General features: G+C 69.3%; 61 protein-coding genes (2 of these 61 running past the window's edge). 25 read left to right on the top strand and 36 right to left on the bottom strand.

Annotated features, from left to right (window positions below):
* Window positions 1-297: the 5' end (the start) of an AMP-binding protein gene (locus tag MFF22_RS05450; protein ID WP_238247956.1), read on the bottom strand. The gene continues 939 nt to the left of window position 1, outside the view; 297 of the gene's 1236 nt are visible here — the first part of the coding sequence; the start codon lies at window positions 295-297; its stop codon lies beyond the left edge, outside the window.
* Window positions 298-647: 350 nt separating this feature from the next.
* On the opposite strand from MFF22_RS05450, the gene MFF22_RS05445 reads away from it, so the two are divergent.
* Window positions 648-1412 carry an invasion associated locus B family protein gene (locus MFF22_RS05445; protein WP_238247954.1) on the top strand — a complete coding sequence of 255 codons (765 nt, stop codon included), beginning with the start codon at window positions 648-650 and terminating at the stop codon, window positions 1410-1412.
* A gap of 106 nt (window positions 1413-1518) precedes the next feature.
* Here the strand turns inward: MFF22_RS05445 and hspQ are convergent, their stop codons facing one another.
* The 3 genes from hspQ to MFF22_RS05430 form a co-directional block, all read right to left on the bottom strand.
* A complete protein-coding gene (gene hspQ, locus MFF22_RS05440; protein ID WP_238247953.1) occupies window positions 1519-1857 on the bottom strand; it encodes a heat shock protein HspQ in 339 nt (112 codons plus the stop codon).
* 118 nt (window positions 1858-1975) lie between these two features.
* The gene (locus MFF22_RS05435; RefSeq protein WP_238247952.1) at window positions 1976-2989 is read right to left on the bottom strand and encodes a WD40 repeat domain-containing protein; all 1014 of its coding nucleotides are present in this window, start codon (window positions 2987-2989) and stop codon (window positions 1976-1978) included.
* Entirely contained in the window at window positions 2986-3654 is a 669-nt protein-coding gene (locus tag MFF22_RS05430; protein ID WP_238247950.1) for a YoaK family protein, read from the bottom strand. The genes MFF22_RS05435 and MFF22_RS05430 overlap by 4 nt, the downstream gene beginning before the upstream one ends.
* 206 nt (window positions 3655-3860) lie before the next feature.
* On the opposite strand from MFF22_RS05430, the gene MFF22_RS05425 reads away from it, so the two are divergent.
* On the top strand, window positions 3861-4286 hold the full coding sequence (locus MFF22_RS05425) for a response regulator (RefSeq protein WP_238247948.1): 426 nt from the start codon (window positions 3861-3863) through the stop codon (window positions 4284-4286).
* Window positions 4287-4301: 15 nt separating this feature from the next.
* Window positions 4302-4721 carry a photosystem reaction center subunit H gene (locus MFF22_RS05420; RefSeq protein WP_370877554.1) on the top strand — a complete coding sequence of 140 codons (420 nt, stop codon included), beginning with the start codon at window positions 4302-4304 and terminating at the stop codon, window positions 4719-4721.
* Between the two features lie 24 nt (window positions 4722-4745).
* Here the strand turns inward: MFF22_RS05420 and MFF22_RS05415 are convergent, their stop codons facing one another.
* From MFF22_RS05415 to MFF22_RS05405, 3 genes are read right to left on the bottom strand one after another with little or no spacing between them, the layout of a single operon-like run.
* Window positions 4746-5369: a DUF2939 domain-containing protein gene (locus tag MFF22_RS05415; protein WP_238247947.1), complete on the bottom strand. Its 624-nt coding sequence runs from the start codon at window positions 5367-5369 to the stop codon at window positions 4746-4748.
* A 23-nt stretch (window positions 5370-5392) separates the two neighbouring features.
* Entirely contained in the window at window positions 5393-5944 is a 552-nt protein-coding gene (locus MFF22_RS05410) for an RNA pyrophosphohydrolase (protein ID WP_370877555.1), read from the bottom strand.
* A 59-nt stretch (window positions 5945-6003) separates the two neighbouring features.
* The gene (locus tag MFF22_RS05405; protein ID WP_238247944.1) at window positions 6004-7233 is read right to left on the bottom strand and encodes a divergent polysaccharide deacetylase family protein; all 1230 of its coding nucleotides are present in this window, start codon (window positions 7231-7233) and stop codon (window positions 6004-6006) included.
* A gap of 360 nt (window positions 7234-7593) precedes the next feature.
* Between MFF22_RS05405 and MFF22_RS05400 the strand changes: the two genes are divergently transcribed.
* A complete protein-coding gene (locus MFF22_RS05400) occupies window positions 7594-8103 on the top strand; it encodes a ferritin-like domain-containing protein (RefSeq protein WP_238247943.1) in 510 nt (169 codons plus the stop codon).
* Between the two features lie 68 nt (window positions 8104-8171).
* Here the strand turns inward: MFF22_RS05400 and MFF22_RS05395 are convergent, their stop codons facing one another.
* The 7 genes from MFF22_RS05395 to proB all read right to left on the bottom strand — a co-directional run bounded on the left by MFF22_RS05395 (window position 8172) and on the right by proB (window position 15369).
* Window positions 8172-9512 carry a S41 family peptidase gene (locus MFF22_RS05395; protein ID WP_238247942.1) on the bottom strand — a complete coding sequence of 447 codons (1341 nt, stop codon included), beginning with the start codon at window positions 9510-9512 and terminating at the stop codon, window positions 8172-8174.
* Window positions 9512-10840 carry a murein hydrolase activator EnvC family protein gene (locus tag MFF22_RS05390; RefSeq protein ID WP_370877556.1) on the bottom strand — a complete coding sequence of 443 codons (1329 nt, stop codon included), beginning with the start codon at window positions 10838-10840 and terminating at the stop codon, window positions 9512-9514. Before MFF22_RS05390 ends, MFF22_RS05395 begins: the two co-directional genes overlap by 1 nt.
* A gap of 197 nt (window positions 10841-11037) precedes the next feature.
* Window positions 11038-11532, bottom strand: coding sequence for a 23S rRNA (pseudouridine(1915)-N(3))-methyltransferase RlmH (rlmH, locus tag MFF22_RS05385; RefSeq protein WP_238247941.1), 495 nt, complete (start codon window positions 11530-11532; stop codon window positions 11038-11040).
* Window positions 11533-11547: 15 nt separating this feature from the next.
* On the bottom strand, window positions 11548-11946 hold the full coding sequence (gene rsfS / locus MFF22_RS05380) for a ribosome silencing factor (protein ID WP_370877557.1): 399 nt from the start codon (window positions 11944-11946) through the stop codon (window positions 11548-11550).
* Between the two features lie 135 nt (window positions 11947-12081).
* A complete protein-coding gene (locus MFF22_RS05375) occupies window positions 12082-12693 on the bottom strand; it encodes a nicotinate-nucleotide adenylyltransferase (protein ID WP_283206154.1) in 612 nt (203 codons plus the stop codon).
* Window positions 12694-12733: 40 nt separating this feature from the next.
* A complete protein-coding gene (locus MFF22_RS05370; RefSeq protein ID WP_238247940.1) occupies window positions 12734-14032 on the bottom strand; it encodes a glutamate-5-semialdehyde dehydrogenase in 1299 nt (432 codons plus the stop codon).
* A gap of 221 nt (window positions 14033-14253) precedes the next feature.
* Complete coding sequence (gene proB, locus MFF22_RS05365) at window positions 14254-15369, bottom strand: glutamate 5-kinase (protein ID WP_238247939.1); 1116 nt, start codon at window positions 15367-15369, stop codon at window positions 14254-14256.
* Window positions 15370-15597: 228 nt separating this feature from the next.
* Here proB and MFF22_RS05360 point away from each other — a divergent pair, with 228 nt between their 5' ends.
* The gene (locus MFF22_RS05360) at window positions 15598-16797 is read left to right on the top strand and encodes a cupin domain-containing protein (protein WP_238247938.1); all 1200 of its coding nucleotides are present in this window, start codon (window positions 15598-15600) and stop codon (window positions 16795-16797) included.
* 37 nt (window positions 16798-16834) lie between these two features.
* On the opposite strand, the gene obgE is transcribed toward MFF22_RS05360, so the two are convergent.
* The 6 genes from obgE to MFF22_RS05330 all read right to left on the bottom strand — a co-directional run bounded on the left by obgE (window position 16835) and on the right by MFF22_RS05330 (window position 20687).
* Window positions 16835-17863: a GTPase ObgE gene (gene obgE / locus MFF22_RS05355; RefSeq protein ID WP_238247937.1), complete on the bottom strand. Its 1029-nt coding sequence runs from the start codon at window positions 17861-17863 to the stop codon at window positions 16835-16837.
* Window positions 17864-18034: 171 nt separating this feature from the next.
* Window positions 18035-18640: a GNAT family N-acetyltransferase gene (locus MFF22_RS05350; RefSeq protein ID WP_238247935.1), complete on the bottom strand. Its 606-nt coding sequence runs from the start codon at window positions 18638-18640 to the stop codon at window positions 18035-18037.
* A 181-nt stretch (window positions 18641-18821) separates the two neighbouring features.
* Window positions 18822-19088 (bottom strand): 50S ribosomal protein L27, encoded by a 267-nt coding sequence (gene rpmA / locus MFF22_RS05345; RefSeq protein WP_106489921.1) that lies wholly within the window; start codon window positions 19086-19088, stop codon window positions 18822-18824.
* Window positions 19089-19154: 66 nt separating this feature from the next.
* Complete coding sequence (gene rplU, locus MFF22_RS05340) at window positions 19155-19469, bottom strand: 50S ribosomal protein L21 (protein WP_238247933.1); 315 nt, start codon at window positions 19467-19469, stop codon at window positions 19155-19157.
* A 176-nt stretch (window positions 19470-19645) separates the two neighbouring features.
* Window positions 19646-20029: a hypothetical protein gene (locus MFF22_RS05335; protein ID WP_238247931.1), complete on the bottom strand. Its 384-nt coding sequence runs from the start codon at window positions 20027-20029 to the stop codon at window positions 19646-19648.
* A gap of 31 nt (window positions 20030-20060) precedes the next feature.
* Window positions 20061-20687: a YceI family protein gene (locus tag MFF22_RS05330; RefSeq protein WP_238247929.1), complete on the bottom strand. Its 627-nt coding sequence runs from the start codon at window positions 20685-20687 to the stop codon at window positions 20061-20063.
* Window positions 20688-20818: 131 nt separating this feature from the next.
* On the opposite strand from MFF22_RS05330, the gene ruvA reads away from it, so the two are divergent.
* The 12 genes from ruvA (at window position 20819) to MFF22_RS05270 (ending at window position 29844) form a co-directional block, all read left to right on the top strand.
* Window positions 20819-21436, top strand: coding sequence for a Holliday junction branch migration protein RuvA (ruvA, locus tag MFF22_RS05325; protein ID WP_238247927.1), 618 nt, complete (start codon window positions 20819-20821; stop codon window positions 21434-21436).
* Between the two features lie 361 nt (window positions 21437-21797).
* The gene (locus MFF22_RS05320; protein WP_238247925.1) at window positions 21798-22073 is read left to right on the top strand and encodes a (2Fe-2S)-binding protein; all 276 of its coding nucleotides are present in this window, start codon (window positions 21798-21800) and stop codon (window positions 22071-22073) included.
* A 44-nt stretch (window positions 22074-22117) separates the two neighbouring features.
* Window positions 22118-22615 (top strand): bacterioferritin, encoded by a 498-nt coding sequence (bfr, locus tag MFF22_RS05315; RefSeq protein WP_238247924.1) that lies wholly within the window; start codon window positions 22118-22120, stop codon window positions 22613-22615.
* An 80-nt stretch (window positions 22616-22695) separates the two neighbouring features.
* On the top strand, window positions 22696-23493 hold the full coding sequence (dapB, locus tag MFF22_RS05310) for a 4-hydroxy-tetrahydrodipicolinate reductase (RefSeq protein ID WP_238247923.1): 798 nt from the start codon (window positions 22696-22698) through the stop codon (window positions 23491-23493).
* Between the two features lie 124 nt (window positions 23494-23617).
* A complete protein-coding gene (locus MFF22_RS05305) occupies window positions 23618-24253 on the top strand; it encodes a 2,3-bisphosphoglycerate-dependent phosphoglycerate mutase (RefSeq protein WP_238247922.1) in 636 nt (211 codons plus the stop codon).
* A complete protein-coding gene (locus MFF22_RS05300; protein ID WP_238247921.1) occupies window positions 24250-24888 on the top strand; it encodes an alpha-ketoglutarate-dependent dioxygenase AlkB in 639 nt (212 codons plus the stop codon). Before MFF22_RS05305 ends, MFF22_RS05300 begins: the two co-directional genes overlap by 4 nt.
* Window positions 24889-24892: 4 nt before the next feature.
* The gene (locus MFF22_RS05295) at window positions 24893-25834 is read left to right on the top strand and encodes a DUF817 domain-containing protein (RefSeq protein WP_238247920.1); all 942 of its coding nucleotides are present in this window, start codon (window positions 24893-24895) and stop codon (window positions 25832-25834) included.
* The gene (locus tag MFF22_RS05290) at window positions 25768-26313 is read left to right on the top strand and encodes a ribosomal maturation YjgA family protein (protein ID WP_306424663.1); all 546 of its coding nucleotides are present in this window, start codon (window positions 25768-25770) and stop codon (window positions 26311-26313) included. The genes MFF22_RS05295 and MFF22_RS05290 overlap by 67 nt, the downstream gene beginning before the upstream one ends.
* A gap of 5 nt (window positions 26314-26318) precedes the next feature.
* Window positions 26319-27272, top strand: coding sequence for a hypothetical protein (locus MFF22_RS05285; RefSeq protein WP_238247919.1), 954 nt, complete (start codon window positions 26319-26321; stop codon window positions 27270-27272).
* 54 nt (window positions 27273-27326) lie between these two features.
* The gene (locus MFF22_RS05280) at window positions 27327-28088 is read left to right on the top strand and encodes a 5-oxoprolinase subunit PxpA (RefSeq protein WP_238247917.1); all 762 of its coding nucleotides are present in this window, start codon (window positions 27327-27329) and stop codon (window positions 28086-28088) included.
* Complete coding sequence (locus MFF22_RS05275; protein ID WP_238247915.1) at window positions 28085-28813, top strand: 5-oxoprolinase subunit B family protein; 729 nt, start codon at window positions 28085-28087, stop codon at window positions 28811-28813. The genes MFF22_RS05280 and MFF22_RS05275 overlap by 4 nt, the downstream gene beginning before the upstream one ends.
* Window positions 28810-29844, top strand: coding sequence for a 5-oxoprolinase subunit C family protein (locus MFF22_RS05270; protein WP_238247913.1), 1035 nt, complete (start codon window positions 28810-28812; stop codon window positions 29842-29844). Before MFF22_RS05275 ends, MFF22_RS05270 begins: the two co-directional genes overlap by 4 nt.
* A 209-nt stretch (window positions 29845-30053) precedes the next feature.
* Here MFF22_RS05270 and MFF22_RS05265 read toward each other — a convergent pair whose 3' ends face one another.
* Together MFF22_RS05265 and MFF22_RS05260 are read right to left on the bottom strand one after the other, a co-directional pair.
* Window positions 30054-30476, bottom strand: coding sequence for a hypothetical protein (locus tag MFF22_RS05265; RefSeq protein WP_238247912.1), 423 nt, complete (start codon window positions 30474-30476; stop codon window positions 30054-30056).
* Between the two features lie 137 nt (window positions 30477-30613).
* Window positions 30614-31399 (bottom strand): hypothetical protein, encoded by a 786-nt coding sequence (locus tag MFF22_RS05260; RefSeq protein WP_238247911.1) that lies wholly within the window; start codon window positions 31397-31399, stop codon window positions 30614-30616.
* A 326-nt stretch (window positions 31400-31725) separates the two neighbouring features.
* Between MFF22_RS05260 and MFF22_RS05255 the strand changes: the two genes are divergently transcribed.
* Window positions 31726-32760: an aspartate-semialdehyde dehydrogenase gene (locus MFF22_RS05255; protein WP_238247909.1), complete on the top strand. Its 1035-nt coding sequence runs from the start codon at window positions 31726-31728 to the stop codon at window positions 32758-32760.
* 151 nt (window positions 32761-32911) lie between these two features.
* On the opposite strand, the gene MFF22_RS05250 is transcribed toward MFF22_RS05255, so the two are convergent.
* The 7 genes from MFF22_RS05250 to MFF22_RS05220 form a co-directional block, all read right to left on the bottom strand.
* Window positions 32912-33631, bottom strand: coding sequence for an ABC transporter ATP-binding protein (locus MFF22_RS05250; RefSeq protein WP_238247908.1), 720 nt, complete (start codon window positions 33629-33631; stop codon window positions 32912-32914).
* The gene (locus tag MFF22_RS05245) at window positions 33624-35678 is read right to left on the bottom strand and encodes a branched-chain amino acid ABC transporter ATP-binding protein/permease (protein ID WP_238247907.1); all 2055 of its coding nucleotides are present in this window, start codon (window positions 35676-35678) and stop codon (window positions 33624-33626) included. The genes MFF22_RS05250 and MFF22_RS05245 overlap by 8 nt, the downstream gene beginning before the upstream one ends.
* A 5-nt stretch (window positions 35679-35683) precedes the next feature.
* A complete protein-coding gene (locus MFF22_RS05240; protein ID WP_238247906.1) occupies window positions 35684-36556 on the bottom strand; it encodes a branched-chain amino acid ABC transporter permease in 873 nt (290 codons plus the stop codon).
* A 227-nt stretch (window positions 36557-36783) separates the two neighbouring features.
* The gene (locus MFF22_RS05235) at window positions 36784-38016 is read right to left on the bottom strand and encodes an ABC transporter substrate-binding protein (protein ID WP_238247905.1); all 1233 of its coding nucleotides are present in this window, start codon (window positions 38014-38016) and stop codon (window positions 36784-36786) included.
* Window positions 38017-38495: 479 nt separating this feature from the next.
* A complete protein-coding gene (locus MFF22_RS05230) occupies window positions 38496-38774 on the bottom strand; it encodes a DUF2312 domain-containing protein (protein WP_238248029.1) in 279 nt (92 codons plus the stop codon).
* Window positions 38775-38878: 104 nt separating this feature from the next.
* Complete coding sequence (locus tag MFF22_RS05225; RefSeq protein WP_238247904.1) at window positions 38879-39184, bottom strand: DUF1244 domain-containing protein; 306 nt, start codon at window positions 39182-39184, stop codon at window positions 38879-38881.
* A gap of 123 nt (window positions 39185-39307) precedes the next feature.
* Entirely contained in the window at window positions 39308-40093 is a 786-nt protein-coding gene (locus MFF22_RS05220; RefSeq protein WP_238247903.1) for an N-formylglutamate amidohydrolase, read from the bottom strand.
* 260 nt (window positions 40094-40353) lie between these two features.
* Here MFF22_RS05220 and MFF22_RS05215 point away from each other — a divergent pair, with 260 nt between their 5' ends.
* Both MFF22_RS05215 and MFF22_RS05210 read left to right on the top strand, forming a co-directional pair.
* Entirely contained in the window at window positions 40354-41673 is a 1320-nt protein-coding gene (locus MFF22_RS05215; protein WP_238247902.1) for a glycerate kinase type-2 family protein, read from the top strand.
* Window positions 41674-41851: 178 nt separating this feature from the next.
* On the top strand, window positions 41852-42250 hold the full coding sequence (locus MFF22_RS05210; protein ID WP_238248028.1) for a DUF1036 domain-containing protein: 399 nt from the start codon (window positions 41852-41854) through the stop codon (window positions 42248-42250).
* A 56-nt stretch (window positions 42251-42306) separates the two neighbouring features.
* Here the strand turns inward: MFF22_RS05210 and MFF22_RS05205 are convergent, their stop codons facing one another.
* Window positions 42307-42933 carry a DUF1989 domain-containing protein gene (locus tag MFF22_RS05205; RefSeq protein ID WP_238247901.1) on the bottom strand — a complete coding sequence of 209 codons (627 nt, stop codon included), beginning with the start codon at window positions 42931-42933 and terminating at the stop codon, window positions 42307-42309.
* Window positions 42934-42994: 61 nt separating this feature from the next.
* On the bottom strand, window positions 42995-43750 hold the full coding sequence (gene gntA / locus MFF22_RS05200; RefSeq protein ID WP_238247899.1) for a guanitoxin biosynthesis heme-dependent pre-guanitoxin N-hydroxylase GntA: 756 nt from the start codon (window positions 43748-43750) through the stop codon (window positions 42995-42997).
* A 234-nt stretch (window positions 43751-43984) separates the two neighbouring features.
* Between gntA and pyk the strand changes: the two genes are divergently transcribed.
* A complete protein-coding gene (gene pyk / locus MFF22_RS05195) occupies window positions 43985-45421 on the top strand; it encodes a pyruvate kinase (protein WP_238247898.1) in 1437 nt (478 codons plus the stop codon).
* A gap of 22 nt (window positions 45422-45443) precedes the next feature.
* On the opposite strand, the gene MFF22_RS05190 is transcribed toward pyk, so the two are convergent.
* From MFF22_RS05190 to ubiG, 5 genes are all read right to left on the bottom strand, one after another.
* Window positions 45444-46445 carry an alpha/beta fold hydrolase gene (locus MFF22_RS05190; protein WP_238247896.1) on the bottom strand — a complete coding sequence of 334 codons (1002 nt, stop codon included), beginning with the start codon at window positions 46443-46445 and terminating at the stop codon, window positions 45444-45446.
* 46 nt (window positions 46446-46491) lie between these two features.
* Complete coding sequence (locus MFF22_RS05185; RefSeq protein ID WP_238247895.1) at window positions 46492-47112, bottom strand: tetratricopeptide repeat protein; 621 nt, start codon at window positions 47110-47112, stop codon at window positions 46492-46494.
* Between the two features lie 147 nt (window positions 47113-47259).
* A complete protein-coding gene (ykgO, locus tag MFF22_RS05180) occupies window positions 47260-47385 on the bottom strand; it encodes a type B 50S ribosomal protein L36 (protein WP_238207227.1) in 126 nt (41 codons plus the stop codon).
* 208 nt (window positions 47386-47593) lie between these two features.
* Window positions 47594-48157, bottom strand: a complete 564-nt coding sequence (locus MFF22_RS05175; RefSeq protein WP_238247892.1) for a YbhB/YbcL family Raf kinase inhibitor-like protein — start codon at window positions 48155-48157, stop codon at window positions 47594-47596.
* A gap of 46 nt (window positions 48158-48203) precedes the next feature.
* Complete coding sequence (gene ubiG / locus MFF22_RS05170) at window positions 48204-48956, bottom strand: bifunctional 2-polyprenyl-6-hydroxyphenol methylase/3-demethylubiquinol 3-O-methyltransferase UbiG (RefSeq protein WP_238247891.1); 753 nt, start codon at window positions 48954-48956, stop codon at window positions 48204-48206.
* Between the two features lie 235 nt (window positions 48957-49191).
* Here ubiG and MFF22_RS05165 point away from each other — a divergent pair, with 235 nt between their 5' ends.
* The 4 genes from MFF22_RS05165 to prmC form a co-directional block, all read left to right on the top strand.
* A complete protein-coding gene (locus MFF22_RS05165; protein WP_238247889.1) occupies window positions 49192-50427 on the top strand; it encodes an aspartate kinase in 1236 nt (411 codons plus the stop codon).
* A gap of 142 nt (window positions 50428-50569) precedes the next feature.
* Window positions 50570-52828 (top strand): phosphoenolpyruvate--protein phosphotransferase, encoded by a 2259-nt coding sequence (gene ptsP, locus MFF22_RS05160; RefSeq protein ID WP_238247888.1) that lies wholly within the window; start codon window positions 50570-50572, stop codon window positions 52826-52828.
* A gap of 189 nt (window positions 52829-53017) precedes the next feature.
* Window positions 53018-54103: a peptide chain release factor 1 gene (gene prfA / locus MFF22_RS05155; RefSeq protein WP_238247887.1), complete on the top strand. Its 1086-nt coding sequence runs from the start codon at window positions 53018-53020 to the stop codon at window positions 54101-54103.
* Window positions 54100-54163, top strand: partial view of a peptide chain release factor N(5)-glutamine methyltransferase gene (prmC, locus tag MFF22_RS05150; RefSeq protein ID WP_238247886.1) — the start only. 812 nt of this gene lie beyond the right edge of the window; only the first 64 of its 876 coding nucleotides appear in the window; it begins with the start codon at window positions 54100-54102; its stop codon lies beyond the right edge, outside the window. The genes prfA and prmC overlap by 4 nt, the downstream gene beginning before the upstream one ends.

The following is a 54163-nucleotide window of genomic DNA, read 5'->3' as shown; positions in this document are numbered from 1 at the left end:
GACGGCGAGGTGCGCGAGGGAGGCTTCCGCCCCTCCGGCGAAGGACAGGCCGATTCGGCTTCCCAGCGGCAGCCGCCATGCGAGGATGCCCCGGGCGAGACGCCCGACGATCTCGGCCGCGGTCTCGTAGGTCCAGGTGATCGGCGGCCGGCCGCACCAGGCCCGCCGGTCGCCGGCATCGCGGAAGACCACCCGCTGAGGATGAAGGCGCGCAGCCGCGAAGAGGGCTGAGGCGAGCCCGTCTTGCAGGGGCTCCACGGCCGGCGGTGCCGGAAGATGCGCCGCTTGCGCGTTCACTCGAACTCCTGACGGACAGCGTTCCGGCGGCACCCTCTCCCGATCTTGGTTAATCCGCGGTTGATGCCCAGACGCCGTCGGCCCTTGCGACAAAGCGGCCGGCGGCCTAGGGAGGCCCGCGGCCGGGGCTGACCCGTAGGGCGCAGGCGTCATGCCTTCGCCTCAATCGGAACGGAAGCAGCCGACCGGTCGTCCGTACGGATCCTTCCGATCCGCAGCGGTCGACGGCCTGACCGATCCGACCGGGTCTCGAGCGGCGATCGTCATCGCGGCGCGCTCCCCGGATCCTTCGGCAGGTCGCCGCTCAGGTTCCACGTCCAGGTAACGAACGCCCTAAGGAATAAGAGCCGATGTCCTTCACCCGCTCCGCGCCGCTCGCGCGCGCCGCCTTCTTCGGCCTCGCGGGCCTCGCGCTGGCGACGGTTCCGGCCTCGGCTCAGCCGAAGAAGCCAGCCGCCGCGGCTCCGGCCCCCGCCGCCCCCGCTCCGACCCAGACCCCCGCCGCCCAGACCCCGGCCGCCCAGAACGGCCCGCAGATCGTCGCCCTCAAGTCCGAGCCGAGCCAGGCCGACTGGACCAAGGTGTGCGGCAAGGACCAGGGTTCGGGCACCGACATCTGCTACACGACCCGTGACTTCGTGTCCGATCAGGGCCAGCCGGTGCTCGCCGCCGCGGTCTACGACATGAAGAACCCGCAGCAGAAGCAGGAAGTCCGCGTCGTCCGGTTCCTGCTGCCCCTCGGCCTGCTGCTGCAGCCCGGTATCCGCTTCAGCGTGGATGGCCAGGCGGCCACCGCCGGCCGCTTCGCCGTCTGCTTCCCCAACGGCTGCTTCGCCGAGGTCGGCGGCGTCGACGCGGGCGTGATCGCCGCACTCAAGAAGGGCACGACGCTCAACGTCTCGGTCCAGAACCAGACCCAGCGCGAAGTGACCTTCGCCGTGCCGTTGGCCGGCTTCGGCAAGGCCTTCGACGGCCCGGCCATGGACCCGAAGGTCCTTGAGGAGCAGCAGAAGAAGCTCCAGTCCGAGCTGGAGAAGCGCAGCGAAGAGATGCGCAAGAAGCTCGAGGCCCAGCAGGGCTCGGCTCCCGCCGCCCCGGCTCCGGCCGCCAAGTAAAGTCACGCAGAACGGGGGTGCCGTCACGGCGCCCCGGAACGAGAAGAGCCGGGCAGCGATGCCCGGCTCTTCTCGTTTGTCGGATCGATGGCCCGCGGGCGAAGCGTCAGTTCGTCGCCCGGTCGCGCATGCGATAGGTCCCCGCGGCGTCGCGCTCGAAGATCTCCTTGATCCCTGCGTGGCGGAGAGCCTCGCCCGAGTTGTCGGGCAGGAGGTTCTGCTCGGACACGTAGGCCACGTACTCCGTCTCCGAGTTCTCGGCGAGGAGGTGATAGAACGGCTGGTCCTTGCGCGGCCTGACCTCTTCCGGGATCGCCAGCCACCATTCCTCGGTGTTGTCGAACACCGGGTCGACGTCGAAGACGATTCCGCGGAACGGATAGATCTTATGGCGCACGATGTCGCCGATCCCGAACTTCGCAGTCTTGAGTGTCACGTCCGTCATCAATCGTTCCGTCCTCCGGCTGAAATAAGCGCGGCGGACGGTTCTGTCACCGGGTTCCCGGAACAGACGCGATGCGGATTGGTAGCCGGTGGACGCGGGCAGCGGACGGGAATGATGTTCACGCCGGAAGGGTCAACAGTCCGGCCTGACCGTCGCCGCAGCCGAACAGCAGCCGGGAGCCGCGCCCGTCCCAGGCGAGGGCGGTGATGCCGCTGCCGGCCACGGCCGGGCGGACCAGAAGCTCCGCCGCATCCGTGAAGCGAACCAGCAGGATGCAGCCATCCTCGTAGCCGATGGCCAGCACCTGCGCCTTGGGGTGGAACGCCACGCGGGAGACCCGGGCCGGCCGGACGCCGCATTCCCGCGGCGCCTTACCCGTCGGGCCTTCCTTGGAATCGAAGGGCCAGATGATCGCCGCCTCGGCGCCGCTCGTGGCCAGCCAATTCCCGTCCGACGACCACGACAGGGAGCGGACCTTGGTCGGATAGCCCGACATCCGCATGTGGCCGCGGTCGGGCTGGAGGCGCCATCCGTGGAGGGCGTTCTCCTGCATCGTCGTCACGACGAAGCGCCCGTCTGGCGACCACGTCACATCAATGTGCGAGCCCTTCCAGGCGAGGTCGTCGGGCGCGGTCTCGAGGTTCGGATACCAGAGGCTCGCGCCGTTGTAGTGCGATACGGCAAGGCGATACCCCTTGGGGGCGAAGGCAAGCCCCCGGGCGGTCGAGGGGGCCTGGAAGGTCTTCTCACGCCCCTTGGCATCGCGGGCCACCACGTTGCGGCCGGCCGAGAAGGCCACCGCCCCGTCGCCGTGGAGGGCGATGGCGTCGATCCAGGCGCTGTTGGCGGCGACAGCGAGCTCCCGGCAGCTGCCGTCGGCCCGGGTCTCGACCACCCGGCCGTCGTCACCTCCCGTCACCAGCCGGGCAGGGCCGCCGGCGGCCACCAGCACCCCGCCCTCGGGATGGGCCGCCACGCGGTGGACATCCCCATCGCGGATCAGGGCCACGTGCCCGTCCGCCAGGGCGAGACAGGGCAACTCGCCCATCCAGTGGGCAGCGACGGCGAGGTCCCCCGGCGCGATGGCGACCACGTGGCTCGTGAGCGAGGCGGTGGAGAGAGGAGAACTCATGGCGAGACCTTAGCAGCCGGCCGGGCGCGGGCGACCAGCAGGGTGGTGACCCCGGCCAGGGATGCGGCGATGAGAGCCGGGGGGATCAGGGCGTAGAGGTTGAGGGCGCGATAGGCCAGGGCACCACAGAGCGCGCCGACGAGGAGCGACATCCACACGACACCATCGCCGAGCCACCCCAGGGGCGATCCCCTGCGCGTCACCGCCTCGGCGATCTTCTGGCCGAAGCTGAACAGGGCGCCGGTGACGAAGGTCGTTCCGGCCCGGAAGCCCTTCACCCCGGCGAGGACGGCGTTCTGAGCTCCCATCGCCGCGGCGAGGGCGAGGCTTGCGAGGCCGGGCTCGGAGTGGACGAGGCCAATGGCGAGGGCGGCCAGGACGAGCAGGGTCTCGAAGGCCAGCACCGCGGGAGTCGCCCATCGCGCGGGCACAAGGATCGCCACGACGCTGCCCAGGATGGCCCCCGCGAGGAAGGACCCCACGAGGAGCATCGGCAGGAAGGCCCGGTCAGGGTCGGCGTCGCCTGCATAGGCGGCGAACTGGGTGGTGTTGCCGCTCATGAACGATGTGTAGAGGCCCCCGAGCCTGAGAAAGCCGAGGGCATCGATGTAGCCGGCCAGGGCCGTCAGCACCAACCCGGTGCCGAGCTGCCACCCCCGGTTCACGGATCCGCTCCCTGAGCCGGCCGCATCAACCAATCATTAACCAATTCAACGCCTCCGTTCACCAGAAAGCCGGGGCGGTTAACACACCGCTCACCAGACCTCGGCAATTCGATTCAAATCCGGCGAACGCTGGGTCGTGGGATCCCGTTTCCCCTGCGATCCGGCATCGGGCCTGTTGCCTGAGCCGGGTGAGTTGGAGTTGCGCCATGATCCCGTTCGCGTTCGCCGTTCCGGCCGTCCCGCACCTCGCCCCTGCCGCCACCACGGTTCTGGTCGTGGAGGACGAACCCACCGTCTGCGAACTCGCCGCCGAAGCGCTGTTGGACGAGGGATACCGGGTTCTCACCGCAGCGGATGCCTGGGAGGCCGAGGCCATCCTCTCGCGGGAGAGCGTCGATCTGCTCTTCACCGATATCGACCTCGCCCGCAACACGAACGGCATCGTCCTCGCCCGCCATGCCCGGGAGCATTGCCCGCGCCTGGCGGTGGTCTACACGTCCGGCGGCCGCGCCTGCCTCTCCAGCGGCGAGGCCGTGCCGGAATCCGTCTTCGTCCCGAAGCCCTATCGGCCGAGCCAGCTCGTGGCACTGACCAACGAGATCCTGCGCACGGCCGACTCCCACCACGCCTGAAAGGACCCTTCCGCCATGCGGCGCTCCCTGCCCGCCCTGATGTGCCTGACCCTGCTCGGTATGCTGACGCCGCAAGCGGGCGCCCTCGCTGCCTGCGATGTCCAAGGCGCGAAGATCGAGGAGCAGATCGCCGCCAAGCCCGAACTGCAAAAGGACGCCAACGCTCAGACGGTGCGCGACCTGCGCACCCTGCGCGATGCGGCGATCGTGCTCGAGACCTACAAGTATCCGGGCGAGTGCGAAGTCCTGCTGGGGATCGCCCGGTCCCTGCTCTCCGATCCGGTCAAGACCATCGAACAGGGCGGCGATACCGACGAGGACAAGGCCGAGACGCTCGTCGAGGCGCGCAAGCCCAAAGCCCCCGCCGAAAAGGCACCCGTCGAGAAGGCCCCGGAATCCAAGGCGCCTGCCGACAAGGCACCGAAGGCGCAGTAGGCGGCCGTTCGGCCAACCGTCCTGTTACCTGTCCCCGGCGCCAATCCTCGCCTTGGCCAGGGCACGGGAGAGCTTGGCCGCGATCTCGGCGCGCAGGGCCTCGGCCATCTCGATATCGACGAGCCGCCATGTCAGCCCGCGCAGGCGCAGGCGCAGCCGGGTCCGCTGCGCCCGGGGCCCGTCCGGGGGAATGGGGATCACGACCGCACGGAAGCCGCGCATCTCGGCGGCGGCATAGTAGGTCGCCAGCCGGTCCAGACCGCGGATGGAGAGCCCTGTGGACCGGAGCCCCTCCGGCTTGCGCAGGTCGAGCTTGTCGGGCCAGCCATCGTCCAACAGGTCGATCACCGTGTCGGGGGTAACGAGGCTCTCGGCAAGGGCGAGGGCGAGGCCGTAGGCGGCCTCGTTGAGGCGCTGCCGGTCACGTGGGTCGAGGTCGGGGTCGGCATCCGTCGCCACGCGCACCGCGCCCACGATCTGCCGAACCAGGGACAGCCTGAGCGTTCGGAAATTGACGTGCGTCTCGACATAGGCCGCATCGTGCCGCCGTACCGCGTCGGCGAAGTTGTAGAGGGCCCAGAGGGGGCTCAACGTGAACAGGATCCACGTCGTCGCGATGGCGAGGGGGATCGCGAGCCAGCGCTTCATGGCTCAGAACGAACCGGGCCGGATCATGCCTGCTCCGCCCAGGCCGAGAGACCGGCGAAGGCGGACACGACCTGCTCGTAGACAGGGCGCTTGAAGGGGACGATCAGGCCCGGCAGTTCGTCGAACCGTGCCCACCGCCACGCCTCGAATTCCGGCTTATGGGCGCCGCCGCCGGGCCTGATTACGTCGATCAGGCTCTCCGAACCGATGAAGCCGTAGGCGAACCACTTTTGGGATTGACCCCGGTAGCGGCCCTTCCAGGCCTGCTTCACCACCGCGTCGGGGAGATCGTAGGCCAGCCAGTCCGGCACCTCGCCCAATGGGCGTAGGGCCTCGGGGGGCACGTTGGTCTCCTCGTAGAGCTCCCGCCGCGCCGCCGCCTCGGGATCCTCTCCCGGATCGATGCCCCCCTGCGGCATCTGCCACTGGTACGGACCATCGACATGCTCTGGGCCGGCATCCCGGCGGCGCCGTCCCACGAAGACCCCGCCCGAGGGGGCAATAAGAGTGATTCCGACGCAGGGCCGGTAGGGGAGGCCGTTCGATTCGCTGGATTGTGCCATCGCCGGGACCATAGGCCGCCTCGGCAAGGGGCGGCAACGGCCGCGCCCGCGTATTCCCGATACCGCGGACCTCAATCCGCCTTGGAGACCCGTTTCGGCGCGCCCCGCAGCGCCACGCTCGCCGGTACGAGGCGCAGACCGCGGGCGTCGATGTCGCGGGCCCAGCGAACGATGCGATCGACGCTCATGAGAGAGCCCCCCGCCGACACGAGGACGAAACCATTGCTGCGGGCCATCGCCTCGGCGCGGGCGAGTTCGGCGTCGATGGCCTCCGGCCGCGGGACGGCGTCGAGCACGATCTCGGCCCTGGCATAGGGGGTCCGAGACTTGTTCACGGGCGGTGCGCCCTTGGGCACCGTCCCGTCGTCCACGAAGCCGAGGCCCCTGGCGCCGATCTCCCTCAGGACAGGCTCGAAGGCGGAATCCGCCAGCATCTTGCCGCCCATGAAGTTCACGAGACCGACATAGCCGGGGAACCGCGCGAGCACCCAGGCGAGCCGCTCGGTGTTTTCCGGGCCCTTCAGCGCCGTCAGCAGGGCTTGGGGCCCGGGGTCGCTGTCGGGATAGTCGAAGGGCTCCATCGGCAACTGGAGGAACACTTCGTGGCCCGCATCCCGCGCCCGGGCGGCGGCGCGCTCGACCTCGTTGCCGTAGGGGGCGAAGGCGAGGCTCACCGCCGGGGGCAGCCGCGCCGTGGCGGCCGCGGTGGCCGACTGGCCGATTCCGAGCCCGGTCACGAGGATCGCGATGCGCGGCCCCGTCCCCGGATCCTCGGGGCGGGCATAGACATCGAGGGACCGCACGCGGCCTTCACCGATCCGGGGCATGATGCCGTGGCGGCCTTGCTCGGACAGGCGTGGATCGGGCGCGGCGGCGAGGCGGGGGGCGTTGGCGGGGGGAACGCGGATGACCACGGCCTCGCTCGGCGCGGAGCCCGGCGGACGCACCACCGTCACCCCGGAGGCCGTCTCGACCTCCTCTGCGCTGCGCTGCTGCGGAGGAGCTCCCTCGGCGACGGCAACGGTGACGGGAGCGGCGGCGACCGGCGGAGGCGATCGGGGAGCCGTGGCGGGCTCGCGCGTCGCAATCTGTGTCCGCGCCTGCGGTTCCCCGCCCTGGGGATCGCCGAGGGCCACCAGCAGACCGAGGATCGCGACGATCGCCGACGCGGCAACCGCGGCCATGACCCCGGGCTTGCGCACGCGCGCCAGCAGCCCGGCGGCACGGCCGGTCTGCGGCGCGGGGCCGGTCTCATCGACCCCGAGGGGTCGCGTCAGCATATCGTCGGCGGGCTCGGTCACACGAAACTCGTCGCAGGCCCCTGTCCGCAACCGACGGCAGCGGGCGGGCCTCGTCCATATCTGCCGGCAAGTATGGTTAACTTTCCACTAAACTAAGTCGGCTCGGGTTCTGCGGAGGGGTCAGCGAGACCACCCGGGCCCGATTTCCGAGCTTCCCACAACGCCGTCCGCGCAAGCCGAACCGTTATAACGGCAATTAAAGCGACGCAATTTTTGAAACAACCTATGTTGTTTCTCGCTCTTCAGCTGCTTTTGCCAAACAAAATGTCGCGAAAGCTAGGCCGGGAACTTTCGATGAATTGAAGCATCGTCGGTGAGTTGCCGAGATAGACGATCACGGCCGGTCAGCGGAGCGAGACAATGAGCACCAGCGCACGCGATATCTACATCACGGCCTTACGGAACACCCACGCCGTCGAGATGCAGGCCCTGCAGATCATGGAGCGGCAAGTCGAGCGGCTGGAGCGCTATCCGGAGATGTCCGACGCCTTGCGTCGGCATATCGACGAGACTCACGGGCAGCGTCAGCGACTCGACGAGGCTCTGCACAGCCTCAACGAGACGCACTCGGTCATCAAGGAGGGGTTCCTCGGTTTCGTCGGGAACATGATGGCGCTGGGCCATACCCCTGCCCAGGACGAGATCCTGAAGAATACCTACGCGAATCACGCCTTCGAGAATTTCGAGATCGCGGCCTACACGTCGCTTCTGGACATCGCCGACATTGCCGGCCTCTCGGCCCACCGGGCGGCGTTCACCCAATCCCTGGATGAAGAAAAGGCCATGGCGCAGCGCGTCCATGACCTCATCGCCCCCACCACCCGCCGCTACGTCGAGCTCACCACGGCCGGCGAGAAGGCCGACAGGTAGTTAGCTAGTTGGGGAGGGCTTCGTCGTCACGACCGTCCCCCTCCGCTGGGAGGGGGACGTCTCACCGATCAGTTCGGCAGGCTGGGCTTGGGCTGCTGCGGAGCCGGAGTTCCGTTGGCGGCGCCCTTCTGGATGCCGTGCAGGAAGTCGACCGCCGAGATCAGCTGCTTGTCCTTGGCCGGATCCGGCGGGACGTAGGCGGAGGAACCGCCGCGCTCGTCGGTATCCTTCTGCTTGAGGTGGCCCTTCAGACCGGCCTCGCCCTTGGTCTCGTCCTTGCCCTTCAACTCGTCCGGGACATCCTGCAGCACCTCGACATCCGGCTCGATACCCTTGGCCTGGATCGATCGGCCCGACGGCGTGTAGTAGCGCGCCGTCGTCAGGCGAAGGGCGCCCGAGCCGCCCAGCGGGATGATCGACTGCACGGACCCCTTGCCGAAGGACCGGGTGCCGAGGATCGTCGCGCGCTTGTGATCCTGCAGGGCGCCAGCCACGATCTCCGAGGCCGAGGCCGAACCGCCGTTGACCAGAACCACGATGGGCTTGCCCTTGGTCAGATCACCGGACTTGGCCGAAAAGCGCTGGGTCTCGTCCGGGTTGCGGCCGCGGGTGGAGACGATCTCGCCGCGGTCGAGGAACGCGTCAGAGATCATCACCGCCTGGTCGAGCAGGCCGCCGGGGTTGTTGCGCAGGTCGAGGATAAAGCCCTTGAGCTTGTCCTGGCCGATGTCGCTGGTCAGCTTCTCGATGGCGCTGCGCATGCCGTCGAACGACTGCTCGTTGAACTGCGTCAGGCGGATGTAGCCGACGTCGTTGCCCTCGACCTTCGAGCGCACCGGCTTGATCTTGATGGTGTCGCGGGTGAGCGTGACCTCGATCGGGTCCTTCGCCTCCTTGCGGACGATCTTCAGCTTGACCTGGGAGTTCACCGGGCCGCGCATCTTGTCGACTGCCTGGTTCAGGGTCAGCCCCTGGACCTGATCGTCGTCGATCTGGGTGATGACGTCGTTGGCGAGCAGCCCGGCCTTCGAGGCGGGGGTGTCGTCGATGGGCGTAACGACCTTGATCAGGCCATCCTCCATCGTGACCTCGATCCCGAGCCCGCCGAACTCGCCGCGGGTCGTGGTCTGCATATCGCGGAACGCCTTGGCGTCCATGTAGCTCGAATGCGGATCGAGGGAGGTCAGCATGCCGTTGACGGCCGCCTCGATCATCTTCGATTCGTCGGGCTTCTCGACGTAGTCCGTCCGCACCTTCTCGAACACGTCACCGAACAGGCTAAGCTGGCGGTAGGTTTCGGCGGAGGCGGCGACGGCGCGGGGTCCGGACAGGAACTCCGTTTGGGTCGCCACCATGGAAACCCCGGCGCCCAGGAAGGCGCCGAGCATAATCAGGGATGTCTTGCGCATCAGCCGCGAACCTTCTCGCCAGGAACTTTGTCACCGGGGCTTTTGGCCCACCACGGCTCCGGGTCAATGGAGCCGCCATCTTTCTTGAACTCGACGTACAGCGTCGGATCGCCGTCTGGCCCGGGCGTCCCCTCACCCATCGAACCCAACGGTTCGCCGGCCAGAACGAACTGGCCAACCTCCACGCTGATCTGGTCCATTCCTGCCAGCAAAAGATAGTAGCCGTCGCCAGCGTTGATGATCAAGAGACGCCCGTAGGAGCGGAACGGGCCGGCAAATTGCACCCAGCCATCCGCCGGTGAGGCCACCACGGCCTTCGGCCGCGTTGCGAAGGAGACGCCGCGCGTCGCTCCGCCGTTGCCATCGGGCTGATTGAAGGCGCGCACGAGGCGTCCCACCACCGGCCGCGGCACTTCGCCCCGCGCGTCGGCGAAGCGGACCTTGGGGGCGAGCCGGGCGGGATCACGGAAGCCGGCTGCGGCGAAGCGCTCCTGCGTCACCCTTGCCTCCCGCTCGGCGGCGGTCTTGGCCTCCTCGGCGGACCGCTTGGCCGCGTTCACTTCGCCTTCCACCCGTTCGAGCAGATCCTTCAGGCTCTTGGCCTGAACTCCGAGCTCCGCCGCACGCCTGCGCTCGGCGGCGAGCCCGCTCTCGATTTCCGCCTGCCTTGCCCGCCGGGCCGTCACCAAAGCTTGAAGACGCTGCTGCTCCCGGGCCCAGCCCGAGAGGTCGTTGGCGAGCCCTTCCTTGTCCTTCGCGATCAGGTCCCGGAGCCGGACCATTTCGGTCAGGTCGGCGGCCAGGGTGTCGAGTTCACCCCGCAATTCGGGGACCACCGCCCCCAGGAGCATCGAGGTGCGGATCGCCGTAAGCACGTCTTCCGGGCTCGTCAGCACCGCGGGCGGGGGCCGGCGGCCCATCCGCTGAAGGGCCGCCAAAATTTCGGCCACGGTCCCCCGGCGCGCCTGGAGGGAGCGGCGGATCGCCGCCTCGCTGTCGGTCATCGCCTTGAGGCGCTCTTCGAGGCGGGTCATCCGCTCCTCGGTCGCCTGCGCCTGCCGCCCGGCATCGAGAAGGGCGGCATCGAGCTTGGCGCGGTCGTTCCCGATCGCGGCGATCTCCTTCTCGAATTGGGCCTTCTGCCCTTCGCTCGCCGTGAGCGCATCCTGGACGCGCTTGAGGTTCTCGGCCCGCCGGTCCCGCTCTTCGGTCGCCTGCTTGATCTTGTCCTGGTCGGCCGGGGCGGCGTCCTGGGGCAGGGCGGGAACCGGTGCGAGGAGGACGAAGGACGCGAAGACGAACCACGCCAGCGCTGCAGATGAGGACAATCTGCGAAGCAGGGAAAAAGAAGGGAGCGTCAAGAGCTTCGACCGACTCTTGAAGCCCTGCCCGTCATTGCGGGCGTCAGCGAAGCTATGACCGGCTTGGCAACGGGAATGTTCGGGGAAGCGACCCGTCGCGACGATGTCTGCGGAGGACGCGGACAGGAGCGAGGCGCGCGCCTTCACCGTGCGGGGAACCACGCTCACCCCGGCTCACCGCGGTGGTAGGGGTGGCCGGCCATGATGGTGAGGCTGCGATAGATCTGTTCGAGGGCGAGCACGCGCACGAGTCCGTGGGGCAGAGTGGCGGCCCCGAAGGAGAGGATCAGGTCCGCCCGCGTCCGAATTGAGGCATTGAGGCCGTCCGGTCCACCGACGATGACCGCCAGGGCCGGCTTCGCCGCGTCGCGCCATCCGGCGATCCGCTCGGCGAGGGATTCGCTCGGGAGGTCGGCCCGGCCGCGCTCGTCATACGTCAGGATGGCGCTGCCCGGCGGCAGGAGCGGAACCAGTGCCGACGCCTCCTCGGCCGCTCTGTCCGCCCCGCGCCTGGCACGGGACTCGGGAATCTCCACCAGATCGCAGGCCGGAAAGCCGAGGCCGCGGCCGAGTTGGGCCGCACGCTCGCGATATCGTGACGCCAAGTCGCGTTCCGGCCCGGCCTTCAGCCGGCCGACCGCGGCGATGATGAGGCGCACCGGGTGTGCGGTCGCTCAGCCGGCGGCGAGGCCGACGGGGCGATCGGCGCCCCACATCTTCTCGAGATTGTAGAAGCCGCGGACTTCAGGCCTGAAGATGTGGACCAGGATGTCTCCGGCGTCGATCAGCACCCAATCGCAGGCCGGCAGGCCTTCGACCCGGGCGTTGCCGAACCCCTTGTCCTTCATCTCGTGAAGGATCTTGTCGGCGATGGAGCCGACATGGCGCTGGGAGCGCCCGGACGTGATGATCATCGTGTCGGCGAGGGATGTCTTGCCGGCGAGGTCGATCTCGACCGTCTCTTCGGCCTTCATCTCGTCGAGACATCCAAGCGCCAGGGCCCTCAGGGCTCCCACGCGGGCGAGGCCGTTATCCTCGGCGGCGGTGGGACGGGGAGGGGCTTCGGTGCGCACGGTCTCTGTGCGAAGGGTCTCGGGCAGCGTCCTGATTCCTCGTGGGAGCGGCCGGCGGCCGTATCGTCAGAAAGTGGCGGCTTCGCAGCGCGATTGCAACAGGTCTGTGCGCCGCGTTCACCGGATGCGCCCGCGTCAGCCCGGCTTCCGACCCCGCCCGCGGGCCCGGATGGCCGTGGAGGACAGCTTGGAGCGCGGCCCGTGCAGGAACACCCAGGCGGGCGGTCTTCTGCCCGCAAGGGTCGCCGCCGCGGCCTCCGGGATCCGGTATGCCGAGAGCCGTCGGGCCGCCTTCGCGAAGAGGGGCGTGAGGGTCGAACCCGGCCGGTCGATCACCGCGATGGGCATCAGTCGCGCGATCTCCGCCGAGCCGCGCCAGCGGTGGAAGGTCGCCAGCGAATCCGCCCCCATGATCCAGACGAAGTGCACGTCCGGCCGGCGCCGGGTCAGGTACCGCAGGGTCTGGACGGTGAACCGCACGCCGAGGACCGCCTCGAACCCCGTCACCGCGATTCGGGGATGGGCGGCGACCCGGGCCGCCTGGGCGCAACGCTCCTCAAGGGGCGGGAGCCGGCTGCGGTCCTTGAGGGGATTGCCCGGACTGACGAGCCACCACACCCGGTCGAGCTGCAGGCGCCGCAGGGCCGTGGTGGTGACGTGCAGATGCCCGAGATGGGCAGGGTCGAACGAACCGCCGTAGAGGCCGATCCGCATGCCGGGCGCACTCGGCGGCAGAGTCAGCCGCACGCGGGACCACGCCGGCTTCGTCGATCACGACAGGCGCGGATCACGGCCGCGTCTGGCCGCGACCGTGGACCCGGTACTTGAAGGTGGTGAGTTGCTCGACCCCGACAGGGCCGCGGGCATGCATCCGCCCCGTGGCGATCCCGATCTCGGCCCCGAAGCCGAACTCGCCGCCATCGGCGAACTGGGTCGAGGCGTTGTGGGCGACGATGGCGGAGTCGACCTCGGCGAGGAAGCGGCGGGCCGCCTCCTCGTCCTCGGTGATGATCGCGTCGGTGTGGTGGGAGCCGTAAGACTCGATATGCGCGATGGCCTCATCGAGGCCTGCCACGACCCGCACCGCAATCACCGCATCGAGATATTCGGTGCTCCAGTCGGCCTCGGTCGCCTCGGTCACCCGGGGGTCGGCGGCGCGGGTCGCCGCATCGCCGCGGACGGCACAACCCGCCTCGATCAAAGCAGCGACGAGGGGCTTCAGATGCGTGTCGGCGCAGGCCCGGTCGATCAGCAGGGTCTCGGCGGCGCCGCAGACGCTCACCCGGCGCATCTTGCTGTTGAGCAGCACCGTCCGCGCCATGTCGAGATCGGCGGCCCGGTCGACATAGACGTGGTTGATCCCGTCGAGATGGGCGAAGACCGGGACCTTCGCCTCGGCCTGCACCCGCTCCACGAGGCTGCGGCCGCCACGGGGGACGATGACATCGACGCAGCCATCGAGGCCGGCCAGCATCATTCCCACCGCCGCCCGGTCCCGGGTGGGCACAATCTGGACGGCGTCGGCGGGCAATCCCGCCGCCTCCAGCCCCTGGCCCATCGCCCGGGCGATGGCCTGCGAGGTGCGGAAACTGTCCGATCCCGCCCGCAGGATCGCGGCGTTGCCGGCCTTCAGGCACAGGGCGCCCGCGTCGGCAGTGACGTTGGGGCGGCTTTCGAAGATCACGCCGATCACGCCCAGCGGCACGGCCACCCGCTCGATCAGCAGCCCGTTCGGCCGTTCGATGGCGGCAAGCTGGCGCCCGACCGGATCGGCCAAAGCGCCGACCTTCTCCACGGCCGCGGCGATCCCGGCGAGGCGCGCGTCGTCGAGCCTCAGCCGGTCGATCAGGGCCTCGGACTGCCCCGCCTCCCTGGCGGCGGCGACGTCGCGGTCATTTTCTCGCAGGACGGTGTCCCGGTCCGCCCGCAGGCGCTCGGCGATCCCCTGGAGGGCGATGTCCTTGGTCTGGGCCGAGGCGAGGGCCATGCGGCGGGCCGCCTGACGGGCCCGGCGACCGATCGCGGCCATCTGCTCCGGCAGCGTGTCCGGATCCGCGGAATCGGACCTGAGATTGAGGACGGGCACGGGCTGGCCTCGGACTTCAGCACCAGAGGGGGCGACGTCATCGCACATCGTCACGAGACACCACAAGGCTGGCGCCCCGCATGGGCGGTCAGCGGAGGCGAGTTGAAAGCCGGTGTGTCCGAGAAAAGCGGCCTTCCGACGATCGCAGAACGCAGATCACCCTCTCCCCGCCTGCGGGGAGAGGAAAACCTCACGATGAATTCGGGCGCAGAATCCCAACGCTAGAACAGCGCGAGGTCGTCCCGGTGGACCATCCAGGCTCGGCCCGGATAGTCGAGCAGCTCCGCGATCCGCGCGCTCGGATGCCCGATGATCAAAGCCGCCTCGGCGCTGTCGTAGCCCACGAGGCCGCGCCCGATGGCCCGGCCCTCGGGATCGCAGATCAGCACGGCATCCCCGCGGGAGAAATTGCCCTCCACTCTGCGCACGCCCACCGGCAGCAGGCTCGCGCCGCCGGCGAGGGCCTTGGCCGCGCCGGCGTCGATGGTGAGGCTGCCGCGGGGCTCCAGGGATCCGGCGATCCAGGTCTTGCGCGCCGCGGTCGGCGTGGAGCCCGACAGGAACCACGTGCAGCGCCCGCCGTCCTTTACCGCCTTCAGCGGGTTCTTGCCCCGCCCGTCGGCGATGACGAGGTGCGTGCCTCCCGCCACGGCGATCTTGGCGGCCTCGACCTTCGTGCGCATGCCGCCCCGAGACAGTTCCGAGGCGGGGCCGCCGGCCATGGCCTCGATCTCCGGGGTGATCCGCTCGACGATCGGCAGATGTCGGGCATGGGGGTCGGTGTTGGGCGGCGCTGTGTAGAGGCCGTCGATGTCGGAGAACAGCACCAGCACGTCGGCGTCGATCATCGTGGCGACCCGGGCGGCGAGGCGGTCGTTGTCGCCGTAGCGGATCTCGGCGGTCGCCACCGTGTCGTTCTCGTTGACCACCGGCACCGCGCGCAGTTCGAGCAGTTTCTGCACCGTGGAGCGGGCGTTGAGGTAGCGGCGGCGCTCCTCCGTGTCCTGCGGGGTGACGAGGATCTGCCCCGCCACGATGCCGTGGTGTCCGAGCGCCTCCGCCCAGTGCCGCGCCAGGGCGATCTGCCCGACGGAAGCGGCCCCCTGGCTCTCCTCCAGCCGAAGCCCCCCCGGCGGCAGGCCGAGCACGGTCCGGCCCAGGGCGATGCTGCCGGACGACACCACGAGAACGTCGACCCCGCGGGCATGTAGGTCGGCGATGTCCTCGGCCAGGGCCGCCAGCCAAGCGTGGCGCAGGCGGCCGCGGGAACGATCGACCAACAGGGCCGAACCGACCTTGATGACGACGCGGCGGAAGGTGTCGAGGGCGGGGATCATGAGTCTCGTCGGGCAGGATCGCGGGTGAGATGTGACGGAAGACGGGGCGTTTGAACAGCCGAGCCGTCAGAGGGGCGTCTCGCGCTGCGGCAGCGAATGACACGTTTGACCGACCGTCATCATCCCTCACATGCTCGTGAATTCGACGGTATACAAAATACATTAGGCGGACGGCTGGGGCACGGCGGAGAGCGCCGACCCCCAGAAAACACCGAAGAGATAGTGATCATGGACGCCAACAGACGGACCTTCCTCGGTACGGCCGCGCTCGGTGCGGGCGGACTCGTGGCCCTCAGCCAGACGGCGAATGCCGCCGTCACCCCCGGCACCGACCACGGTCAGCCGGGCGAGGGCGGCTTCGGCCGGCAGGTCACCTCCCTGCAGGGCGGCGCTCAGGTCGCCTACCACGATCCGAAGGATGTCGGCGCCATGCCCGACTTCCACTTCTCCCTCGACGGCAACAAGCCGAAGGTCACGAGCGGCGGCTGGGCCAAGGAGGCGACCGTCCACCAGTTCCCCATCAGCAAGGGGATCGCGGGCGTCCACATGTATCTGGAGCCCGGCGCCTCCCGGGAGCTGCACTGGCACGCCATCGCCGCGGAATGGGCCTACGTCATCGACGGGCGCTGCCAGACGGTGGTCCTCGACCCGTCGGGGGCGAGCGAGATCAACAACTACGAGCCCGGCGACCTCTGGTACTTCCCCAAGGGCCACGGCCACTCGATCCAGACGATCGGCGACAAGCCGTGCCATTTCATCCTGTCCTTCGACAACGGCGCCTTCTCCGAGCACGGGACCTTCTCGATCACCGACTGGATCGACGTGACGCCGAAGGACATGCTCGCCCTCGATTTCGGCTTGCCGGCCGACGTGTTTGACAAGTTCCCGAAGGGCGAGGCCTACATCCAGGCCGGTCCGGTCGTCCCGGTCTCGCAGGCCCTCGATGCCCCGTGGCCGAAGGAATCCACCCACAAGTTCCGCCTCCTCAAGGACCCGCGGGCGGTGCGTGAGTTCGACGGCGGCACCTTCCGGCTGGCGACGGTCGATGAATGGCCTATCCAGAAAACCATGTCGGGCGGGGTGATGACGATCCGGCCGGGCCAGATGCGCAAGCTGCACTGGAACGTGAACGCCAACGAGTGGCACTTCTACCTGAAGGGCAAGGGTCAGGTCGCGGTGTTCGGCTCGGGCGGCCGGGGCAAGGTCGCGGAGTTCAAGCCGGGCGACGTGGCCTACATCCCGATGGGGTTCGGCCATGCCATCAAGAACATCGGCGACGAGGACCTTGAGATCATCCAGACCTGGGACAACGGCAAGTTCGAGGAAATTGACCTCGACGCCTGGGTCAAGGCGAGCCCGAACTACCTGCTCTCCAACAACTTCCCCGGCGTCTCGCCGGAGACGATCGCCAAGATGAAGCAGGCCTGACGCCAACGGGGAGGGGGCCGGCGAAGGGCCCCCTCCTTCACGGCTGCCACGCGGCCACGGCCGGGGCCTCCGCGGCCCGGCCTTGCTCGATGGCGTCCTGCAACGCCCTCAGCGCCTCGGGCACCCCCTTGCGGCTCGCCGAGGAGAGTACCATCGGCGCCTTGCCCGCCGCCCGCTTCAGCTTGGCGGTCTGGCTCTTCAGGGTCTCCGGGTCGAGGGCGTCGGCCTTCGACAGGGCGACGATCTCCGGCTTGTCGGCGAGGTCGTTTCCGTAGGCCTCGATCTCGGCGCGGACCAGCTTGTACGCCTTGCCGGCATGCTCGCTGGTGCCATCGACGAGGTGGAGCAGCACCCGGCAGCGTTCCACGTGGGCGAGGAACTTGTCGCCGAGGCCGACGCCCTCGTGGGCGCCTTCGATGAGGCCGGGAATGTCGGCGAGGACGAATTCGCGTCCGTCGGCCCGCACTACCCCGAGGCCCGGATGGAGCGTGGTGAAGGGATAGTCGGCGATCTTGGGCTTGGCCGCCGTGACGCTCGCCAGGAAGGTCGACTTGCCGGCGTTCGGAAGGCCCACCAGACCGGCATCGGCGATGAGCTTCAGGCGAAGCCAGATCCACATCTCCTGGCCTTCGAGGCCGGGATTGGCATGTTTCGGCGCCCGGTTGGTGGAGGTGGTGAAGTAGGCGTTGCCGAACCCGCCGTTGCCGCCCTTGGCGAGGCGCACCCGCTGGCCGATCTCGGTCATGTCGGCGATCAGGGTCTCCCCGTCCTCGGCGAAGACCTGGGTGCCGGCGGGCACCTTCAGCACGGCGTCCGCCCCGGAGGCGCCGTGGCAGTTGGAGCCCATGCCGTGCTCGCCCTTCTTGGCCTTGAAGTGCTGCTGGTAGCGGTAGTCGATCAGGGTGTTGAGCCCCTCGACGCATTCGATCCAGACATCGCCGCCCCGACCGCCGTCGCCGCCGTTCGGGCCGCCGAATTCGATGAACTTCTCCCGCCGGAACGACACGCAGCCGGCGCCGCCGTCGCCGGAGCGGATGTAGACCTTGGCTTCGTCGAGAAATTTCACGGGACCGTCTCGTTGTCGTGAGCCGGACTCGGTTGCCCGGCTGAAAATCGTTGCATCGCGCCCACCGTCATTGCGGGCGCAGCGAAGCAATCCTGGGATGCGTCAAGGCTACGAGTCTCCCGCTGCCCCGGATCGCCTCCCCCCGTCCGCGATGACCGGACAGGGTATATCTCATTCGGCTGCGGCAAGCTCGTGCCGGTCGCTGCCCGCCCGGGCGCGCCAGCGCCCCCGCTCCAGGCGAAACCGGTCGACCTCGCGCTCGCCCCCTCGGGCAGGGAAGCCCGCCATGGCCCGGCCGGTCCAAACGAAACCCGTCTTCTCCAGCACCCGCCGGGAAGCCACGTTCGTCACCGGTGCCGACGCGTCGAGGCGCGTCGCCGGGGTCCAAGCGAACCACGCATGGATCAGGGCGCCTGCCGCCTCGGTCATCAGCCCATGACCCCAGTGCGGTCGGCCGAGCCAGTAGCCGAGATGGGCGGGTGATTCGTCGTCCTCGCAGGTGATCGACACCACGCCCAGGGCCCGACCCGGCCGGCCCCGCTCGCAGAGGGCCAGGATCAGGCCCGTGCCCGCGGCATTGCCGGCCCGGCTCGTCACGATGAACGCGTCCGCATCGGCCCGCTCGAAGGGCAGGGGGATGCTCGCGGTCATCTCCGCCACACCCGGCTCGGAGGCGAGGCGGTGGATGGTCTCGGCGTCGCGGGCCGCCGGCCAGCGCAGCCACAGGCGACGGGTCTCGATCCGGAAGACGTCGTCGCGGAACAGATCAGGGAACATGGCGTCCTCGCCAGCGACGCTCCCCGCGGGATGCGGCGCCCAGAGACGACGAAGGGGAGGATGGTGTCCCATCCTCCCCGGTGTTCCGTCAGACCAGTCCCTTAGAGGGGCGGCTCACGTCTCCGGTCCGGTGTGGGACACCGTCGCGGGACGCTCGCTTCGCCTCTCGGGCGCCCGCCTGTTACTCCGCGGCCTCGGCCAGCGGCACCACGGCTACAAAGGCGCGCCCGCGGCGCGTCTCGAACTGCACGGTGCCGGGTTTCAGCGCGAACAAGGTGTGGTCCTTGCCCATGCCGACATTGGCGCCGGGGTGCCACTTGGTGCCGCGTTGGCGCACGATGATGTTGCCCGGAATCACGGCTTCCGAGCCGAACTTCTTGACGCCGAGGCGCCGGCCTTCCGAGTCGCGGCCGTTGCGGGACGAGCCGCCTGCCTTCTTGTGTGCCATCTCTCGAACTCCGAATCTGTCTCAGGGGGTCGCGCGGATCGCGGGCTCAGGGAAGCCCGCGCTCGATCACGCGGAAATGCCGGTGATGCGCACCACCGTGTGGTGCTGACGGTGGCCGCGCTTGCGGCGCGAATTCTGCCGGCGGCGCTTCTTGAAGGCGATAACCTTCTTGTCCCGGCCGTGGCTGACGATCTCGCCCGTGACGCTGATGCCCGACAGGGTCGGCGCGCCGACCTGGGTGGCGCCGGCGCCATCAGCGAAGAGGAGAACCTCGCCGAAGGTCACGGTCTCGCCGGCCTCACCCGCGAGGGTGGCGATGGTGATGGTATCGTTGGCGGCGACGCGGTACTGCTTACCGCCCGTCTTGATGACTGCGAACATCGTTCTCTCGTGCTCTCGAACGGCCTCCGGGAGCCCTGCGGCGGCCCTGGACCGGCTTCTTGTTTGAGTCATTGGCCGGGCGAACCGGACAACGCGAAAACGCGCGAATCCTGCGATCAGGCCGCGCGTCGTGCGCGGTGTCTAGTGTGTGGAGCCGGTGGCTGTCAATCCGCGCCTCAGCGGACGAGGACATCCCTGGCGACGGTGCCCTGCGGCCCGAAGGCGTCGATGGCCGCGTCGCACCAGACCGCTTGGCCGTCCGCGGCGAGGCGCTGGCGCAGGTCCGCGGCGCGGCTGCGCAACTTGGCCTCCAGCATCGCTTCCTGCGCCGGAACGACCTTCGCCGCCAGCCGCAGGGTCGTGAGCCGCCCCGCCCGAAGATGAGTGCCCGGGCAATTCTGTTCGGCGAGGATCGTCGTCGCCGCCGCCTCGGCATAGGCATCCAGGGGCGAAAGCCCGTTCGCCGGGGGCGGGGGGGCTGCCGCTTTCTCCACCGCGGACGCCCCGGTCGCGCCGGCGAGGGCGAGGATCACCGCCACGATCGTCTGCCGCCTTACCACGGTCTCTCCTCTCCAACCCGGCGCATCCCGGTCAGGGGGCTGCCTTGAACTCCCCTTCGATGCGAAGGGTCACTTCGTCTCCGACCAGGGGCAGGAAGGCGCTGATCCCGAATTCGGAGCGCTTGATCACGGTCCGCCCGTCGAACCCGACTGTATAGCGCCGATCGATGAGGTTCGTGCCCGCTTGGTTGAAGGTCGCGTCCAGGGAGACCGGCTTCGTCACCCCGCGCAGGGTCAGGTCCCCGGTGATCCGGGCCGTGGTCGGGCTCGTCTGCTCGACTCCCGTGGCCGTGAAGCTGGCCGTGGGAAATTTCGGCGTGTCGAAGAAATCGGACGCGGCAAGGCGCTCGTCGAGGCGGCTGTTCCCGGTCAGCACCCCGCTCAGGGGAACGGTGACGGATAGGCGGCTGCGGGCCGGCACCTTCGGATCGAGGTCCAGGGTGGCGCTCACACCGGTGAACTGGCCGTAATAGGTCGAGTAGCCGAGATGGGAGACGGACCACGTGATCTTCCCGTGATCCGGATCGAGGACGTAGCGGCCGGCCTTGACCTGCGTCGGGTCCTGGGTCGGCGCCTGCGTCGGAGCCGCGGCAACCTGAGCGAGGCCGGCCGTCGCGTTCATAAGCAGGGCCGCGAGGGCGAAGGCTGTGGCGCGCATTCGATATCGTGGATGGGGCTGAACTGCGTCGGCTCATTCCACGAAGCCCGGCAGACCTCAAGCACCCGTCGGCACGTTCCCCTTTCGCCCGGGGTGCTCTAATCCCCCCGCAGGATACGGGCGGGCAGGGCATGATCGGCAAGCTGAAGGGCGTGGTCGATTCCTACGGCGAGGATTTCGTGATCCTCGACGTGCAGGGGGTGGGCTACGTGGTGCATTGTTCGGCGCGGACACTCCAGCGGCTACCCCCGGTCGGCGAAGCGACGTCCCTCTCCATCGAGACCTTCGTCCGCGAGGACATGATCCGCCTCTACGGTTTCCGCTCGGATGCGGAGCGCGAGTGGTTCCGCCTGCTGCAGACCGTCCAGGGTGTCGGCGCCAAGGTCGCCCTCGGGGTCCTCTCCGTGCTGGAGCCGCCGGCCCTGGCGACCGCCATCGCTACGGGCGACAAGGGCGCCATCGCCCGCGCCCCCGGGGTTGGCCCGCGGCTCGCCGCCCGGGTCACCGCCGAACTGAAGGACAAGGCCCCGGCCTTCTCGCCCATCGATCCCGCCCTGGTCGCCCTCTCGGGAGCGGTCGAGGAAGGCACGGCGCCGCAACCGGTGAGCGATGCCATCTCGGCCCTCGTCAACCTCGGCTACCAGCAGGCCCAGGCCTCGGCCGCCGTGGCCGCCGCGCTGAAGGGTGCGGGCGAGGGCGCGGAGGCCAAGACGCTGATCCGTCTCGGCCTGCGCGAACTCGCCCGGTAGCCCCGCGGAGAGACGGCGAATCCCTCCTTTGTTTCATCCCGTCCCTCATCCTGAGGTGCCGCAAAGCGGCCTCGAAGGAGGGCTCCAGGGATCGCGCGACTACGGAAGACATCCTTCGAGGCCCTCGCTCCGCGACGGCACCTCAGGATGAGGGCGAGGGTGGGAATGGAGGCGTGGCGAGGGTGTCCGCGGGGCCTTCGCAGGCAGCCCTGCGACCGTTCGCACAGGGCGCCCGGGCGATCCGCGCTTGACCAATTGTCTTCGCGCTGCCATCTCCCCCCTCGCGCTAAGGGATTGATAAAGCTCTAGTTTTCAACAATTCCAAACTGGCGCGCGACTGTGGAACGGATTTGTCGATCGCATGATCGTCTGCTCCTGCAACGTCCTCTCGGACGGCGCCGTGCGCTCCTGCCTCGGCCCGGGACCGGGTTGCCCGCGGACCCCGGCGCAGGTCTACGCCTGCCTCGGCTGCAGCCCGAAATGCGGGCGCTGCGCCCGCACCATCCGGGAGATCATGCGCAACGCCCTCGGGGAAGACATTCCCACCGGGGAACACGGCCATTCCTGCGGCAGTGCTTGCGCGAGCGCCTGTACTCTGGTGAAGCTTCCGGGAACGGAGGAGCGGGTCAGCGCCTGATCGGGCGGTCCCCCTCCGATTCTCTGTCTGGGGGAGTTGTGAGTATGAAGGGCGACGCCAAGGTCATCGAGTATCTCAATCGCGGCCTGCGCAGCGAGTTGACCGCGGTGAGCCAGTACTGGCTGCACTTCCGCATGCTCAACGATTGGGGATATGTCGAGCTGGCCAAGTTCTGGCGCAAGGAATCCATTGAGGAGATGAACCACGCGGACCGGTTCATCGACCGGATCCTCTTCCTCGACGGCTTCCCGAACCTGCAGGAACTCGATCCGCTGCGGATCGGCCAGAACGTGCAGGAGATCCTGGAATGCGATCTCGCGGCCGAGAACGGGGCGCGGGCGCTCTATCTCGAAGCGGCGCAGTATTGCGAGTCGATCAACGAGCGGGTCTCCAAGAACCTGTTCGAGCATCTCGCCGAGGACGAGGAAGGCCATATCGACTTCCTCGAGACGCAGCTCGAACTCATCAGGCAGATCGGCCTGCCGCTCTATGCGCAGAAGCATATCGGCGGCCTGGAGCAGATCGCGCCCGAGACGAAGTGAGGCCTGAAGCCTCTCCGAGCAAACGGGTGCCGCCCCCGGGCGGACCCCTTCCGTGACGCGGTTAGACGGACAGGTTCGAGATGCAGCTCGTCGTAGTCGGCGCCGACGGGCGCATGGGACGGATGCTGGTGCGGGCGGTGGCGCAGGCCGAGGGGTGCACCCTCTCGGCGGCGATCGAGCGGGAAGGCTCGCCCGTCCTCGGGCAGGACGCCGGCACCCTCGCGGGCCTGCCGGCTTTGGGCGTCCCGGTGACGGCCGACGCGCTGACTGCCTTCGCCGCCGCCGACGGCGTACTCGACTTCACCGCCCCGGCCGCCACGGTGCACTTCGCCGAACTCGCCGCGCAGGCGCGGATCGTCCACGTGGTCGGCACCACCGGCCTCTCTGAGGACGATCTCGCCAAGCTGAAGGCGGCGTCCTACCACGCCCGCATCGTCCGCTCGGGCAACATGTCCCTCGGGGTGAACCTCATGGCGGCCCTGGTCCGCAAGGTGGCGGCGACGCTGGGGGCGGAGTTCGACATCGAGATCCTGGAAATGCACCACCGCATGAAGGTGGACGCGCCCTCCGGCACCGCGCTCCTGCTGGGCGAGGCCGCCGCCGAGGGCCGGGGCGTCGACCTGCCGGCCGTGCGTGTCTCCACCCGGGACGGCCATACCGGCGCGCGGAAGGCCGGCGACATCGGCTTCGCGACCCTGCGGGGCGGCTCGGTGGTGGGCGACCACAGCGTGCTCTTCGCCGGCCCGGGCGAGACCCTCACCATCAGCCATCACGCCGCCGACCGGGGACTCTTCGCCGCCGGGGCGGTGAAGGCCGCGCTCTGGGCGCAACCCAGGCCGCCGGGCCTCTATGCGATGGCGGATGTCCTCGACCTGTGAATGGCCAGGCTCTTTTATAAGCGTAAGCGGAACACCACCCTTTGGCCTCCGGCCCGCGGCTGCTACGAGCCCGGGCAAGCCGCTGCAACTCCGCCGCGCACTTGAGAGACTGAAGAGATTGACGATGGAGCGCCTGCTCGTCCTCGCTCGCCACGGCCAGAGCGAGTGGAACCTCAAGAACCTGTTCACGGGCTGGCGCGACCCGGGCCTGACGGACCGTGGTGTCGACGAGGCGGTGAAGGCCGGGCGCTGGCTCAAGAGCGAGGGCTACGGCTTCGACGTCGCCTTCACCTCCGATCTCGGCCGCGCCCAGCGCACCTGCACCCTGATCCTAGAGGAGATGGGCCAGTCGAACATCGAGGTCCTGCGCTCGCAGGCCCTGAATGAGCGGGATTACGGCGACCTGTCGGGCCTCAACAAGGACGACGCCCGCGCCAAGTGGGGTGCCGAGCAGGTCCATACCTGGCGCCGCTCGTACGACGTGGCGCCCCCCGGCGGCGAGAGCCTGAAGGATACCGCCGCGCGGGTTCTGCCCTACTACATCGAGACGATCCTTCCGCGGGTCATGTCGGGCCAGCGGGTCCTCGTCGCTGCGCACGGCAATTCCCTCCGGGCCCTGGCGATGGTCCTCGACCATCTGACGCCGTCCACCATCTCCGGTCTGGAGATCGCCACGGGCGTGCCCCTGGTCTACCGGCTGAAGGGCGACACCACGGTGGAGTCCAAGACGGTGCTGGAGCGCGACATCGACGCGGCGTGAGCGTGGCGCTCCGCCCCGGCCTGATCCACCATCCGGGCTTCCTCGACGGGGCGGCCCGGACCCGGCTGGCCGGGGAGGTCGCCGCCATCTTCGCCGCTTCGCCGCCCTTCACGCCGCGGATGCCGCGCACCGGCAAGCCGTTCTCCGTGCGGATGGGCAATGCCGGCCCGCTGGGCTGGGTCTCCGACGAGTGCGGCTACCGCTACCAGCCGCACCACCCCGAGACCGGCGTACCCTGGCCGCCGATCCCGCCCACCGCGCTGGCGGCCTGGGAACGCCTTGCAGAGTATCCGGCCCCGCCGGAAGCCTGCCTCATCAACCTCTACGGCCCCGACGCGCGGATGGGGTTGCATCAGGACCGGGACGAAGAAGAGTTCGGCGCCCCCGTCCTGTCCCTGTCCCTCGGCGCTCCGGCCCTGTTCCGCTACGGCGGCCTCGCCCGGTCCGATCCGACCCGCTCCGTCCGCCTGATGCCCGGCGATGCCCTGGTCATCGGCGGCCCCTCCCGTCTGATCTTCCACGGGGTCGACCGGATCTATCCCGAGCCCGACCTTCTGGCGGAGGATCTCCTGCCCGGCCTGCTGCCGCCGGGCGGACGGATCAACCTCACCCTCCGTCGCGTACGGCCGGCGTGACCCCATGAACGACGAGCTTCGTGAGCCTTCCGAAGAGTGTCCCCCGCGCGAAGCGAGCGCGGCTCTGCAATGGCGCGCGATAGCGCGATTCGTCGAGACAGAGACACGGCTCGGGAAGAGACTGACCAGCTCCGGCCCGATCTCGGCCGGCGCCTACGAGTTCCTGCGTTTCGGCATAAAGCAGGGATGGGCTTGCCTATTTGGTGGGTTGCTTCTTGGATTACTGATCCTAACCCGCCTCATGTGGCCGGCGCATTTCCCTGTCGCCCGTTACGACGCCCTCTTCGCCGCCGCTCTCATGATCCAGGCCCTGCTACTATGGTTCCGCATGGAAACGTGGGCAGAGGCTCGCGTCATTCTGGTTTTTCATGTGATCGGCACCGTAATGGAGATCCACAAGACTGCCATAGGTGCCTGGGTCTATCCGGAGGCGAGCTTTTTCCGGCTGGGCAGCGTGCCGCTCTTCACCGGCTTCATGTACGCGGCGGTCGGCAGCTATATCGCCCGTGTCTGGCGCTTGTTTGACTTCCGCTTTACACGCCATCCGCCCCTCTGGGCGATTATTACCTTGTCCGTGGCCATCTACGCGAACTTCCTGACAGACCACACTGGGCTCGATTTCCGCTTCGGCCTGATCGCAGTGGCTGCGCTCGCTTTTGGCCCGGCGACCATCCATTTCAAGGTCTGGCATCGCCACCGGCGGATGCCACTCCTCGTCGGCCTAGGCCTCGTCACGCTCTTCATCTGGCTCGCCGAGAACATCGGGACCCTCACCGGCACGTGGCTTTATCCCAATCAGATGGTGCGATGGTCGCCGGTCGCCGCCGCGAAACTGTCGTCGTGGTTTCTACTGATGATCGTATCTTATACCCTGGTTGCATGTGCACAGGGCATCGTCCGCTGGCGACACGAGGAGATGCCAACTGTCGCGGTTCGCCCGTCGTGACGCGGCGGGCTGCTTTGGGCATTACCGTCCTCGTGATCCTGGCCGGTCTCGCGCTAAGGCTCGGGCCCTGGCACCTCCCGCTCACCACCCATCATTACGGAGGTGGCATCCTGTGGGGCATGATGCTCTACGCCCTGGCTGCCGCCTTCCGTCCCAGGTGGTGGGGACGGTACGCTTGTCTGACGATCGCCGGCGCTGCCGCGGTTTGCGTCGAACTGTCGAGGCTCGTGCACATGCCGGCTCTCGACGCCTTCCGCCACACATTGGTCGGCCAACTCCTTCTGGGGCAGATCTTCTCCCCCTGGAACCTCCTTGCCTACGCCGCTGGGATTGCCGCAATGGCGGTGCTCGTGCGGCCGGTTGTCCGCCCCGGTAACGTGAACCGAGGGAACCGAATTACCTCGCTTGACTCCCGCCCCAGGGCATCGGACGCATCGTGTCCGTCTGTCCCGTCGGGGACGGCAGGTGGAGAGCGTTGAGTTTCATGCCGGTGCGCGATCTCAGGTGGCCCCTCGCGGCGGTCTTCGCCCTCGCTGGGTTCTGGTCGGCGGCGGCGGCCGACCGGGTGTTTCCGCCAGGATCCCGCTTCGGCTTCGAGCCCCCGTCGGACATGGTCCTGTCCAAGCGCTTCTCGGGGTTCGAGCGGGAGGAGGGCGGGGCGACCGTCTCCGTCGTGGAACTTCCGCCGAACGCCTTCCCTGAACTGGTGGCCGGCTTCACCGACGCGAACCTGCGCAACCAGGGTTTCGCCCTCGCGACGAAGGAGCCGATCAAGGTCGGCGACAACGAGGCAATGCTCTACACGGGCGAGCAGCCGACCGATGCGGCCAATCCCGGCCCGGCGGTCCACAAATGGATCGTGGTCGTCGGCACCCCGACGGTCACCGGCCTCGTCATCGCGCAGGCGACGCCCGACGCGGAAACCGATGAGACGATGCGCAAGCTCGTCACCGACATCGCCATCCGCGCGCCGCTCTCCCTGACCCAGCAGGTGGATGCGCTGCCGTTCCGCATTACCGATTCCGCTGGCTTCCGACCCGTCCGGGTCCTGGCGGGCAACTCGGTCCTGCTGACCAAAGGTCCCAAGGACCAGATGCAGAACCTGGAGCAGCCGATCCTGGTCATCGCCCAGGCGATCCAGCCCCCGCCGAATGCCGACCAACGGGACGCCTTCGCCCGCGCGGCCCTCTACGCCAACCAAACCATGAAGGACTTCGCCATCGAGCGGTCGCAGAGCTACCGCTCGAACGGCGTCGACTGGCACGAGATCGTGGCCCGGGCCACGGACATGCCCACCAACAAGCAGGTGGTCGTCGCCCAGACGATCCGCTTCAACCCGGATGGCTACCTACGCGCCGTGGGCGTCGTGCGCGAGGACCAGCGCGAGGGCGTGCTGGCCGCGTTCCGGCAGGTGGTGGACAGCATTCAGATCAAGTGAATCCGTCCCCGGCGGGCGCGTGGGGAGGCGGCTGAGCACGAGGACAGGGCAGCGATGGCGAGCGTCGATCTCAACGCGGATCTGGGCGAGGGCTTCGGAGCCTATTCGTGCGGCGACGACGCGGCGATGCTCGGCGTGGTGACCTCGGCCAACGTCGCCTGCGGCCTGCATGCCGGCGATCCCGAGATCATGGCCGCCACCTTCCGGCTGGCGAAGGAGAAGGGCGTCGCCGTGGGCGCCCATCCCGGCTTCCCGGACCTATGGGGCTTCGGACGGCGGCGGATGCCGTTCTCGCCGGCGGAGATCGAGCGGCTCGTCGCCTATCAGGTCGGCGCCGCGGCGGCGCTCGCGGCCTATGCCGGCCACCGCATCACCTACGTGAAGGCCCACGGCGCCCTGGCGAACCTCGCCGCCGAGGACAGGGCTGTGGCCGACGCCATCGCGGGGGCGGTCCGGGCCGTGGACCGCAGCCTCGCCCTGCTCGCCATCGCCCTGACGGCCCAGGTGCCGGCGGGGGAGGCGGCGGGGCTGGAGGTCCACCAGGAGATTTTCGCGGATCGCGGCTACACCGAGGACGGCCAGCTCATCGCCCGCAGCCTCCCCGGCGCCCTCATCACGGACCAGGACGAGGCCGCCGGGCGCGTCCTCGCGATGGTGGAGGAGGGGGCCATCGTGACGGCCTCCGGCAGGCGCCTGCCGACACCGATCCGCTCGATCTGCGTCCACGGCGACTCGGCCCATGCCGTCGGCACGGCCCGCGCCGTCCGCGCCCGGCTCGAGGGGGCGGGCGTCACCCTGGCGCCGTTCCGCCCGTGAGTGCGACGCCCCGGATCCTCGACGCGGGCGAGGCGGCCCTGGTGGTCGAGTTCGGCACGACGGTCGAGCCGGCGATCAGCGACCGGGTTCTTGCCCTGGACGACGCCCTCGCGGGGGACCCGCCGGCCGGCCTCGTGGAGACCGTGCCGACCTATCGCTCCCTGATGATCCACTACGACCCGCTCATCCTCGACCGGGACACCCTGGCCGGGCGAGTCGTGGCCCTGGCGGAGGGAGCGCCGGCCCGCGCCGCCGCGCCGGCCCGTTGGATCCTGCCCTGCTGCTACGACGCCCCCCACGGGGAGGATCTCGCCGCCGTGGCGGACCTCATCGGACAGGGGCCCGAACAGGTGGCGCGGATCCATTCCGGGGCGACCTACCGGGTCTACATGTACGGCTTCGCCCCCGGCTTCGCCTATCTCGGCGGCTTGCCGGAGGCCCTGGCGGTCGCCCGGCGGCCGAGCCCCCGGCCGCCCCATCCCACGAATGCCGTCATGGTCGGCGGCGGCCTCGCGGCCGTCGCCACCGTGCCGATGCCGACCGGCTGGTACGTCCTCGGCGCCACGCCCTGCCGACTGTATGCGCCAGAGCGCAGTGAGAGCTTCTTCGTGGCCCCGGGGGACGAGATCCGCTTCGAAGCGATTGCCGCCACCGCCTTCGCCACGCTCGCCGCCCGCGAAGCGGCGGGGGAGCGGGTTGCCCGCCGGGAGGAGGCACGTCGGTGAGCGTTCTGGCGATCGAAGCCGCCGGGCCGGGCGTGACCCTGCAGGATGGCGGGAGGCGGAGCTACCTCCGGTTCGGCATCACCGCCGCCGGGCCCATGGACCCGCTGATGTTCGCCACCGCCAACCGGGCCCTCGACAAGCCCCTCGATGCCACGGCCATCGAGATCTCGACAGGCGGCGTGACGGTGAGCGCGTCGGACGGCCCGCTCGGCCTGGCCCTGGTCTCGGTGGGGTTCCGGGCCACCCTGGATGGGGAGCCGCTGCCGCCGGCCTGTGCGCTGACCCTCGAACCGGGCCGGACCCTCACCGTGCGCGCCGGTAGCAGCGGTGCCTGGGGCTACCTCGCCGTGGCGGGGACGATCGATGTGCCGCCGGTCCTCGGATCGACCGCGACCCATACCCGCTCGGCCCTCGGCGGCCTCGGCGGCCGGGGGCTGAGGGCGGGGGACCGCCTCCCGGTGGCGCAGGCCCGGGTGGGCGAGGGCGCTCCGCAGCGCCTCGTCGCGCCGTGGCTCGACCGCGACCCGGCATGGATCCGCGTGGTGCTGGGTCCCCAGGACGACTATTTCGCCCCGGACCAAATCAAAGCCTTCCTCGGGCGGCGCTGGACCGTGTCGCCCCGGGGCGACCGGATGGCCTGCTTCCTCGACGGGACGCCCCTCGCCCATGCCAGGGGCCATGACATCGTCTCGGACGGCGTGGCGATGGGGGCGATCCAGGTGCCCGGGAACGGGCTGCCCATCATCCTGATGGCGGACCGGCAATCGACGGGCGGCTATCCCAAGATCGCCACCGTGATCGGCCCGGACCTCGGCCGGCTGGCTCAGGCTCAAGGCGGCCAGGAATTGACCTTTGTGGCCGTCTCCGTCGCCGAGGCGGTCACCGCCCGCCGGGCCGACGCTCAGGCGCTGGTGGGGGCCGTGCCGCGGGAGCCCGTCCTGCGCACGGATTTCCCAGCGGAGTTCCTGCTCGGGCTCAACTTGGTCGGCGGCGTCACAGACGGGCGGGATGGCGCCGCGAAGGTGGCTTAGCAGCCTGAAGAGAACTCCCAATCGTCATTACGAGTGCAGCGAAGAATCAAGAACAGCGGGACGACTTGAAACGTGGCGCATCCCTGGATTGCTTCGCTTCGCTCGCAATGACGGAGAGGGTTTTAAAGGGAGAGCAAAATCTGCCTTGTGCAAACGAAAGGGCGCGGACCCTTCCAGATCCGCGCCCCGTAACCTGACTGCGCTGACGACTAGTACGGGCGGCCGTAGAGCGGCGATGTCGGGTCGAGCCGGTCCACGAAGGACAGGTCAACGTTGCGCACCGCGCTCGACCGGGCGCCGATGAACGGGCCATTGGTGATCGGGTCGGGCAGGATCCCGGCGCCGTAGCGGTCGCTCGGGCCGTAGGGCGGGGTGAGGGCGTTCGAGGCCGCGATCAGGTAGGGATTGGTGGCCGGGTTGCCCGAGCCGCCGGCGCCGGGAACGCCCGACGACAGGGGCACGTTGCCGGCGTCGAGCCACGAACGCGGACGGACGCGGATCGGGAGGGGGCGGCTGACCCGGTAGACCGGACCGGTGGCGAAACCGTCCTGCGCCTGAGCAGGCGCCGCAGTCACGGTGCCGAGGCCGGCAACGGTGAGGGCGCCCAGGAGGGCGATTGTGAGGGAGCGCATGGCCGTCCTTCGCATGAGAGTGCCATCATTGTGGCGGCGGAAGCTTAACAGTTCGCCGCGTCTGTGGAGAAGACGCGTGAAGCTTCCGAGAGTTCCAGGGTTACGGCCGCGCTTGCGTGCTTTGCCACACTCGTGCCTCAATTTTTCGTGCGCGCCTTCACCAAAGCGATCGAGCCTATCTTCCCGGCGGGATCGGCCTCGCTCGTCTGGATGCTAGCGCACGCGCTGTTGCTGCCGGATTGCCGGAACAGCGCCGTGGCCGCAGGATCGGCGGGATCGTCGAGGTCGAGGGCGTCGAGGGTGCAGGCCAGCGCCCGGGCCTCCGGGGCACCGCCGAGGGGCGCGCAGAGGAACCCGTCGAGGCGCAGCCCCGGCCGAGCCACCACGAAACCCGTGCAGTTCCGGGTCGACGGGCCTGCGAGGGTCACCTGTGCGATCTCCGCGGGGCCGAAGCGGGTGGGCACGATGCCCCATTGGCCTGCCCGGAGCACGGAGAGGGGAAGTTCCCCCCGGGCCGCATGGGCCGCCCGCCTCGCCACCAACACGAACAGACCCGGTTTCCGCTCCGCGCCGTCGCCCCGCGTCACGGCGAGGCGCAGGACCGGCGCCTCGATGGCAGCGAAACTGCCGCGTCCGAGGACGTCTTCCCGCAGGCCGGTCTTCGGGTCGATCCGGCCGGGCTCGATCCTGACGGGGTCGATGCCCGGCTCATCGAGGCGCAGAGGCGCGGGGGCCAGGATGGCGTGAGCCTGGGCTGGGGGCGCCAGGGACGGCATCGCCCCCCGCGGCGGCGGCACGCGCACGGCCAGTGCGATACCGGCGATCACTGCCGCGGCGGCGGCGAAACGGATCGGCAGGACGAGAGCGGTCGATCCGCGTCCGGTCCGCCCCCGCGCCTCGACGTCCATGGCTTCGATCCGCATGAATTCCCAACCTGCCCCGGCGCGCTGGCCGAGGGGCAGCCTGCACGCGGGCGTTCCACCAAGGCGTTTCCGGGGACGGAAAATCGGCGGAGAGGGTGAATCGCCGCTTCACCATGCTGCGTTGCGGGAATGCGGCCTTGACAGGCCCCCGCCTTCCTGTGCCTTGCTGACCCCCTGGCCGCCGGCGCCGGCTCCATGGGCCGGTCCTGCGGCCGCGCCCGTTTGCGGGCGGAACGGACCGGCGCGAACGATCCCGCCGCCGGCGTGAACCCGAGGAGAAGCGCAACGCCCGGATCGTTCGGGTTAAGGACGCGCGGAGACGAGACATGGGTTACAAGGTCGCCGTCGTCGGCGCCACGGGCAACGTGGGCCGCGAAATGCTCGATATCCTGGCCGAGCGGGCGTTCCCCGCCGACGAGGTCGTGGCGCTGGCCTCGCGCCGCAGCCAGGGCCAGGAGGTCTCCTTCGGCGACAAGACCCTGAAGGTGAAAACCCTCGACGCCTACGACTTCTCCGACACTGACATCTGCCTCATGTCGGCGGGTGGGGAAGCCTCGAAGGAGTGGTCGCCCCGTATCGGCCAGCAGGGCTGCGTGGTGATCGATAACTCGTCGGCCTTCCGCTACGACGCCGACGTGCCGCTGATCGTGCCCGAGGTGAATGCCGACGCCATTGCCGGCTTCACCAAGCGCAACATCATCGCCAACCCGAACTGCTCGACGGCTCAGCTCGTCGTGGCCCTCAAGCCCCTGCACGAGGCGGCGACCATCAAACGCGTGGTGGTCTCGACCTACCAGTCGGTCTCCGGCGCCGGCAAGGAGGCGATGGACGAGCTGTTCAACCAGACCCGCGCCGTCTTCACCGCCGGCGAAATCAAGCAGGGCGGCAAGTTCACCAAGCGCATCGCCTTCAACGTGATCCCGCACATCGATGTCTTCATGGAGGACGGGTACACGAAGGAAGAGTGGAAGATGGTCGCCGAGACCAAGAAGATGCTCGACCCGAAGATCAAGCTCACGGCCACCGCCGTGCGCGTTCCGGTCTTCATCGGCCATGCCGAGGCGGTGAACGTGGAGTTCGAGCGTCCGCTCTCGCCGGAGCAGGCCACGGAGATCCTCCGGGCGGCGCCGGGCATCCTGGTGATCGATAAGCGCGAGAACGGCGGCTACATGACCCCGCACGAGGCGGCGGGCGAGGATGCCACGTACATCTCCCGCATCCGCGAGGACGCCACCATCGAGAACGGCCTGAACTTCTGGTGCGTCTCGGACAACCTGCGTAAGGGCGCGGCCCTCAACGCGGTGCAGATCGCCGAGGTGCTGGTGAATCGCCGGCTGCTCAAGTCGAAGACGGCGGCGTAAGCGCTCAATGCGGTGAGGGTGTTTCCACCCTCACCGCCATTGCCCCCCGTCATTGCGAGTGCCGCGAAGCAATCCAGGGCAGCGGGCCGTCTCAGAACGTAGCGCGTTCCCGGATTGCTTCGCGGCGCTCGCAATGACGGCGAGGCCCGGCTCAATGCCCGCCGAGATAGGCGGCCTTCACCGCCGGATCGTTCTTCAGCTGCGCCGCCGGGCCCTGGAAGCGGATGCGGCCGTTCTCGAGCACATAGGCGTGGTCGGCCACGCCCAGCGCCGCCATGGCGAACTGCTCGACCAGCAGCATCGTCACCTTCTCTTCCTTCAACTGGCGGATGATACGAAAAACCTCCTCCACCAGCTTGGGGGCGAGGCCCATGGAGGGCTCGTCGAGGAGGAGGATTTCCGGTTTCAGCATCAGCGCCCGGCCCATGGCCAGCATCTGCTGCTCACCGCCCGAGAGGGTGCCGGCGAGCTGGGTGCGGCGCTCCTTCAGGCGCGGGAACAGGGCGAAGGCCCGGTCCCGGTCGGCGGCGATGTCGCCCTTCGGTCGCGAGCCGGTGAGGCGCGGGAAGGCGCCGAGCGTCAGGTTGTCCTCGACGGACAGGGTCGGAAACACGCGCCGACCCTCGGGGGAATGCGCCAGCCCCTCGCGGGCGACGTCGTGGCTTTCCATCCCGGCGATGTCTTTGCCGTTCAGGCGGATCGTGCCCGAGCGCGGGCGGATCATGCCCGACAGGGCGCGCATGGTCGTCGTCTTGCCGGCCCCGTTGGAGCCGATCAGCGTGACCACCTGACCCTTGGGCACCTGGAAGGTCAGGCCGTGCAGCACCTCGACGAGGCCGTAGCCGGCATGGAGACCCTGGACCTCAAGCATGGGCGGTCTCCGCAGCGGTGCCGCCCATTTCGCCGGGGGCGCCGAGATAGGCCTCGATCACCTTTGGGTCCGCCTGCACCTCGCGGGCGCCACCCTCGGCGATCTTGTGGCCGAAATCGAGGACACTGACCCGGTCGCACAGGCCCATGACCACGTCCATGTGGTGCTCGATCAAGATGACGGTGATGCCGGCGTCGCGGATCTTGCGGATGATCGCCACGAGGTCGGCGATGTCCGGCGCCGTGAGGCCCGCCGCCGGCTCGTCGAGGAGGAGGAGCACCGGGTCCAGCGCCAGCGCCCGGCCGATCTCCAGGAGGCGCTGCTTGCCGTAGGGGAGGTTGCGCGCCTCGGTCTGCGCCAGGGTATGGAGCCCCATGAAGTCGAGGATCGCCATGGCGCGAGCCCGGGCCTCCTTCTCCTCCCGGCGGCGGCGGGGGGTACCGAGGATCGCGTCGAACAGCGTGCCCTTGAAGGTGTGGTGTAGGCCGACGAGCACGTTCTCCAGCGCCGTCATCTCCCGGAAGAGCTGGACGTTCTGGAACGTCCTTGCGACGCCCGCCAGGGCGATCTCGGAGGGTGTGCGCCCGTCGAGGCGCTTGCCCCCACCGACGGCGAGGGTCACCGAGCCGGCCGTGGGTTTGTAGATGCCGGTCAGCACGTTCATCATCGTGCTCTTGCCCGAGCCGTTCGGGCCGATGAGGCCGTGGATCGTGCTGGGCTTCACCGTCAGGTCCACCCCGGCCAGCGCCTTCAGGCCGCCGAACTGCATCAGCGCCTGCTCGACCTTGAGAAGGGCGTCGGCCCCGGCATCGCCCCGCTGGGCGATCAGCGCCGAGCCCTCGGCCGAGACGCTGCGCCCCTCCGCCGTGTGGGCCGGGCGGAGTGCGGGGATCATCTGCCGCAGGAAGCCGACGATGCCGTCCGGCAGGTAATAGACCACGAACAGGATCAGCAGCCCGAACACCGTCAGGCGGAAATCGGTGACCGATTCCATCAGCATCGTGGCCGGGAAGAACAGGATGCAGAGCGCCACCGGGATCAGGATCGCGTAGCGGTTGTCACGCTTGCGCAGGAACGCCTGCGCGCCCACGATCAGCGCCGCCGCGGCGATGATCCCCGCCATGATCCGCACGAGGCTGATATCGGCGAGGATGTTCGGCATCATCACGATGATCACCGAGCCGATCAGCGGCCCGGAGCGGGACTTGCGCCCGCCCATGGTCACGGCGAGCAGGAACAGCACCGTCAATTCGAAGCTGTAGGTGTTGGGCGAAACATACCGCTCGGACCACGCGAACAGGGCGCCCGCCAGCCCGGCGAGGCCCGCCGAGACCACGAAGGCATAGACCTTGTAGCGGTAGACCGAGACGCCCATGCAATCGCAGGCGATGGGCGAGTCGCGTAGCGCCTCAAAGGCCCGGCCGAAGGGCGAGCGGACCACCCGGTTCACGAGCACGATGGTGACGAGGAGGCAGGCGCAGACGAGGTAGTAGAATTCGAGCTTGCGCCCGGCCGCCCCCCAGGGCGCCTGCATTCCGATCAGCGAGAAATCGAGGACGCGCACCGGGGGCAGCGTGATGCCGAGCGGGCCGTTGGTGATCGGCGTCAGTTCGTTGATGAAGATCTGGATGATCGTGCCGAAGGCCAGCGTCACCATGGCGAGGTACGGGCCGCTCACCCGCAGCGCCGGCACCGCCAGGATCGCCCCGAAGGCGGCGGTGAGCCCGATCCCGGCCAGGAGGCCGAGCCAGATGCCGATCTTGAAGTGGAAGAACAGGGCCGCCGCCGCGTAGGCGCCGATGCCGAACAATCCGGCATGGCCGAGGGAGACTTGGCCCGTGTAGCCGACGACGATATCGAGCCCGAGGATCAGTATCGCGTAGATTGCGATCACGATCATAAGGTGCACGTAGTAAGTGCTCGTGATGACGTGCGGGAAACCCGCGAGGAAGGCGACCAGCAGCAGCCCGCCGACCCAGCCGATGCCGCGGCTCATGGACGGGGCGGCCGCGGGTTCGGCCGCCGGCGCGAGGGCGGAATTCGCCATGGCGGTCAGACCTTCTTGATGACGGCCTTGCCGAACAGCCCGACCGGGCGGATCGACAGCACGACCAGGAGGAGGATCAGGCCCGGCACATCCTTGTAGCCGGTCGAGATGTAGAAGCCGGTCAGCGTCTCGGCGACGCCGAGGATCAGGCCGCCGACGATGACGCCGAGGCCGGATTCGAGGCCGCCGATGATCGCCACGGCGAAGGCCTTCAGCGCCAGCACCGAGCCCATCGTCGCGCCGGTGAGGGTGACGGGGGCCACGAGCACGCCCGCGAAGGCCGCCGTCATGGCACTGATCGAGTAGGAGAGGGTGATGACCCGCTTGGTGTTGATGCCCATCAGCCCGGCCGCATCGATATCGTTGGAGGTGGCCACGACCGCCTTCCCCCAGATCGACTTGCGGTTGAAGATCTCGACGGCGAGCATCATCAGCAGGGCGCCGGCCACGATCAGCATCTCCATCGGGAGGATGCGGACGCCGCCGATCTCGTAGGGCACATCCGGAAGGGGCGACGGGAACGGAAGATCGTCCCGGCCCCAGATGTTTTCGGCAAGATTGCGGAAGATGATGCCCAGCGCGATGGTGGCCATGATCCATCCGTACTCGGACTTGATCGCGATCGCCGGCCGCACCGCCAGCCGTTCGACGACGGCGCCGAGGCCGAAGCCGAAGACGAGGACCAGGGGGATCATCAGCCAGTAGCCGGTAAACGGCACCAGGGTGAGCCCGAACAGCGCGCCCACCGCCAGCGCTTCGCCCTGCCCGAAGTTCAGGGTCTTCGACGTGGCGAAGGTCAATTGGTAGCCGAAGGCGATGGCGGCGTAGATCATGCCGACCGCGACGCCAGACGACACGAGTTGCAGGAAGATGGTCATGGCCGGCCTGGGTTACGGTTCATCGCGGCGGTCGGTCGTCGAGGGCCAAGCGGGAAGCCTCCCATCCGCCCCTCCATCTCCACCGTCATTGCGAGCGCAGCGAAGCAAACCAGGGTCGCGGGCCGTTTCCGCAAAAGGCGTGTCCCTGGATTGCTTCGCTGCGCTCGCGATGACGGAGCGGGTTCGCGGCGCCCCGGGCTCATCCCCCGGGGCGCCAAGTCCCTCGGCTAGTTCGAGGACTTTTCCTTCACGCGGACGGTGCCGGCGTTCTTGGCGTCCTCCGGGTTGGCGTAGACGATCTTGCCGTCCTGCACCTTGCCGAACACGACCATGTTGCGGGAGATCGCGTTGTGGTCCTTGCCGGTGAACGGGTGGTCGTAGGTCGTCACCACGCCCTCGACCTTGGTGTTCAGGTTCTCCAAGGCTTCGCGGATCTTCGGCCCGTCGGTGGAGCCGGCCTGCTTGATCGCGGCGGCGATCAAATAGATCGAATCGTAGCCCTGTGCGCCCGCCACGGGGGTCGGGATCTTCGTCACACCGTAGGTCTTGTAATAATCGTCGAGGAAGGCGGCGCGCTTCTGCACGGTCTTATCCTCGATGAAGGTCTGCGGCATGATCACGCCGTTGCCGTTGGTGCCGGCGATATCGATGAAGCTCTGCATCGAAGCCGGCCACGAGGCGATCATCGGCACCTTCCAGCCGAGCTTCGCCATGCCGTTGGTGATCTGTGCCAGCTCCGGGCCGATGCCGTAGGCGAGGATCACCTCGGCCCCAGCCTCCTTGGCCTTCAGAAGCTGGGCCGTCATGTCGACGTCCTTGATGTTGAACTTCTCGACGGCCACTGCCTTCATCTTCTTGGCGGCGAGCTGCTTCTCGATATCCTCCCGGCCGAGCTGGCCGTAATTGGTCGAGTCGGCAAGAACGGCGATCTTCTTGTGGCCCTCGCGCAGGGCCTCGTCGACCATCATGCCGGCCTGAAGCGTGTCGTAGGCCGAGTTCCGGAAGACGTAGTTGTTGTCGTAATCCGGTGCCTTGAACTGCTCGGTGATGATCGTGCCGGTGGCGACGTTGTTGAACACCGGGATCTCGGCTTCCTGGTAGAAGCGCTGGGCGGCCAGCGCCACGCCGGTATTGATGAACCCGACGGTGGCGACGACCTTCTCCTTGTTGATGAGTTCCTGCGCCACCTGGGCGCCGACCTCGTTCTTGGCCTCGTCGTCACGCTCGACCAGCTGGATCTGCCGGCCGAGGACTCCACCGTTCTTGTTGATCTCGGCGGCGGCGAGCTTGGCGCCGTCGCGCATGGACACGCCCATCGAGGACGAGCCGCCGGTATAGGGGCCGGTGAGGCCGATCTTGATCGCGTCGGCGGCGAAGGCGGGGGTGATGCGGAACGGGGCGACGCCGAGGGCAGTCGCGCAGAGCAGCGCGCCGACGAGGGCGCGTTTGGTCACGGTCATCGTTTCCTCTCCCATGCCGGGACGGCGCCCGCGCTGTACCGACGTTACGGCTCGATAATTTTTGGGGCGTACAGCCGGCCGCGCCTGGACCTGACGGCCCTTCTCGCCACGGTATGCTGCCCGCGCGGCATGCCCTTCACCGTGGCATCTCTCGTGCGGTATCGCACCTTTGAAGGATTTGTCGTGGTAACGTCAAGGTCTCGATAAGCCCCGCGCACCGTCTTAATGCGAAATCGCGAGACATACGCATTCGTCGGGAAGTTCACGGGGACAGAGAAAATCTGGGGAACGTGTAATCGGCCGCGGATGAAATCGACGCGGCACACGTGACGACAAAGGTGACGATCGGCGGACGGGCGTCATCACCGTCGACTGGAGCGATCCAGGGGGAGGGGACCGTGTCCGGTCGCAATTTGTCCCCGGATCGCTTCATTGCGTTCGCGGTGGCGGCACAGGCGGAAGGACCGCCGTGGTGCGGCCTACGCCATGCCGAGGGCCTGGAGGTACAATTCGAGGATCGCTTCCTGCTCCTGGCGCTCGCTGTGATCCTGCTTGCGGATGCGCAGGATGGTGCGGACGGCCTTCGCGTCGAAGCCGCGGCCCTTCAGTTCGGCGAACACCTCCTTGATGTCGCCCATGATGCCGGCCTTCTCCTCCTCCAAGCGCTCCAGCCGCTCGATGAACTGCTTCAGTTCGTCGGCGGCCACGCCCTCCGCGGAGGAGACGTCGCCGGCGGTCGGCGTGCCTGCGTGGGGCATCGAATGCGCGTTCATGGGAGTCTCCGGTTGTGCGCCCCGAGGGGCGTCCTGGAAGGGTTGGTTAAGCGGTCAAGCTTACCGGAAACTTATACCGCGAGTCCCGATCAATGCCCCTCGGTCCGGCCTGCGAACCCGGCCTGCTGCGCGGGCGTCGCCTCGGTCTGGTGGCGTTCCTTCCAAGTCTCGTAGGGCATGCCGTAGACCTCCTCGCGACTCTCGTCCCGGGACATGGGGAGGCCCTTTTCCTCGGCGGCATCCTTCAGCCAGTTGGAGAGGCAGTTCCGGCAGAAGCCGGCGAGGTTCATCAGGTCGATATTCTGCACGTCGGAGCGGGTGCGGAGGTGCGCCACGAGCCGCCGGAACACCGCCGCCTCGAGTTCTATCCGGGTCGCGGGATCGATCTCGGCCATAGATCTCGTCCTTCCGTATCGGGTTTCAGGGAGCCGGAGCATTCTCCGTCGGGACGGAGGCCGGTTCGGCTCAAGAAAATGGGGTCGAGACGAGGAGATAGAGCGCCGCCCGTGATCCGGAAATTACAGGGGCCGCTCCATCAGGGGCGACAGGATCCGGGCAAACCGGTCTGCCCATTCGCGCTGGTCGTCCTCCCCCGCGATGAGATCCTGACGGATCTCGATGAGGGCGTTGGGCAGGCCTCGCACCGTGGCGTGGCGGTCGATCGTATCGCCCGGCAGGCCGCCGCCGTAGGGGTCGTTGTCGCCCACCACGAGGCCCGCCGGGTCTGCGGCGAGGGCCTCGATCAGGCGCCGGGCCAGGCGCTCGTCCCGGTCGTAGAGGATGCCCACGTGCCAGGGACGGGGCACACCGCGCCAGTAGGGTGTGAAGCTATGGATCGTCACAAGGGCCGGCACCCGCCCGGCCGACTCCGCAGCCGCCAGGGCCTGCGCGATGCCTTCGTCGAACGGATCGTAGAACCGGGCGATCCTCGCGGCCTTGCCGGCCTCGTCGATCCGGGCATTGCCGGGCACCACGGCACCGTCCGACAGGCGCATCACCAGGGTCGGATCGGCCCGGCCCCGATTCGGGTCGATGATCAGGCGGGAAAAGTTCGTGAGCACGGCCGGCACGTCCAGGGCCCGTGCCAGCAACCGCGTCACCCCCGCGGCACCGATGTCGTAGGCGATGTGCCGGGCGAACTCCGCCTGGGGCAGCCCCAGGTCGATATCGGCCGGGACGAAGTTCGACGCGTGATCGCAGGCGAGAACGAGACCCCGCGCGGGGTCGCCGGGGATGACCTCGCAAGGATGTCGGGGCGCGTCAGGCTCCAGCGGGGGCTCTTGTTGGGGCTCTCGGTGAGGCACCTGGCGGATCACACGCAAAACTCGCTGCCGGGGGCGGAAGGGGGCGGATAGCACGGACGGCACGCTTGCCGTCGCGCGGCGGCTCGGGCACAGCACCTATCAAGGATCGTGCGCTCACGGCAAGGAACGGGCCCGCCGCTCCGGCAGGGGCGGGGAGCGCACGGCCGGTTCGAGCGCCTCCCCCCGCGGGAGGGCTCAGGCGAACAAGAACTGCGCGCCATCCCCCGGGGACAGGGCGCCGAGGGAGCCCGTTTTACGCCATGTCCGAGACCGCAACCTCATCCAACGCCGCCGACGTGCAGGCGCAGCGCGCCCATCTCGACGCCTTCCTGACGGCGGCGATCCGCGCTGCCCATCCGGACCTGTGCCTGCCCGCACACCTGCCGCCGCCGAGCCCCGGACGGCTGATCATCCTCGCCGCCGGCAAGGCCGCCGGCAGCATGAGCGCCGTGGCGAGCCGCTTCTACCGTCAGGAGCACGGGCTAGGGGATGACCGCATCGTCGGCCTGGCCGTCGCCCGTCATGGCTATGGGCAGGAGGCGCCGGGCATCCGCATGGTCGAGGCCGGGCATCCGGTGCCGGATCAGGCGGGCATCGACGCCACGGAGGAGGTGCTCCGCCTCGCCGCGGCCGCCGGGCCGGAGGACGAGGTGCTGGTGCTCCTCTCCGGCGGCGGATCGGCCAACTGGATCGCCCCGGCGGGCGACCTGACGCTCCCCGAAAAGCAGGGCATCACCCGGGCGATCCTCCGCTCCGGCGCGCCGATCGGCGAGTTCAACACGGTGCGCAAGCACATCTCCCGGATCAAGGGCGGGCGCCTCGCCCGCGCCGCCCGCAACGCCCGTTCGGTCCTGACCCTGGCGATCTCGGACGTCCCGTTCGACGATCCGGCGGTGATCGCCTCCGGCCCCACCGTGCCGGACCCCTCGACCCTGGCCGACGCCCGGGAGATCTGCCAGCGGCGGAACATTCCCCTGCCGGAGGCGGCCCAGCGGCTCCTGAACGACCCGGACAACGAGTCGCCCAAGCCCGGCGATCCGATCTTCGCCAATGCCTCCTACCGCATCATCGCGCGGCCCCAGGACGCCCTCGACGCCGCCGCCGCGGCGGCGCGGGCGGCGGGTTACGAGGTGGTGATGCTCGGCTCCGATCTCGAGGGCGAGGCCCGGGTCATCGCCGCCGAGCACGCGGTGGAGGCCAAGCGCTACCGCGAGGCCGGGCGGCGCGTCGCCCTGATCTCAGGCGGCGAGCTGACGGTGACGATCCGCGGTGAGGGCCATGGCGGCCCCAACCAGGAATACGCTCTGGCGCTGGCCATCGCCCTCGACGGCATGCCCGGCATCAGCGGCATCAGCGCCGACACGGACGGCACCGACGGCGGCCGTGGCCTCGCCACCGACCCGGCCGGGGGCCTGATCGACCCGACGACCTTGGCACGGGCCCGCGCGGCCGGCCTCGATCCGGCCGCGATGCTCGACCAGAACGACTCCACCCCGTTCTTCGCCGCCCTCGGCGATCTGGTGAATCCCGGCCCCACCTGCACGAATGTCAACGACTGCCGCATCATTCTCGTCGGCTGAGGGCTCGCGGCGCCGGTCGCCTGCCGTCCCCACCCCCATGCCGTGGGACCCCGACGGCGCGACGGACGGGGGCTCGCGGGATCGCCGTGCCTCCCGGTGCCATCCGTCGGGGCCGTCGCTGACGCGTGGGCGGTTCAGGACGAAGGCGGGGCTGGGACAGGCCGGGCTGCTGGCCGCCATGATCCTGTGCGCGGGACCGGCCAAGGCCGACCTCCGGCTTTGCAACCAGACAGAGAGCAAGGTCGGGGTGTCCCTGGGCTACCGGGACACCCAGGGCTGGGTCACCGAGGGTTGGTGGGAACTGAAGCCGAAGGGCTGCGAGACGCTCCTATCCGGTTCGCTGGCGGCGCGGTTCTATTATGTCTTCGCCGTGGACTACACCCGTGGCGGCGAATGGGGCGGCCGGGCGCTGATGTGCACCCGCGACGCGGAATTCACCATCCGCGGGATCGAGGATTGCCTCGCCCGGGGCTTCGACCGCAACGGCTTCTACGAGGTCGATACGGGCGAGCAAAAGAACTGGACGATCCAGCTCACCGAACCGGACCGGACGCCCGCCACGGCCGCCAAGCCCTGACGGGAAGCGGCACGCCCCCGTCAACGCGCTCCTGCCGCGGACGCTGCGGCGTCACATCACGCCGACGCCGCAGCGCGGTCGATGCGGTAGTGGATCGGCTTGAAGCTGCCGTTGTTCGATTGCAGCGCCGAGCAGGCCGTGAGCCCGATGATCAGATCCGTCTCGGCCTCGAAGACGATCCGGTCGCCGGCCTTGCTCAAGGGCGGCTCGACGGTGATAGCGCCGGTCTTCCCGTCCACCGGCACGTTCATGAAGCAGTTGAACGCTACGGGGATCCTGTCCGGGGCGATCCCGTAGGGTTCGAGGGCCGCCGCGAGGTTGCCGAAGCAACCCCGGTGCGGGTTCGTATCGCCGTAGATGATGCGGAACGTGTCCACCGAGCAGGGCGTCAGCAGGAAATCGTGCCGGCCCACCGTGTCTTCGACGATGCGCAGGAGAATGTTGGAGCGGTTCGAATAGAGCGGATCACCCGCGGTGAGGTAGATGCGGCTCGCGTAATCGAGAGTCCGACCCGAGGAGATCACCTCGTCCGTGTCGTGCCGGTTGTAGGCGACGAGGTCGGCCACCTGTTCGCCACGGGGGTCGATCACCGTCAGCCGGTCTCCCCGCGCCAGGGTGAACGCCGTGCCCGATCGCGGAGGGATCTCCTGGACCGCCCCGGCGACATCCATCCGTTCAACCATAAGCCAACCTTTCAGAACGCCACACCGGCCCCGGCGATCCAGCCCCGAAACTGAAGCACCGTCAGGCGCCGTTGGGCGGCAGCGGGAGGTCGAACGGATGAACGGCCTCCTGGTGCCGGAATGTGGCGTCGCGCCCGTCTCCGCCCCGGGGGTTGAAGGGGCAGCGCCAGTCCGCGCCGACCTGTCGCCCGCTATATTGCCGCGCCTCGGAGGATTCGCCATGCCGGGCGAGCATCGGGTTCACGCTGCCGGCCAGGGCCTCGTCGCGCTGGAGGATCGACGCGCGGAGCTTCTCGTAGCGCCCCTCCGCCCGCAGGCGCTCGAACTGGGCATGGAGGTTGAACACCATGACCGGGGACCCGAACCGCCGGGCGGGCCGGCTGGCTCCCGGATGCAGCCCGACCACGAAGAAGGCCTCTCCGCCGAAGCTCAACGAGAAATGCGGGTTGTCCGGATCGTCGACCACGGTCTCGTCGTAGGGCTGTCCCAGCCAGGAATCCTTGTCGGAGAGGGATTGCGCCCGGGCCCAAAGGCTCGCCTCGAAGGCTTCCTCGCTGATGCGGTCGGGGCCTTCGAAAACCACGGCGAAGCTCTGGAACAGGTCCGGTGAGCTCTTGTAGCGGGCAATGAAGGCAAGCAATGCAGGGTAGATTCGCATGTCGTCCCAGCCCGACGTGATGTCCCTGGCGACGACGATCTTCATTTTACCGCGCGAAAGGGCGGATTTCGCACCTACGCAGGGAAATGGTGGATCCTGGATGAACTCACGAAAAGCTCGGGCACGCGGATGCTCACTGTCGTCACGCGGTAGTTCCATTGGGAGATTCGGTCCGACTGATTGGCGATGCCTAGGCCGTAGGCACTGAGAGCCCAGTTATTGGCCAACCGCAGCCTGCCCCGGGCGTTCCTGGCTGCGACAGAAGGTTCTGGGAGTCGTTGCGACACCGGTTAATGCCCCCGCTTGACGGCGCGGCACCCCGGGTGCTCAGAGCCGGGCGACGGACGCTTCCGCCGCCGAGGGCAGCGGGCACGAGTCCAGGAGGACCGCCGCTTGAAACGTTCCCGCCGCACCAAGATCGTCGCGACGCTGGGCCCGGCTTCGGATACGCCGGAAATGATCGAAAAGCTGTTCAGGGCTGGTGCGGATGTCTTCCGCCTCAACATGAGCCATCTCCCCCGGGAGAAGCTGCCCGAGAAGGTCGAGGTGATCCGCGCCATCGAACGGGAGGCGAAACGGGCCATCGGCATCCTCGTGGACCTTCAGGGCCCGAAGCTGCGCCTCGGGGTGTTCGCCGAGGGTGCGGCGGTCCTGGAGAAGGGCGCGACCTTCGTGCTGGACGGCGATCCGACCCCCGGGGACGTCACGCGCTGCCACCTGCCGCACCCGGAGATCCTGGAGGCGCTCGAACCGGGCCACGCGATCCTGCTGGACGACGGCAAGCTGCGCCTCTCGGTCGTGGAAACGTCGGGCGAGCGCGCCGTGACCCGGGTCGAGGTCGGGGGGCGCATCTCGAACAAGAAGGGCGTGTCGCTGCCGCACACGGTGCTGCCCGTCCCGGCGATGACCGAGAAGGACCGCTCGGACCTGGAAGCCGGGCTCAATGCGGGAGCGGACTGGATCGCCGTCTCCTTCGTCCAGCGGCCGGAGGACGTGGCGGAGGTCAAGAAGGTCTGCGCCGGCCGCGCGCTGGTCATGGCCAAGATCGAGAAGCCGCAGGCCCTGGCCCGGCTCGACGAGATCATCGAGGTGTCCGACGGCCTGATGGTCGCACGGGGCGATCTCGGGGTCGAGATGCCCCTGGAGCAGGTGCCCGGCGTTCAGAAGCGCCTCACCCGCGGCGCCCGTCGCTCTGGCAAGCCGGTGGTGGTCGCGACGCAGATGCTCGAATCGATGATCACGGCCCCGGTCCCCACCCGAGCCGAGGTGTCGGACGTGGCGACCGCGGTCTACGAGGGCGCCGACGCGGTGATGCTCTCGGCCGAGAGTGCGGCGGGGTCCTATCCCGTCGATGCGGTGGCGACCATGAGCCGGATCGCCGAGCAGGTGGAGCGCGATGCCCTCTACTGGTCGATCATCCGCGCCCAGAAGGATACGCCCGACCACACCGCCGCCGACGCCATCGCCGCGGCCGCCCACCAGATGGTCGATGCCCTCGACCTCGAGGCGATCATGGCCTGGACGCATTCCGGCTCGACAGTGCTGCGCCTTGCCCGGGAACGCCCGAACGCCTCGGTGATCGCCCTCACGCCCCGCCGGGAGACGGCGCGCCGCCTCGCCATGGCCTGGGGCGTCTATCCGATCGTGACGAAGGACGCGAGCGACGTGGACGACATGGCCTTCCGCGCCGCGAAATTCGCCGTCCGCGAGAAGTTCGCGGCGGTGGGCGACCGAATCATCGTCGTCGCCGGCCTGCCCTTTGGCACGCCCGGCGCCACGAACCTCGTGCGCCTCACCTTCATCACCCGGGAGCACGCCGACAAGGCCTGACCCACAGGCCGGCCTCGGAGGATCAGGGCGCCGAGGCCGGCACCGCCCCGGCCCTCACGGCGGCCTCGACATCGGACACCGCGCCAGCCACCGCCTCCGGTGCGGTGTAGTGGAGCATGTGCCCCACCCCGGGCAGCAGGACGAGGCGGGCCCCGGGGATGGCCCGGGACAGCGGCACGGCCTGTAGGTCCGGCCGAACGATCGGGTCGGCCGCGCCGGACACGATCGTCACCGGCAGGTGCAGGCCCCCGTAGCGGGGGCTCAGGGCGGCAAGACCCTGGGGCAGACCGACGAGGTCCTGGACGTTGGCGAGCAGGGTTCCCGGCCGCATCACCAGGGGCGCCCGCGCGGTCTCCAGATAACCCGGCACGGGCTCCTCGGGCTTGAACACCCGCCGTGCAGCCTCCGCGAGATAGACCATGGCGACCGGCGGCCCCACCGTCCGGCTCAGCAGCCACAGCACCGGCGGCTTCAGGGCGAGGCGCCAGTACCAGGGCAGGGACACCGGCCCCGGCAGCGGCATTCCCACGGGCGCGGCCAGGACGAGGCCCGAGACCCGCTCAGGATGATCGAGGGCCAGCGCCAGCGCCAGGGCTCCGGCCCAGGAATGACCGAGGACGACGGCCGGGCCGACCCGCATCCCCGCCAGGGCGTCGGCGATGAGCCGGGCCTGGGCGGCGGGGTCGGCATCGGCGGCGCCCCCGGGCCGGTCGCTCCAGCCGAAGCCCGGCCGGTCGAAGGCGATGACGCGAAAGCCCCGGGCGGCGAGCAGGTGTCCGACGCCCCCCATCGGGTCGGCCGAGTTGGCCGAGGCCCCGTGGAGCAACACCACCGGCGGCCCGTCGGCGGGACCGGCCTGCATCGTGGCAAGCCGCCCGCCGGGCACCTCCACGAAAGGGCCAGCCGGGGGATAGAGGGAGCCGACCCGCAGGCCGATGATCAAGCTCGCCACAGCGCCCAGCGCGAGGACGATCCCGGCCACCGCGAAGGGCAGGGCGAGGAGGACGAGGAGCGAACTCACCATGCGCCCGATCATCGGCCAGTCGGGAAGGCTGGGGCGCGGAGACCCCTCACAGGTCGCGACCATCGACCTCGGGGGCGAGGCGGTCCACCGCCTCCTGCAACTTGTCCATCTTCGGATAGAGAGCCAGGGCCCGGCGGAAGGCGGCCAGCGCCCGCGCCTTGTCGTCCATCGATTCGTAGATCTTGCCCATGGCCGACCAGGCCTCGAAGTGCCGCGGCTCCAGCACGAGCGCCCGCTGGAGGTCGGCCAGGGCCTCCGTCTTGTCGGAGAGCAGCCAGAAGATCGTGGCCCGGCGGTTCCACCCCTCCGACCATGTCGGGTCGAGACCAGTCGCCCGGTCCATCAACTCGGCGGCGAGGGGGAAGTCGTGTCCGGTCATGGCCTGCCGCGCCCGGTCGGTCAGCAGGTCGACGGTGGCGCTTCCGGAACGGTCGAGGCGCTGCTCGATCAGGTGGGCGATGCCCTTCGCCTCCGCCGGGTCGTCGGTGGCCTTCAGCCGGGCGAACAGGTCGTCGAGGCTCGGTGCCTTGGGGGCGGGCTTGGGCGCGGGCCTGCCCGCCGACGGACGGCCCATCCCGGTGCCACCGTCCAAGGGCGCAGCGGATACGGTCCCCGCCCAGGGCAGGGCAGCCAGGAAAAGGAGCAGGGCAGTCGGGCGACGCAGCATTCACACAAGCTGCGGCGGACCCGCGCCGCCGTCAACGCGCCGTCGTGCCGCGCGGGCGGACGGACCACGCAGGAAAGCCGCGCCCTTGCGGACGCGGCTCCAAAACCTCACGCAAGACGCCACCCGGCCGGCGGCCGGGCCGCAGCCTCAGCCCTGGCGAGCCTTGAAGCGCTTCTGAGTCTTGTTGATGATGTAGACGCGACCCTTGCGGCGCACGAGCTGGTTGTCGCGGTGACGGCCGAGCAGGGACTTGAGGGAGTTGCGGATCTTCATGGGTCTCTCGGCCCGCAAGGGGCCGTCCAGGAACGGGGTCTGTCGAAAACGTCCGGCCGGTCTCGGGACGCGCAAGCGCGCCCGGCGATGACGGCGCAGGCATCGCGGGATGGGCGCCGCCATATCAGGATTCGTCCCCCGGAGGCAAGCCTCGGCGGGCCTTCCCCCGCAGGGAAAGGACCGGTGGCCTACCGCGGGAGGGTGCGGATCACGCCCTGGCGTAAGTGCCGATCAGGCCGCCCTTGGCGAGGACGTTGCCGCGCATCGCCTCCACCAGGGCTTCCCGGCCGGAGCCGGCCTCGAGGTCGAGGCGCCGGCTCAGGGCATAGACCTGGAAGACGTAGTCGTGGTCGCCGTGGCCGGTGGGCGGGTCCGGCGGCAGCCAGCCGGACTTCATGAAGCTGTTCTTTCCGAGCATGAGGCCGGACGCGCTTTCGCCGGAGGCGGCCCCCTCGGGCAGGCGCCCGGCGGGGTCGAGGTTCCAAGCGAGCAGGTGAACGAGGGGGCGCGGGGTCGGGCTGCCCGCATCCTCGACGATCACCGCGACCGACGCGGTGCCCGGCGGCAGGCCGTCCCAGGCGAGGGGCGGGGACACGCCCTCGCCGTCGGCGGTGAACCGCGCCGGCATGGCGGCCCGATGGGAGATGGCCTCGCTCGACACGTGCAGGCTCTCGGGCAAATCGGGGAAGGCGGAACGGAAGCTCGTTCCGTCGAGACCGGCCTTCACCCCCGACAGGGCCTCGCCGAGGACCCTGGGCATCTTCTCAAGCATCGTGCGCTCCTTCTGACGCCGATCAACGGCGGAAGGCGGCGCCGGTTCATGCCGGGCGGGCGGCGCGCAGCATGTAGTTGACCGCCGTGTCGCGCCCCATGCGCCAGCCGTCGTCGAGGGGGTTGTAGACGACGCCCGTCGTCTCGGTGACGTCGAGGCCGGCCGCCCGGATCGCGGCGGTCAACTCGTCCGGCTTCACGAACTTCGCCCAGTCGTGGGTGCCCTTCGGAAGCCAGCCCAGCACATATTCCGCGCCGACGATGGCCAGGGCGAAGGAGCGCATCGTCCGGTTGATGGTGGCGGCGAACAGCAGGCCGCCGGGCTTCACCGCGGCGCAGGCGCTGCGCACGAAAGCCGGCATGTCGGAGACGTGCTCGACCACCTCCATGATCAGCACGGCGTCGAAGGTCGCCCCCGTGGCGACGACCTCCTCGATGGTCTGCGCCCGGTAATCCACCGGCACACCCGCCGCCTCGGCATGGGCGCGGCCGACGGCGAGGTTGCGCTCGGCCGGATCGAGGCCGGTCACGGTGGCGCCGAGGCGGGCGAGGGGCTCCGATAGGATCCCGCCGCCGCAGCCGACGTCACACACGGTCAGGCCATCGAGGGCGAAGGGCACATCCGGGTCCCGCCCGTGGTGGCGGCAGAGGGCATCCCGAATGTAGCCGAGACGCACGGGGTTGAACCGGTGCAGCACCCGCATCGGCCCGGTCTCGTCCCACCACGTGGCGGCCAGCGCGTCGAACCGCGCGACCTCCTCCCGGTCGACGAACCCGCCCGCATGCTCCTTCGCCGTCATGATGCCGTCCCTCGCCGGATATGCGGCGACCTCCACCCCATCCGGGGGGCGAACGCAAGCCGCGAGGCTGTCGCGCCGGGAATGCGGCCCGCCCGGCGACAAGCCCCCATCGCCCGGCCGGACGTTGACAGTGCCGACCGGCCCGAGTACCCGCGATCCCTGTCCGGGGGCAGGCCCCGGCCGGTCTGCGGCGGGACGCCCGCTCCGGCTGCACGGGCTTGGAAACGTTCGAAGAATGCCCCGTCTGGTAATGAAATTCGGCGGTACGTCCGTCGCCAACGTCGATCGCATCCGCAACGTCGCGCGCCACGTCGCCCGCGAAGTCGCGGCCGGTTACGAGGTCGCCGTCATCGTCTCGGCGATGTCGGGCAAGACCAACGAGCTGGTCGACTGGGTGAAGGACGCCAACGCCCTCTACGACACCGCCGAGTACGACGCCGTCGTGGCCTCCGGCGAACTCGTGACGGCGGGGCTCCTCGCCATCGCCCTGCAGAAGGAGGGGCTCAAGGCCCGCTCCTGGCAGGGCTGGCAGATCCCGGTGCTGACCTCGGACGCCCACGGCTCGGCCCGGATCGCCGACATCCCCTCCGCCAACCTCGATGCCGGGTTCGCCCGGGGCGAGGTCGCCGTCATCGCGGGCTTCCAGGGCATCCACGCCGAGAGCGGCCGGGTGACGACCCTCGGGCGGGGCGGCTCGGACACCTCGGCGGTGGCCGTCGCGGCGGCGATCGGGGCCGAGCGCTGCGACATCTACACGGACGTGGACGGGGTCTACACCACCGATCCGCGGATCGTGCCGAAGGCCAGGCGCATGGAGCGCGTGACCTTCGAGGAAATGCTGGAGATGGCCTCCCTCGGCGCCAAGGTGCTGCAGGTCCGCTCCGTCGAACTCGCGATGGTGCACCGGGTGCCGACCACCGTCCGTTCCTCCTTCGACCCGCCGGACGCCGCGCGCCCGGGTACCCTCATCTGCGACGAGGACGACATCGTGGAACAGCAGATCATCACCGGGATCGCGTTCTCCCGGGACGAGGCGCAGATCACCCTGCGCCGGGTCAAGGACAGCCCCGGCGTCGCCGCCGCGATCTTCGGGCCCCTGGCAGACGCCAACATCAACGTCGACATGATCATCCAGACGGTGTCCGGCGACCAGTCGACCACCGACATGACCTTCACGGTCCCTTCGGCCGAGTACCAGCGCGCCCGCGCGATCCTCGACGAGGCCCGCGAACACATCGGCTATGCGCAGATCGAGGGCGCCACCGACGTGGTGAAGGTCTCGGCCATCGGCGTCGGGATGCGCAGCCACGCGGGCGTGGCCGCCAAGGCCTTCCGGGCGCTCGCCGGGAAGGGCATCAACATCCGCGCCATCACGACGTCCGAGATCAAGTTCTCGGTCCTGATCGACGCCGCCTACACCGAGTTGGCGGTGCGCACCCTCCATTCGCTCTACGGGCTCGACCAAGCCTGAGGCAGACGCGTCGCGCACCTTCCGAAAGGTGCGCATTCATGAACTAAACGCTCCGGCAAGGATTGCCGTCCCGGGGCGGTTGGCGCCAAGGTTGCAGGGGGCCGACGCCACGGCCGCCCGCCGACGCTGGAACGACGATACGATGCCCGCTGCGCTCGGAGGCCCGCGCCTTCTGCTGCGCCGCCTCCGCGAAGCCATGGCGGAGCCGGTGAGTCCGCAGGCGCGTCTCGACCGGATCGTCGTCCTGATCGCCGCCAACGTCGTGGCGGAGGTCTGCTCGGTCTATGTGCTGCGCGACGACAACATCCTCGAACTCTTCGCCACCGAGGGCCTGAACCGCGAGGCGGTGCATCTCACCCGGTTGCGCGCCGACGAGGGCCTCGTCGGCCTGATCGCCTCGACGGCCGAGCCCCTGGCCCTGTCGGACGCGCAGAAGCACCCGGCCTTCTCTTACCGCCCGGAGACGGGCGAGGAAGTCTATCACGCCTTCCTCGGCGTCCCCCTCCTGCGCGCCGGCCATACCCTCGGCGTGCTCACGGTCCAGAACAAGACCTACCGGGTCTATTCCGAGGAGGAGATCGAGGCGCTCCAGACCACCGCGATGGTGCTCTCGGAGATGATCGCCTCCGGGGAGCTCGACGGCCTCGGCTCGCAGGCGGGCGTCCCCCGCCAGGCACTCATGGCCCGGGGGCTGGCCCTCTCGGACGGGATCGGGCTCGGCCACGTGGTGCTGCACGAGCCGCGCCTCGTGGTGAAGACCCTCATCGCCGAGAACGTCGACCGCGAGGTCGAGCGGCTGGATGCGGCGATCGGGAGCGTGCGCTCGGCCATCGATGCCCTGGTCGAGCGGGGGGACCGCATCGGCACCGCCGAATCCCGGGAGGTGCTGGAAACGGTGCGGATGTTCGCCCACGACCAGGGCTGGCTGCGCCGGATGCGCGAGGCCGTCGCCTCGGGCCTCACCGCGGAAGCCGCCGTGGAGCGGGTGCAGTCGGACAACCGGGCGCGGATGCTGCGGCAGTCCGACCCCTATCTCCGCGAGCGCCTGCACGACCTCGACGACCTCGCCAACCGCCTGCTGCGGGCGTTGATCGGCCCCGGCGCGGCAGGGCACGCGCCCCTTCCCGAGAACGCGATCCTCGTGGCGCGCACCATGGGGCCGGCGGCGCTCCTCGACTACGACGCGGGGACCCTCCGGGGCATCGTGCTGGAGGAGGGGGGGCCGACGAGTCACGTGGCCATCGTCGCCCGGGCGCTGGGCATCCCCGCCGTGGGCGAGGTCGAGAACGCCACAGCGCTCTGCGAGTCCGGCGATGCGATCATCGTCGACGGCGTCGCGGGCGAGGTCCATATCCGGCCGGGGCCGGAGATCGAATCGTCCTACGCCGAGATGGTCCGCCTGCGGGCGAGGCGGCAGGAGCAGTACCGGGCCCTCCGCGACGTTCCGGCGATCACCCGCGACGGGGTGAAGATCGGCCTGAACCTCAATGCCGGCCTGCTGATCGACTTCTCCCACCTGGACGAGACGGGGGCGGAGGGGGTCGGTCTGTTCCGCACCGAGCTTCAGTTCATGGTGGCGCAGCGCATGCCCTCGGCGGCCGAGCAGCAGGCGCTCTACCGGCAGGCCTTCGCCGCCTCGGGGGGGCGGCCCGTCACGGTGCGCACCCTCGATATCGGGGGCGACAAGATCCTGCCCTACATGGCCAAGCTCGAGGAGGAGAACCCGGCGCTCGGCTGGCGGGCGATCCGCATCGGCCTCGACCGGCCGGCCCTGCTGCGGATGCAGCTCCGGGCCCTCCTCAAGGCCGCCGAGGGGCGGCCGTTGAAGATCATGTTCCCGATGGTGGCCACGGTCCACGAATTCATCGAGGCCCGGAAGATCGTGGACCGGGAGAAGGCCCACCTTGCCCGCCACGGCTACAGGCTGCCGCAGCCCTGCGAGCTGGGGGCGATGGTCGAGGTGCCCTCGCTCCTGTTTCAGATCGACGAGATCGCCAAGGAGGCCGATTTCCTGTCGGTCGGTTCCAACGACCTGATGCAGTTCCTGTTCGCCGTGGACCGGGAGAACCGGAGGGTCGCCGACCGGTTCGATCCCCTCTCGGTGGCGGCCCTGCGGGCCTTCCGCCTGATAGCCGACCGGGCGAAGGCGGCGAACTGCCCCGTGACCGTCTGCGGCGAGATCGGCGGACGCCCCCTCGACGCGATGGCGCTCATCGGCCTCGGGTTCCGCAACCTGTCGATGTCGCCCGCGGCCCTCGGCCCCCTGAAGGCGATGGTGCTGAGCCTCGACGCGGGGGAGGTCGCCCGGCTGATCGAGGCCGAGATGACGACCATGCACGACGGGCAGACCCTTCGCCCGCTGCTCACGTCGTACGCCCACGACAACGGCGTGCCGATCTAGCCGAGCCGCTCCCGCCGGTACCCGCGCCAAGACGGGAGGGTTGGAGAGCCCGTCCGCCCTCCGCGAGGATCTCCCTGGCGGGCGAGGGGCACGTTGCGCCCCCTGCCACCTTGCGAAACCTTCCGCCGGGGTTGTACCCCCTCCCCGAACCGGGGCGCGAACCCGACGTCCCCACAGAACAACCGGGCAATGATACCTTTCCCCCCCGACCGTCTCGACGCGATCCTCGTCCGGCACGACCTCGTCACGGCGCAGCTCGCCTCCGGCGAGGGCGAAGCGGAGACCGTCGTCCAGCTCTCCCGCGAACTGTCCGACCTCGACCCCGTCGTGGCGGCGATCCGCGCCTACCGGGCGGCCATGGACAATCTGAACGGCATCGAGGCCCTCATCGACGAGGCGGGGACCGACCCGGAGATGCGGGCGCTGGCCGCCGAGGAGAAGCCCGAGGCGGAGGCGGGGCTGGAGGCGGCCCACCGGGCGCTGCAGCTGATGCTGCTCCCCAAGGATGCGGCCGACGAGAAGAGCGCCATCCTGGAGGTCCGCGCCGGGACGGGCGGCGACGAGGCGGCCCTGTTCGCGGGCGACCTGTTCCGCATGTACGCCAAGTACGCGGAGTCCAAGGGCTGGCGCGTGGAGGTGCTTTCGGAAAGCGAGGGCACCGTCGGCGGATACCGGGAGATCGTCGCCGAGGTGAAGGGCAGGGGCGTCTTCGCCCGGCTGAAGTTCGAGAGCGGCGCGCATCGGGTGCAGCGGGTGCCCGACACCGAGACGCAGGGGCGCATCCACACCTCCGCCGCCACGGTCGCGGTGCTGCCGGAGGCGGAGGATGTCGACATCGTCGTGAACGAGGCCGACCTGAAGATCGATACGATGCGCGCCCAGGGCGCGGGCGGCCAGCACGTCAACAAGACGGAATCGGCGATCCGCATCACCCATATGCCGACGGGGATCGTCGTCTTCGTCCAGGAAGAACGCTCGCAGCACAAGAACCGCGCCCGGGCCATGTCCCTCCTGCGCGCCCGCCTCTACGACGCCGAGCGCAGCGCGAAGGATTCCGCCCGGGCCGCCGACCGCAAGGCGCAGGTTGGCTCCGGCGACCGTTCGGAGCGCATCCGCACCTACAACTTCCCCCAGGGGCGGGTGACGGACCACCGTATCAACCTCACCCTGTACAAGCTCGAAGAGGTCATGGCGGGCACGGCCCTCGACGAGGTGGTGGACGCGCTGATCGCCGAGCATCAGGCGGAACTCCTCGCCGCGGAAGGGATGGCATGAACGGCGGGGGCGGCCTCGACGCCCTCACAGGCCGCCGGGCTGCCCTGCGCCTCGCCGCCG

This window comes from Methylobacterium persicinum (genome assembly GCF_022179525.1).
GTDB lineage: Bacteria > Pseudomonadota > Alphaproteobacteria > Rhizobiales > Beijerinckiaceae > Methylobacterium > Methylobacterium persicinum.
Note: the sequence above shows the minus strand (reverse complement) of the source record. Positions and strands in the feature narration are given on the sequence as shown.

What these genes read in the sequence shown, in the direction of transcription:
- MFF22_RS05235 (WP_238247905.1), bottom strand. Translation starts at nt 38,016, where the DNA reads ATGACCGTGACCAAACGCGCCCTCGTCGGCGCGCTGCTCTGCGCGACT.
- ubiG (WP_238247891.1), bottom strand. Translation starts at nt 48,956, where the DNA reads ATGACGGCGAAGGAGCATGCGGGCGGGTTCGTCGACCGGGAGGAGGTC.
- MFF22_RS05415 (WP_238247947.1), bottom strand. Translation starts at nt 5,369, where the DNA reads ATGAAGCGCTGGCTCGCGATCCCCCTCGCCATCGCGACGACGTGGATC.
- MFF22_RS05185 (WP_238247895.1), bottom strand. Translation starts at nt 47,112, where the DNA reads ATGCTGCGTCGCCCGACTGCCCTGCTCCTTTTCCTGGCTGCCCTGCCC.
- MFF22_RS05165 (WP_238247889.1), top strand. Translation starts at nt 49,192, where the DNA reads ATGCCCCGTCTGGTAATGAAATTCGGCGGTACGTCCGTCGCCAACGTC.
- ykgO (WP_238207227.1), bottom strand. Translation starts at nt 47,385, where the DNA reads ATGAAGATCCGCAACTCCCTCAAGTCCCTGCTCGGCCGTCACCGCGAC.
- hspQ (WP_238247953.1), bottom strand. Translation starts at nt 1,857, where the DNA reads ATGACGGACGTGACACTCAAGACTGCGAAGTTCGGGATCGGCGACATC.
- MFF22_RS05280 (WP_238247917.1), top strand. Translation starts at nt 27,327, where the DNA reads ATGGCGAGCGTCGATCTCAACGCGGATCTGGGCGAGGGCTTCGGAGCC.
- MFF22_RS05420 (WP_370877554.1), top strand. Translation starts at nt 4,302, where the DNA reads ATGCGGCGCTCCCTGCCCGCCCTGATGTGCCTGACCCTGCTCGGTATG.
- MFF22_RS05435 (WP_238247952.1), bottom strand. Translation starts at nt 2,989, where the DNA reads ATGAGTTCTCCTCTCTCCACCGCCTCGCTCACGAGCCACGTGGTCGCC.
- rpmA (WP_106489921.1), bottom strand. Translation starts at nt 19,088, where the DNA reads ATGGCACACAAGAAGGCAGGCGGCTCGTCCCGCAACGGCCGCGACTCG.
- MFF22_RS05395 (WP_238247942.1), bottom strand. Translation starts at nt 9,512, where the DNA reads ATGCGCAAGACATCCCTGATTATGCTCGGCGCCTTCCTGGGCGCCGGG.
- rplU (WP_238247933.1), bottom strand. Translation starts at nt 19,469, where the DNA reads ATGTTCGCAGTCATCAAGACGGGCGGTAAGCAGTACCGCGTCGCCGCC.
- dapB (WP_238247923.1), top strand. Translation starts at nt 22,696, where the DNA reads ATGCAGCTCGTCGTAGTCGGCGCCGACGGGCGCATGGGACGGATGCTG.
- MFF22_RS05240 (WP_238247906.1), bottom strand. Translation starts at nt 36,556, where the DNA reads ATGACCATCTTCCTGCAACTCGTGTCGTCTGGCGTCGCGGTCGGCATG.
- ruvA (WP_238247927.1), top strand. Translation starts at nt 20,819, where the DNA reads ATGATCGGCAAGCTGAAGGGCGTGGTCGATTCCTACGGCGAGGATTTC.
- MFF22_RS05400 (WP_238247943.1), top strand. Translation starts at nt 7,594, where the DNA reads ATGAGCACCAGCGCACGCGATATCTACATCACGGCCTTACGGAACACC.
- MFF22_RS05205 (WP_238247901.1), bottom strand. Translation starts at nt 42,933, where the DNA reads ATGGTTGAACGGATGGATGTCGCCGGGGCGGTCCAGGAGATCCCTCCG.
- MFF22_RS05175 (WP_238247892.1), bottom strand. Translation starts at nt 48,157, where the DNA reads ATGCTTGAGAAGATGCCCAGGGTCCTCGGCGAGGCCCTGTCGGGGGTG.
- MFF22_RS05190 (WP_238247896.1), bottom strand. Translation starts at nt 46,445, where the DNA reads ATGGTGAGTTCGCTCCTCGTCCTCCTCGCCCTGCCCTTCGCGGTGGCC.
- MFF22_RS05290 (WP_306424663.1), top strand. Translation starts at nt 25,768, where the DNA reads ATGTGCACAGGGCATCGTCCGCTGGCGACACGAGGAGATGCCAACTGT.
- MFF22_RS05285 (WP_238247919.1), top strand. Translation starts at nt 26,319, where the DNA reads ATGCCGGTGCGCGATCTCAGGTGGCCCCTCGCGGCGGTCTTCGCCCTC.
- MFF22_RS05250 (WP_238247908.1), bottom strand. Translation starts at nt 33,631, where the DNA reads ATGCTTGAGGTCCAGGGTCTCCATGCCGGCTACGGCCTCGTCGAGGTG.
- MFF22_RS05225 (WP_238247904.1), bottom strand. Translation starts at nt 39,184, where the DNA reads ATGGCCGAGATCGATCCCGCGACCCGGATAGAACTCGAGGCGGCGGTG.
- proB (WP_238247939.1), bottom strand. Translation starts at nt 15,369, where the DNA reads ATGATCCCCGCCCTCGACACCTTCCGCCGCGTCGTCATCAAGGTCGGT.
- MFF22_RS05330 (WP_238247929.1), bottom strand. Translation starts at nt 20,687, where the DNA reads ATGCGCGCCACAGCCTTCGCCCTCGCGGCCCTGCTTATGAACGCGACG.
- MFF22_RS05320 (WP_238247925.1), top strand. Translation starts at nt 21,798, where the DNA reads ATGATCGTCTGCTCCTGCAACGTCCTCTCGGACGGCGCCGTGCGCTCC.
- MFF22_RS05305 (WP_238247922.1), top strand. Translation starts at nt 23,618, where the DNA reads ATGGAGCGCCTGCTCGTCCTCGCTCGCCACGGCCAGAGCGAGTGGAAC.
- MFF22_RS05350 (WP_238247935.1), bottom strand. Translation starts at nt 18,640, where the DNA reads ATGTTCCCTGATCTGTTCCGCGACGACGTCTTCCGGATCGAGACCCGT.
- prfA (WP_238247887.1), top strand. Translation starts at nt 53,018, where the DNA reads ATGATACCTTTCCCCCCCGACCGTCTCGACGCGATCCTCGTCCGGCAC.
- bfr (WP_238247924.1), top strand. Translation starts at nt 22,118, where the DNA reads ATGAAGGGCGACGCCAAGGTCATCGAGTATCTCAATCGCGGCCTGCGC.
- MFF22_RS05245 (WP_238247907.1), bottom strand. Translation starts at nt 35,678, where the DNA reads ATGGCGAATTCCGCCCTCGCGCCGGCGGCCGAACCCGCGGCCGCCCCG.
- MFF22_RS05215 (WP_238247902.1), top strand. Translation starts at nt 40,354, where the DNA reads ATGTCCGAGACCGCAACCTCATCCAACGCCGCCGACGTGCAGGCGCAG.
- gntA (WP_238247899.1), bottom strand. Translation starts at nt 43,750, where the DNA reads ATGGAACTACCGCGTGACGACAGTGAGCATCCGCGTGCCCGAGCTTTT.
- MFF22_RS05445 (WP_238247954.1), top strand. Translation starts at nt 648, where the DNA reads ATGTCCTTCACCCGCTCCGCGCCGCTCGCGCGCGCCGCCTTCTTCGGC.
- ptsP (WP_238247888.1), top strand. Translation starts at nt 50,570, where the DNA reads ATGCCCGCTGCGCTCGGAGGCCCGCGCCTTCTGCTGCGCCGCCTCCGC.
- MFF22_RS05255 (WP_238247909.1), top strand. Translation starts at nt 31,726, where the DNA reads ATGGGTTACAAGGTCGCCGTCGTCGGCGCCACGGGCAACGTGGGCCGC.
- MFF22_RS05265 (WP_238247912.1), bottom strand. Translation starts at nt 30,476, where the DNA reads ATGCGCTCCCTCACAATCGCCCTCCTGGGCGCCCTCACCGTTGCCGGC.
- MFF22_RS05295 (WP_238247920.1), top strand. Translation starts at nt 24,893, where the DNA reads ATGAACGACGAGCTTCGTGAGCCTTCCGAAGAGTGTCCCCCGCGCGAA.
- MFF22_RS05210 (WP_238248028.1), top strand. Translation starts at nt 41,852, where the DNA reads ATGATCCTGTGCGCGGGACCGGCCAAGGCCGACCTCCGGCTTTGCAAC.
- MFF22_RS05230 (WP_238248029.1), bottom strand. Translation starts at nt 38,774, where the DNA reads ATGCCCCACGCAGGCACGCCGACCGCCGGCGACGTCTCCTCCGCGGAG.
- MFF22_RS05425 (WP_238247948.1), top strand. Translation starts at nt 3,861, where the DNA reads ATGATCCCGTTCGCGTTCGCCGTTCCGGCCGTCCCGCACCTCGCCCCT.
- MFF22_RS05260 (WP_238247911.1), bottom strand. Translation starts at nt 31,399, where the DNA reads ATGCGGATCGAAGCCATGGACGTCGAGGCGCGGGGGCGGACCGGACGC.
- MFF22_RS05360 (WP_238247938.1), top strand. Translation starts at nt 15,598, where the DNA reads ATGGACGCCAACAGACGGACCTTCCTCGGTACGGCCGCGCTCGGTGCG.
- MFF22_RS05410 (WP_370877555.1), bottom strand. Translation starts at nt 5,944, where the DNA reads ATGGTCCCGGCGATGGCACAATCCAGCGAATCGAACGGCCTCCCCTAC.